Annotated in this window: 38 protein-coding genes and 3 pseudogenes (1 of these 41 cut by a window edge); 13 read left to right on the plus strand and 28 right to left on the minus strand. The window is 57.4% G+C overall.

Annotated elements, in window-relative coordinates; all coding sequences use genetic code 11:
* From EGH21_RS19475 to EGH21_RS19510, 8 genes are all read right to left on the minus strand, one after another.
* Positions 1 to 352: the 5' portion of a relaxase/mobilization nuclease domain-containing protein gene (locus tag EGH21_RS19475; protein WP_220620075.1), read on the minus strand. It extends 248 nt beyond the left edge of the window; only the first 352 of its 600 coding nucleotides appear in the window; it begins with the start codon at positions 350 to 352; its stop codon lies beyond the left edge, outside the window.
* Positions 349 to 765, minus strand: a complete 417-nt coding sequence (locus tag EGH21_RS19480; protein WP_220620076.1) for a hypothetical protein — start codon at positions 763 to 765, stop codon at positions 349 to 351. Before EGH21_RS19480 ends, EGH21_RS19475 begins: the two co-directional genes overlap by 4 nt.
* A 47-nt stretch (positions 766 to 812) precedes the next feature.
* Positions 813 to 1,193, minus strand: coding sequence for a hypothetical protein (locus EGH21_RS19485; RefSeq protein WP_220620077.1), 381 nt, complete (start codon positions 1,191 to 1,193; stop codon positions 813 to 815).
* A complete protein-coding gene (locus tag EGH21_RS19490; protein ID WP_220620078.1) occupies positions 1,186 to 4,563 on the minus strand; it encodes a VirB4 family type IV secretion system protein in 3,378 nt (1,125 codons plus the stop codon). The genes EGH21_RS19485 and EGH21_RS19490 overlap by 8 nt, the downstream gene beginning before the upstream one ends.
* Complete coding sequence (locus tag EGH21_RS19495) at positions 4,556 to 6,172, minus strand: TrbL/VirB6 family protein (RefSeq protein WP_220620079.1); 1,617 nt, start codon at positions 6,170 to 6,172, stop codon at positions 4,556 to 4,558. The genes EGH21_RS19490 and EGH21_RS19495 overlap by 8 nt, the downstream gene beginning before the upstream one ends.
* A gap of 3 nt (positions 6,173 to 6,175) precedes the next feature.
* Positions 6,176 to 7,054 carry a hypothetical protein gene (locus EGH21_RS19500; protein WP_220620080.1) on the minus strand — a complete coding sequence of 293 codons (879 nt, stop codon included), beginning with the start codon at positions 7,052 to 7,054 and terminating at the stop codon, positions 6,176 to 6,178.
* Complete coding sequence (locus tag EGH21_RS19505) at positions 7,051 to 8,835, minus strand: DUF8186 domain-containing protein (protein WP_220620081.1); 1,785 nt, start codon at positions 8,833 to 8,835, stop codon at positions 7,051 to 7,053. Before EGH21_RS19505 ends, EGH21_RS19500 begins: the two co-directional genes overlap by 4 nt.
* A 96-nt stretch (positions 8,836 to 8,931) precedes the next feature.
* Positions 8,932 to 9,276, minus strand: coding sequence for a hypothetical protein (locus EGH21_RS19510; RefSeq protein WP_220620082.1), 345 nt, complete (start codon positions 9,274 to 9,276; stop codon positions 8,932 to 8,934).
* A gap of 566 nt (positions 9,277 to 9,842) precedes the next feature.
* Here EGH21_RS19510 and EGH21_RS19515 point away from each other — a divergent pair.
* Positions 9,843 to 10,295 (plus strand): MaoC family dehydratase, encoded by a 453-nt coding sequence (locus tag EGH21_RS19515; RefSeq protein ID WP_220620083.1) that lies wholly within the window; start codon positions 9,843 to 9,845, stop codon positions 10,293 to 10,295.
* Between the two features lie 127 nt (positions 10,296 to 10,422).
* On the opposite strand, the pseudogene EGH21_RS19520 reads toward EGH21_RS19515, so the two are convergent.
* Together EGH21_RS19520 and EGH21_RS24770 are read right to left on the minus strand one after the other, a co-directional pair.
* Positions 10,423 to 10,737, minus strand: a pseudogene (locus EGH21_RS19520) (hypothetical protein); the annotation flags it as partial.
* Positions 10,734 to 10,844 (minus strand): annotated as a pseudogene (locus EGH21_RS24770) (transcriptional regulator TrmB); the annotation flags it as partial. The pseudogenes EGH21_RS19520 and EGH21_RS24770, both read right to left, overlap by 4 nt.
* A gap of 63 nt (positions 10,845 to 10,907) precedes the next feature.
* Here EGH21_RS24770 and EGH21_RS19525 point away from each other — a divergent pair.
* Together EGH21_RS19525 and EGH21_RS19530 are read left to right on the plus strand one after the other, a co-directional pair.
* Positions 10,908 to 11,588, plus strand: a complete 681-nt coding sequence (locus EGH21_RS19525) for a nucleotidyltransferase domain-containing protein (protein WP_220620085.1) — start codon at positions 10,908 to 10,910, stop codon at positions 11,586 to 11,588.
* The gene (locus EGH21_RS19530) at positions 11,581 to 12,078 is read left to right on the plus strand and encodes a DUF8154 family protein (RefSeq protein WP_220620086.1); all 498 of its coding nucleotides are present in this window, start codon (positions 11,581 to 11,583) and stop codon (positions 12,076 to 12,078) included. Before EGH21_RS19525 ends, EGH21_RS19530 begins: the two co-directional genes overlap by 8 nt.
* 571 nt (positions 12,079 to 12,649) lie before the next feature.
* Here the strand turns inward: EGH21_RS19530 and EGH21_RS19535 are convergent.
* On the minus strand, positions 12,650 to 14,389 hold the full coding sequence (locus EGH21_RS19535; protein ID WP_220620116.1) for an ISNCY family transposase: 1,740 nt from the start codon (positions 14,387 to 14,389) through the stop codon (positions 12,650 to 12,652).
* A gap of 340 nt (positions 14,390 to 14,729) precedes the next feature.
* On the opposite strand from EGH21_RS19535, the gene EGH21_RS19540 reads away from it, so the two are divergent.
* Entirely contained in the window at positions 14,730 to 15,866 is a 1,137-nt protein-coding gene (locus tag EGH21_RS19540; protein ID WP_220620087.1) for a tyrosine-type recombinase/integrase, read from the plus strand.
* Positions 15,867 to 15,937: 71 nt separating this feature from the next.
* Here EGH21_RS19540 and EGH21_RS19545 read toward each other — a convergent pair.
* From EGH21_RS19545 to EGH21_RS19560, 4 genes and pseudogenes are all read right to left on the minus strand, one after another.
* Positions 15,938 to 16,654, minus strand: a pseudogene (locus tag EGH21_RS19545) (ATP-binding protein); the annotation flags it as partial.
* Positions 16,655 to 16,849: 195 nt separating this feature from the next.
* The gene (locus EGH21_RS19550; RefSeq protein ID WP_220620089.1) at positions 16,850 to 17,326 is read right to left on the minus strand and encodes a DUF7970 domain-containing protein; all 477 of its coding nucleotides are present in this window, start codon (positions 17,324 to 17,326) and stop codon (positions 16,850 to 16,852) included.
* Positions 17,323 to 18,318, minus strand: coding sequence for a ParA family protein (locus EGH21_RS19555; RefSeq protein ID WP_220620090.1), 996 nt, complete (start codon positions 18,316 to 18,318; stop codon positions 17,323 to 17,325). Before EGH21_RS19555 ends, EGH21_RS19550 begins: the two co-directional genes overlap by 4 nt.
* A gap of 793 nt (positions 18,319 to 19,111) precedes the next feature.
* Entirely contained in the window at positions 19,112 to 19,846 is a 735-nt protein-coding gene (locus EGH21_RS19560) for a DUF429 domain-containing protein (RefSeq protein WP_220620091.1), read from the minus strand.
* Between the two features lie 558 nt (positions 19,847 to 20,404).
* Here EGH21_RS19560 and EGH21_RS19565 point away from each other — a divergent pair.
* The 5 genes from EGH21_RS19565 to EGH21_RS19585 are packed head-to-tail and all read left to right on the plus strand — an operon-like array spanning position 20,405 to position 27,678.
* The gene (locus EGH21_RS19565; protein WP_220620092.1) at positions 20,405 to 21,385 is read left to right on the plus strand and encodes a hypothetical protein; all 981 of its coding nucleotides are present in this window, start codon (positions 20,405 to 20,407) and stop codon (positions 21,383 to 21,385) included.
* 2 nt (positions 21,386 to 21,387) lie between these two features.
* On the plus strand, positions 21,388 to 22,452 hold the full coding sequence (locus EGH21_RS19570) for a hypothetical protein (RefSeq protein ID WP_220620093.1): 1,065 nt from the start codon (positions 21,388 to 21,390) through the stop codon (positions 22,450 to 22,452).
* Positions 22,453 to 22,456: 4 nt separating this feature from the next.
* A complete protein-coding gene (locus EGH21_RS19575; protein WP_220620094.1) occupies positions 22,457 to 23,095 on the plus strand; it encodes a hypothetical protein in 639 nt (212 codons plus the stop codon).
* Positions 23,092 to 24,729 (plus strand): ATP-binding protein, encoded by a 1,638-nt coding sequence (locus EGH21_RS19580; RefSeq protein WP_220620095.1) that lies wholly within the window; start codon positions 23,092 to 23,094, stop codon positions 24,727 to 24,729. Before EGH21_RS19575 ends, EGH21_RS19580 begins: the two co-directional genes overlap by 4 nt.
* 3 nt (positions 24,730 to 24,732) lie before the next feature.
* Positions 24,733 to 27,678, plus strand: a complete 2,946-nt coding sequence (locus tag EGH21_RS19585; protein ID WP_220620096.1) for an outer membrane protein assembly factor BamB family protein — start codon at positions 24,733 to 24,735, stop codon at positions 27,676 to 27,678.
* Here the strand turns inward: EGH21_RS19585 and EGH21_RS19590 are convergent.
* From EGH21_RS19590 to EGH21_RS19635, 10 genes are all read right to left on the minus strand, one after another.
* Entirely contained in the window at positions 27,641 to 30,049 is a 2,409-nt protein-coding gene (locus EGH21_RS19590; protein WP_220620097.1) for a hypothetical protein, read from the minus strand. The genes EGH21_RS19585 and EGH21_RS19590 overlap by 38 nt on opposite strands.
* A 268-nt stretch (positions 30,050 to 30,317) precedes the next feature.
* A complete protein-coding gene (locus EGH21_RS19595) occupies positions 30,318 to 31,361 on the minus strand; it encodes a hypothetical protein (RefSeq protein ID WP_220620098.1) in 1,044 nt (347 codons plus the stop codon).
* A gap of 2 nt (positions 31,362 to 31,363) precedes the next feature.
* Entirely contained in the window at positions 31,364 to 34,462 is a 3,099-nt protein-coding gene (locus EGH21_RS19600; protein ID WP_220620099.1) for a carboxypeptidase-like regulatory domain-containing protein, read from the minus strand.
* A gap of 44 nt (positions 34,463 to 34,506) precedes the next feature.
* Positions 34,507 to 35,736: an FtsZ/tubulin family protein gene (locus tag EGH21_RS19605; protein WP_268899091.1), complete on the minus strand. Its 1,230-nt coding sequence runs from the start codon at positions 35,734 to 35,736 to the stop codon at positions 34,507 to 34,509.
* Between the two features lie 2 nt (positions 35,737 to 35,738).
* On the minus strand, positions 35,739 to 37,814 hold the full coding sequence (locus EGH21_RS19610; RefSeq protein ID WP_220620101.1) for a hypothetical protein: 2,076 nt from the start codon (positions 37,812 to 37,814) through the stop codon (positions 35,739 to 35,741).
* A complete protein-coding gene (locus EGH21_RS19615; protein ID WP_220620102.1) occupies positions 37,811 to 38,881 on the minus strand; it encodes a hypothetical protein in 1,071 nt (356 codons plus the stop codon). The genes EGH21_RS19610 and EGH21_RS19615 overlap by 4 nt, the downstream gene beginning before the upstream one ends.
* A 241-nt stretch (positions 38,882 to 39,122) precedes the next feature.
* Positions 39,123 to 40,364, minus strand: a complete 1,242-nt coding sequence (locus EGH21_RS19620) for an FtsZ/tubulin family protein (RefSeq protein WP_236035693.1) — start codon at positions 40,362 to 40,364, stop codon at positions 39,123 to 39,125.
* 182 nt (positions 40,365 to 40,546) lie between these two features.
* Positions 40,547 to 42,127: a hypothetical protein gene (locus EGH21_RS19625; RefSeq protein ID WP_220620103.1), complete on the minus strand. Its 1,581-nt coding sequence runs from the start codon at positions 42,125 to 42,127 to the stop codon at positions 40,547 to 40,549.
* 4 nt (positions 42,128 to 42,131) lie between these two features.
* Complete coding sequence (locus tag EGH21_RS19630) at positions 42,132 to 43,919, minus strand: cell division protein FtsZ (protein ID WP_328765722.1); 1,788 nt, start codon at positions 43,917 to 43,919, stop codon at positions 42,132 to 42,134.
* Between the two features lie 37 nt (positions 43,920 to 43,956).
* Positions 43,957 to 45,531 carry a hypothetical protein gene (locus EGH21_RS19635; RefSeq protein ID WP_220620105.1) on the minus strand — a complete coding sequence of 525 codons (1,575 nt, stop codon included), beginning with the start codon at positions 45,529 to 45,531 and terminating at the stop codon, positions 43,957 to 43,959.
* Between the two features lie 504 nt (positions 45,532 to 46,035).
* On the opposite strand from EGH21_RS19635, the gene EGH21_RS19640 reads away from it, so the two are divergent.
* The 3 genes from EGH21_RS19640 (at position 46,036) to EGH21_RS19650 (ending at position 48,422) form a co-directional block, all read left to right on the plus strand.
* Positions 46,036 to 46,374, plus strand: a complete 339-nt coding sequence (locus EGH21_RS19640) for a hypothetical protein (RefSeq protein WP_220620106.1) — start codon at positions 46,036 to 46,038, stop codon at positions 46,372 to 46,374.
* Between the two features lie 239 nt (positions 46,375 to 46,613).
* A complete protein-coding gene (locus tag EGH21_RS19645) occupies positions 46,614 to 47,822 on the plus strand; it encodes a PPC domain-containing protein (RefSeq protein WP_220620107.1) in 1,209 nt (402 codons plus the stop codon).
* Positions 47,823 to 47,945: 123 nt separating this feature from the next.
* On the plus strand, positions 47,946 to 48,422 hold the full coding sequence (locus EGH21_RS19650) for a hypothetical protein (RefSeq protein WP_220620108.1): 477 nt from the start codon (positions 47,946 to 47,948) through the stop codon (positions 48,420 to 48,422).
* A 52-nt stretch (positions 48,423 to 48,474) separates the two neighbouring features.
* On the opposite strand, the gene EGH21_RS19655 is transcribed toward EGH21_RS19650, so the two are convergent.
* From EGH21_RS19655 to EGH21_RS19665, 3 genes are all read right to left on the minus strand, one after another.
* On the minus strand, positions 48,475 to 49,692 hold the full coding sequence (locus EGH21_RS19655; RefSeq protein ID WP_220620109.1) for a metal-dependent hydrolase: 1,218 nt from the start codon (positions 49,690 to 49,692) through the stop codon (positions 48,475 to 48,477).
* 413 nt (positions 49,693 to 50,105) lie between these two features.
* Complete coding sequence (locus EGH21_RS19660) at positions 50,106 to 53,027, minus strand: phospholipase D family protein (protein ID WP_220620110.1); 2,922 nt, start codon at positions 53,025 to 53,027, stop codon at positions 50,106 to 50,108.
* Complete coding sequence (locus tag EGH21_RS19665) at positions 53,020 to 54,453, minus strand: hypothetical protein (protein ID WP_220620111.1); 1,434 nt, start codon at positions 54,451 to 54,453, stop codon at positions 53,020 to 53,022. Before EGH21_RS19665 ends, EGH21_RS19660 begins: the two co-directional genes overlap by 8 nt.
* A gap of 192 nt (positions 54,454 to 54,645) precedes the next feature.
* On the opposite strand from EGH21_RS19665, the gene EGH21_RS19670 reads away from it, so the two are divergent.
* Positions 54,646 to 55,872, plus strand: a complete 1,227-nt coding sequence (locus EGH21_RS19670; protein ID WP_220620112.1) for a hypothetical protein — start codon at positions 54,646 to 54,648, stop codon at positions 55,870 to 55,872.
* Positions 55,873 to 55,980 lie beyond the last annotated feature (108 nt).

Genomic DNA, 55,980 nt, shown 5'->3' on the forward strand with positions numbered 1-55,980 from the left:
GTTCGGTCCCAGTCGCAGCAACGTGCGAGTGGACAATCTCGCTGTCCTCGTGGACGGCGTACACATAGTCAGTCGTCGGTTGCTGTCCGAACGCATCCTCCATGAACTCGCGTGTGTTCTCGCCGACCGCCTGGGGCGAGAACTGAGCGTCCGGATGGGGCGAGACGATGAAGTGGCGCTGGAACCCGAACCGTTCGCTCTTCTTGACGAACTGTTCGATTTGTTCTTCGGGGAGTGCCCGGCCAGTCCGGTTCCGAAGCGGCACCTTCTGCCGGTCTGTCTCTCTGTCCCGACGGATGTATTTCAGCAGGTCCCCTGCACCGGACCGCTGGAAGTCAGTTTTCAGAATCATGAGTCAGGAGCGAGCAAGGATGCGAGTGACGACACTTGGTCAGCCGCTTCGGCATCATCCTCCGACAGAGCACTCGCTCCCGTTTGACTGTCAGCCAACCGGAGAGCAGCTCGTTTGATCGCGTCTTCGCGTTCTTCCGGGCTGTATTCGTGTTTGAGCAGTTCCCAGAGCGCCATCACGTACATCGTCCGCAGCGACTGGAGGTGTTCGAAATCTGGGGTCGTGTCGTTCTGTAGTTCGTCTATCGAGTTGACGAGGTCATCGACAGCGTCGTTGATTGTCGATATGAGGTCCTTATCAGCCGAGTAGCGAGAGTGGCGCTCCTCCGGTTCCATATCGTGATGAGTCTTCAGAACCATCTCGCAATACGCAGATGCTGACAGGCCTTCCTGCTCAGCCTGCTCTTCAACCATCTCTACCACTTCCTCACTCGTGTAGACCTGCAACCGAGCATCCGACATTATGCATCATCCTCTTCCTTCTGCCGGAGTTTCTCAAGTCCTCTGTCCAGCTGCTCCGAGGCGTTTGCCATCGCATCGGCCTGTGCTTCGCTAGGATGCTCCGAGCTGAGGAGATTCCATAGGGCAACCCCGTAGAACTGTTCCTCCTCAGTCGACGGCGCAAACGTCGATTCTATCTCGTCAATAACTTCGTCCTGCATCTGCTCTAGCTGCTGGTCCAGGTCAGTCTCCGAGATGCGTTCAAAACGGACATCGCGAGCGAGCTGTCTATCGAGCGCGAGCACACAGTATTGAGAAAGGCTCATATCTCGTTTGTCTGCCATCTGCTCGATCATCTCCTTCTGCTCATCCGATGTGTAGAAGGTCACGTGTTTACTCATCGGCATCACCACCAGTGTCGTGCGCTGCTGGGGCTGTGCCGTTCGTCGTAGTTGACTGCCGTTGCGCCTCCATGGAATCGAGTACCTGTGTCATAGAATCGGTAAACGAGTCGACGCCGGCATCAGTTGTCGTACTGTTCGCTGTTGCTGGCTCCTGCCCGTCGTCAGCCGATGATGAACTGGAACGCTCCTCGTCGGCGTCGGTCGCCCGATCAAGCGCGACCGATAGCGCGTCGAGGAGTTCCGCATCCGACACCCCGGACAGGAGAGTCTCGGCCTGGTCTCTGGTCAGTCCGTGTTGCTTGGTCAGGTCGCTCACCATCGCTTCGTGGGTGAGGAACTCGTCGAACGCTTCAACCTGCTCAGGTCGATTCTCGATCAGGACGTCCAGTGGGTCATCCACTGTCGTGTCGAGGTCGATGACGCGCTTTTCCTCCCACGAGGTGCGAATCTGGACCGGGTAGTCGCCCTGCTCGTCGACACGGACCAACGCCTCGCTGTAGCCCTGGCCGTCGCCAACTGACTCTTTCCCGGCCTGCGCGTTGTTCACGTAGTGTTGTTGTTCACTGGTCAGGCCAGCACGCTGGGCGGTCTTAGCGTCCAGACTCGGCTCTCGGTGATGCACCATAATCGGGCACATCCCAGCTATTTCTTCAGCAGCGTCGCCGTCGTAGAACTCGTTGAGTGTCTGGGAGAGCATCACCAGTCGGATCCCCGCGTGTCGCTGATGGCGGGCAATCTGGTTCAGGAATGCCAGGTTGGCATCGTCGGCGAAGAGATAGTGGGCTTCGTCGATGATGACCTCCACCTTTGTCTCCATATTCTTCGCCTGCTGGTACAGCGTCGAGAGCAGCAGTTGCATGATGAACGACTGTTTGCCCAGCCCCTCACCAGAGCCTTCGACCTGCTGGAGATCCAGATACACGCCCTTGCTGTCGTTGTCGATGAGGTTCAGATTCGACTCTTCTGCGAGATTGCCGTACGTACTCCCTTTGCGGAACGGCTGCAACGCTACTGACAGCTCGTCGGCGTACTCCCGAATCGTCTGTTTCGCGCTCTCTGTTTCGGCGCCAGGGAACCGTTCTGGATTTGTCTGAATCTCGTCGATGAGGTCGAGGATGTCCTGCATCGTCGGGGAGTTTTCGGGCGTGTGCGTCGACGGGTCATCCCGATCGATATCGGATTCCTCGAACACCGTTTGAATGAGGAACGTGATCAGGCCGCTGTGCATGTCGAGGTCGATATCCCGCGATGCGAGGAAGTTCATGATGACCCCGTACACCTCGTCGATCTTCGCCCGGACGGGCTCCATATCCGGTGATTGTTCGAGGACGTGCTGGGGCGTGGGATGCATCTCGCAGGGATTCAGCGGTGTGTCCCCGCTGATAGTGATGGTCTTCGCGTCCAGCACCTGCGCGTTCCCGCGCATGTCCCCGACCGGGTCGATATAGACTTGCTTGACGTCCGAGCGCTTTTTCAGCATCCGCAGGGCTCGGGCTTGCGTCCCGTGGGTCTTTCCGCCGCCGGGCATCCCGGTGACCAGTTCCGAGTGGCCGGTCTCCAGTTCCCACGGGTCGATGAGCACCGTCGAGTCGTTGTGGTCGTGGGTGCCGTACTGGATGCCGTCGGCCATCCGCAGGTAGTTCGACGAGAACGGGAATAGCGATCCCAGTGCTTCGCCGGTCATCGATGACAAACGGTTTCGTCCCAGTTCGTTCCCGCCGATGGGCGAGACTGTGACTAGCCCCTGTTCCTGTCTCCGGGTCGCCCGCTTGATCGAGCAGTTCGCCGGCGAGTCCCGCAGTAGCGTTTCCAGTTGGGTGGTCTGCTGGCGCAGTTCTTCTTTGGAGTCTGCGGTAACGCGGATGAACACGCCAGCCTGATACAGTGACGTGTGGTTCCGGCGGACGGCCTGCCGGATGTACTTCGCACGCTGGATATCGTGCTGGAGGTCTTCACTATCGAGTTCGCCGACGTCCTCTTGCAGGACTCGCAGCGAGGAGACCCATTCTGAAATAACCTCCACGGCGTCCTGCGAGTCGTACGGGTCGATATGGATGGAGACGTCGGCTTTCAGATCCGTATCCAACAGGAGGCGTTCGAGCATCCCGTTGGTCGGATGCTCTGGGAATGTCTCGATCCAGAACGTCCGCGCGAACGTCTCGTTATCGAGGATCGTGTAGTCCTCGTACCAGTCAACCGCCGATGGCGCGAGCAAGGACTGTTGTTCTTGGCCGGGCTGACGGAACGCCGCCGGAACTGCATCGGTATCCACATCCTCGAACCCGGGAGGTTCCTCTTGCAGGTCTTCTCGATCGAGGTCTTGCGTCGCTGCATCCTGTCCACGAGTGTAATGCAGCGGGGAGAGGCCAGACGTCTCCGCAAGCGCTCCGAACGACTGAGACTCACACGCCCAGTATTCTTTGGTGAGCTTCGCCAGCTGTACCGGTGAAACCGGGGTGCCACTACACCGATACAGGCTATTGACAGCACGAGTCGTCGACGTGACGCGGTCTTTCAGTTTCTTCGCCTTGTAAGTCTCGCGCTCACTCTGAGTGAGGCCATCAGAGGCGACGACCTCAGCGAGACGGCCCACGACGGGTACATCTGCCAGCGTGTGGAGTAGCGACGCCGACTCACGGTCGATCGCATCGATATCGTCGTCCGTAACCGAGACGATAATGTAGTACTCTCGTTCCATCTCCGTCCCGGCTACCGGCTCGTCGTCGGTCGTGTAGCGGTTGACCCACTCCATTAGCAGCCCCCGAAGTATGGGGAGCCGGTTCGTGTCGGGATCGCTCAGGCGTTCCTGATGTGAGCGGATGTGATTCGACTGGTCGATTTCTCGAGTCGTGACGTACAGGTCCGTCTTTCCTTCCAGTGAGTTCGCCAAGTCAGTGAGCGAGCGAACTGCCTGCTGCCACTGCTCACCGTCCTGGAGGGCCATGTTGGCGGGTGTGACCTGGACTGCGCCGAGATGCGCGCCGTCGACGCGCTTGATGCCGTGCGGGAGGACCCGATCGACACGGGTGACCGCCCGCGTGTCCTGTGCCCCGTCGTCGAAGAGATACTCGGGTTTCTTGATGGCCCACCGGAGGCGAACTGACAGCCACTCAGTCAGCCGATAGTACCGGGGCCGGGCTTTGTGGAGCCCGAGCAGGAACAGTTCCGTCGCGATGAGCAGTCCCGTCGCTGGCACGAGGAAGCCCGATGGCACGAACGGCATCCCGAGGAAGACGAGCCACCCGAAGAGGGGCAGGATGAACAGCAGTAACTCTCCAAACGTGTACTGTCCCCAGAACTCGGTCGTCCCGCCGAGATCGTCGTGGACGATATTCGTGTTGAATTCGTCAGTCGATGCGTTACTCATCGGTGTCCTCCATCTGTTGAATACGGGCGCTGCTGTCGTCTGGGAACCGGTACGCGTCCGGCCCCAGGATATCAGCATCCGTCTGCAATGCTTCGTGGAGCTGTTCTACTCTGGACCCGGATTCCGTAGCGCCGCCGCCCTCTGGTGCGTCGGCGTCGTGGTGATACACTGTGGTATCGTCCCGATTGTACGACGATTCTTCGTCGTCGACGACTGCCGTTGGCCGATTTCGAACTTGCTCACCATCGGCCGGTTCCGTTTGCCGTGAGGTAACTTCGCTACTGTCGGCAGTCGTCCCATCATCAGACTCCCTGCCGAAAGCTTGTTCAAATGGATCTGCCGCAGTGGAGTTTGATGAACTCCCGGTGGCTGATGCAGTCCCCGCGGCTGTGGATGGACTCCCAGTACTGGCGGACCCACCTGCCGAGCTACTCGGCGGCGCCGAGGGGCCGGGTGGACCACCACCGTCGGTTCCAGCTGGTGCACTCCCTGCGCCAGTCCCGCTGGATCCTGACCCGTTTGGTCCCTGTGACGGACCGCTTCCAGACGAGCCACTGCCGGACAGCTCGCGATGGACCATGCGAGCACCCAGTGCGGTCCCGGTCGAGTTGCCTTGCATCGCACTCTGTGCGGCAGTCACTGCGCCACCAGCCGCGGGACCACCGACGGCGTAGGCACCGAGCGTGGCGGCGGCACCACCGACCTCGACGGGCTTTTTGCCCGCCGCCCAGGCCTGGTCGCTCATTCGGACCAGCGTCGGACTGCTCTTCTGAATCATCATCTTCTGGGCTTTCGCCGACAGGTACAGCAGGAGGGGTGCAGCGAAGAGTCCCATCCCCGGCACTCCCCAGTCGTTCACTTCGATGCCGATGCGGATGAGCAGTGCCGAAGGTAGGCTTGCCGCGATGAGTCCAGGATACGTCGCAGCAATCTGCTTCGAGAGGCTGCTGAACTTCCCGAACGGCCACACCTCGATGGCCCAGAATGTCGCCAATAGCGGCATACCCAGTGTGAGCAGTATGACGCCAATCCAGCGAGTAATCGAGATCGCGAGGACCTTCGCGTAAATATAGAGCAGGATAGCTAGCATGACGAGCGCGATCGGAGGCGCAAAGGATATGAGCGAATTGAAGACGAAGATTTCGGCGGCCACTGCGCCTTCGTCTGCACCTTGGAACGTAGAGATCGTCGTCCCAAGCACGTCGAAGAATTGCAGGCCTAGGGAGGCCATTGGTAGCCAGACAAAGACAGAGAGGAACGCAATAAAGAGTCGACGGCCTACCTTTTTTCGGATAACTGGATTCATCGATTGGTACCGTAGTCCGACCGCTGCGATTACGATGAGTTGGAGGCCGAGCGCAAGTCCTACGACGTAATCAAAATAGATCGTCTCAATAAGACTGCTCCAGGGGCTGTTGACAGCGGTTCTAAATGCGATTTGGAAGGTATCTGTGGGCCCACCCCTCGGTGCTGGGGTTCCGACGAGCGGCTCCACAAGTGTATTCATCACATGCCTACGGAGCCACTCTTTGAACGCAACCGGAAAGAGATTCATCAGGTCTACCAACGCCTGATAGAAGACGTCTCTGAGGGTTTCGAGACTCTGCATATGTTATTCAGTTGTCGTCTGGTCTCGTTCTACGATGGTTTGTTTCCCGTCAAGAGAGATCTCGCAGAAATTCTCACGCTTCGGACTATATCTGAACGTCTGGATGAACGTTACTGGATCGCTGAATGCCGATTTCAAGGTCAATTTAGCATCTCGTGTATGAGTTTTTGAACAGTGGAAATCTTGTGCCAAATAGCTACGTACCGGCAGTACCGTTGTCGCACCCGATTCAACCAGAATGCCGAGATCTTCTTCCGAAGTCTCCTTGTCGAAGTTTTCTAAATGCGGGCCGTCCTCCGAAATGACGTCTTGCGCTATATCCGGGTGGTCTCCAGTATTTTCTACAATGAGTCCGATTGGTTCCCGTCCTTCGCGCTGTGGTTCTGGTAACTCAGAATGTTCATTTGGACCGACAACGTCATGCAGAGTGAGTGAAGCAGAGTACGTCAACGGGACATCAACCTCTGTATTTTCGCCGATTAGTATGAGCGTATTTTCACCTTGAGTGATTCTCTCAGACGGCGAGTCCCCCAACCGAGCAACGACGAATTCAGCTACTGTTTCACGCTCAGAGATGTAGGCTCTGTCCACCTCATTCCCAAGCCCGTTGATCAAGCCGACTTGGGTGATTTTTGAGTTCTCCGCGAGCTGGAACTTCGCAATGACTCGGGAAGAGTAGCCAGCTTTCCCCTCAAACGTAACCGATTCAAGAACATCCGTTTCCAAGCTCGGGCTCGAAGCCGGCGTCCCGTCTGTGTTATTCGAAGAGCCGGTACTGTCACTACAGCCAGCAAGGGCGACCAATCCGGCACCCAGTCCGCTCAGAAGCGTTCGTCTGTCGATACAACGTGCAGTACTCGTACTGGTTGTGTTATCACTCATGCTGAGTAGAGTCCTAACAGTCGTCCATTCGTCCAGATGTCTATTCCGTACAGGAGCAACCCCAGCGGGAGGAACCACAGGACGGTCGCGACGATCAGCGACACGATCGTCTCGAACAGCGGGTACGTTGATTCGACGGACTCGACCCTCGTCGTTCGCTCCGTCGCGACGATATCGCCGACCACCGGGTTCGACTGCTCCCACCAGTGGTACTTCGGCCGGTAGGTCAGCAGCATCCGGTCGATGCCGCGCGCCGGCAGCGTGATGGTGAATGTCCCTCGCTCGGTGGGCTGTAACGTGTGCGACCGCGTATGGTTACGTGCGGTCACAGTCACCGTCCCGAAGCCGACGGGATAGCCGCGCGTCGACTGGACTGTCACTGACAGCGTCGTCGCGTTTCGCGTCCGGTTCACGACGCTCGCGGTCATATTGGCTGGGTACGCGCTGACCGTCTTCGACGCCGACAACCCGCCCTTCGTGTAACTCCCGCGCACGATTCCAGTCACCGTTGGCGAGCTATACGCTCGGAACGAGTGGGAGTTGTTCGCTCGGATGATGACCCGCTCCGTCCGGGTAGTGGTCGCTGACTGATTCAGCAAAATCTCGGGGCCGAGCAACGGAGTTCGCGCTTCCGGTCCTGGGCGGTGCGTCACGACAAAATCCCGCTGGATGCGGTCGTAGTCGTCGCCCAGTTCGTAGAACCGACCCTGTGCCGCCAGCGAATACTGGTCGCTGTTGGCGAGTGGCCCTCGCTTTGCTGGGATGGCATGGACCTGCAAGGGTCGGACCGTCTGCGAGACGGGCGCTTCCCCGCCAGATGTCGAGTTCCATGCCGCCCAGCCCTCGGGACTCCGGGTGTAGAACCGCCACCGACTATGTATCGTATCGCCAGTCTCAAACGAGGCACTCCGCCAGAGCTCCGGCACCGTCATGCTGACACCAGAGCTGTTGCGGTGATCCGCTAGTGAGACGGTGATCTCTGATTCGTTGAGTTCGTAGGCCGTGACCTGCCGTGAGTCGGACACCGTTGTCGTGAACGTCGGGTGGGCAACGTCCGTGTCATTCTCCTCCGGATCGTCCCAGCGCTTTTCGACAGTCACTGTGACCTGCATCTGCACAGTCAGCGTCGACCGCCCGCTGAGGTTGTGGTACTGGAGTTCTGCAGTCGGCGACGATGACGTGTCCTGTCGCTCGCCGTCGACGTACAACGTGACGTGGTCAACGCTCGTCGACTGGACGTGACAGGAAATCTCTACGTCGTCTTCATCCGGACAGCGGGGTGTTGACCCAGAGTAGGAACCAATCGTCCGCACCGTTCCATTGGGACTGGCGTATTGCGTCGTCCCTTCTGGCTGGTGAACCACGGTCAGCGGATTCACCGCGAAAATCTCGATGTACGTATCGTCGACAACCCCGGACGTCGGCGAGGTCCGTGTCGGGTACGCCGATCCACTGCCATCACGATACCGTTCGAGTTCGCGGTCGTTCCACGCTTCGACGTTTGGCGGCTGCCTGAACGTAATGTCGCTGGCACAGGGGATACGCCCGATCTGACTCAGCGACTCCGCAGGTTCTGAGTCGTTTGACGTATATCGGTAGTCCGGATCGCCGGACCAGTACGCTCGGAAGAACGCCGCATCGAACGTATGTGTATACGCTGGTGGGTCCGTTCCCGGTCGCTCCGGCCGCGGTGAGTCGTCGGCAAAGCACTGGTGGCCTTGCTGAACGAGCGGCCTGTCGACCGACGCTTGTCCAGTCGTCATCTCCGTCGACGCAGCCACAGCTGGTGTCACCAGACTGCTGGTGATGACTGTGGCCACGAGGAGGCGATGCAGGGCGGACATCAGGTCGGGTGGGCGGCAGATGTCGGTGGTGGTTTAGCTAGAGCTACTGGCGAAAGGCGTCACACATTCAGAGAACGAGAATCCGATTTCGTTCCCGAATTTCGCCACGATCTCTGGTGCGACCAACGCCATGATGACGACGCCGAGGCCGATCCCCGAAAGGATGAGGTCCCGACGAGCCTGGTTCTGTGCGTTCGGGTTACCCGTCGACCGCATATAGGCGAGTCCACTGCGGCCGGTGAAGAACATCCCCGCTGGCAGACCGAGAGCGGCAAGCGCGCTGAAGACGACGCTGATACCTGTTTCGACCGGCGTTCCACAGTATACCGAGCCGACGTCAGATTGTGCCAACGCTGGCCCACTGAACAGAACGACCACGAGCGCTAACTGCATCGTAGTCTGGAGAAGTGGTCGGAGGGTAATGGATCGCAGTCCGTGGTAGGCACGCTTGCGAACAGCGTGGAGGCGACTCTGCAAATGATTCATGGAGGGTGATTCGGTGTGTGACCGTGGTGTCGTACTCATAGTCTGAATACTGATGGCTCTGGTTGCCTAACGATGCGACAGCTGACCCGCGAAATTAGATCGGATGCATGACCTCACTCGAGTGGGCAGCGAATGACCCATTGGCCCACCGTATTGGAGTGCTGCCATGTTCGCGACCATGGACCTGGTGAAATCAACTCCTATCGTATCCAGATCCGTCACTCGGGAGATTAAAAAGTGTATTGGCCAGTGTTAATTTTAGATTTTTGTATCTTATCTGCTAACGTAAATATAGATATTTAACCCACATATAGGATATTTATAATTCAGCTCATATATAATATGTAATAGGTCTACTTGATGGGTCGAAGATGATTGTGTACGATATACTACTCAAATGATTTGTCTGCGATCGTACTACATTCGTTTTATCCTCCCCAAGCTCGAGCATCCGCTTGATGCCGCAGATCTACTTCGAAGACATCACAGAGGGTACGATAAGAGACATCGGCAGTTACACTGTTCCGCAAGATGAGATGATTGCATTCTCCAAACAGTACGATCCTCAACCGATACATATCGACGAGGAGGCGGCGTCGAAGTCTGTATTCGGAGATATTATCGCCAGTGGATGGTACACCGCATGTATCTGTATGCGGCTGCTCGTCGATGAATTCCTCGGTGAAACAGTGAGCATCGGCTCACCGGGGCTGGACGAACTGTCCTGGACAACGCCTGTGTACGCTGGCGACACCCTAACTGTCGAAAACGAGATTCTCGATACCCGACTGTCGGAAAGCCGTGACGACCGGGGGTACGTGCGCAATCAAACCCGTGCGTACAACCAAGACAACGACATGGTAATCTCTTGGATCGCGACGACCATCGTTCTCTGTCGTGACGCTCGCTGAGTCATTTGTAGATAATCACGAAGTGCACTATCTCTGGCTGGAAGGCCATCCAATCGAAGAACTGCTCCACGAGCGATTCACTGGCCCAGCGGAAGTCGTCGCTCCTAACGGTGGTCGAACAGGCGACGTTCGCGACCTGTTGGTTGAAGATGTCGAGGCGACACCCATCGTCGTTCTCGACGCAGCTCGTCGCCCCCAGCGCCCGGTAATCTGGATCCAGCGATTGGACCTCCGCGTACCCGAGGTCCATCAGGACGGCCCACAGCTGACCGTACGCGTCGCCATCCGGGATGACCAGGTCGATGTCTTTCGTCGCTCCCTTGAGGTCGCGCAGCGACATCGCGCCACCACCGATCAGGTATACCGTGAGCGGGGCCGAGAGCCCATCCGCGATTCGCTGGAACTCGTTCTCGATGTACTCACGTCCGAATGTTGGTCTCATTGTGGGAGTTGCACCTCATAGTCAGCCGCCAACTCCTGGAACTCGTCCCACTCCGGGAGTCGGTCGTCGTCGACCTCGCCGTGGGTCTCGAGGTAGCGGAGCAGAGCGCCCGCCTGCGTGACGCCGCCACCTATTTATATGTCGTTGCACAAAATCAGATAGTATCTGAAATGGCGAAACAGGATATAACAGTCTGCATCGATGCGTATCCCGACCCGGATACCGATGTCTTCCGTATCGGGGCCGCGGACGACATCCTCCGCCTGCTCGCTGACGCCCACGACACGGAATTTACGATCCCCGAACTCGTCGACGCCACAGGCGTCACCCGCTCGACGGTGTGGCGGGCTGTCGACCTCCTCGACAGTATCGGTGCCATCCGAATTCGAGAGACGCCACAACGAAACTACATCGCGATCGACCCCCAGCGACTCCAGAAAGACGATCCGATACTTGCTATTCCGCAGTCGGAGTTCCACGCACCGATCCGGGCATTCGTTGACCGCATGCAAGCCACGCTCACTGAGGCCGACGACGTTGACGACCTCCTCGGTATCGTTATTTTCGGGAGCGTCGCTCGGGGCGAAGCTGACCGCCAGAGCGACATCGATTGTTTCGTCGTCATCGATGGCGACCGAACGACAGCCCGCCGGCAGGTTACCGATATCGTTGCTGATCTCCAGTCCGACCGCTTCGACGGTGACCGATTCGCGTTCGAACCGTATGTTGAATCCGCCGAGAGCGCACGCAGAGCTGGATCAAAGCTTCGAGAAATCTTCGCTGAAGGAATTACGGTCTACGGCAGCGACCACCTTGACTCGCTCCGGAAGGAGATCGTCGCCGATGAGTAGTACGCGGATCGAGCAGCTCATCGATACTGTGCAAGCCGCGTTCGACCGCCGCCCAACAGATATCGAAGCCGGGCTTGATGTCGAGGATGCCGCCCTCCTTCAGCTGCGGAAGGCCTGTCGCTTGCTCGCCGGCGCCGAGGCACTGCAACAGGCCAGCTACTACACACTCGTCATCGAAGCGTCGTTCGTCGCCATCGAACGGACCGTGGAATTTCGCCTCCTCGAACGCGGCACGATGCAGCCGGATGATCTTCCTGGCACGCATCCTGGTGTTTATCGAGAGGCGGCGGCGGCCGGTGTTTTCGGAGAATCGATGGCGGCTGATCTCGCAGATCTCTGGCGTGACCACCGGGCAAAAACGTACTATCAGGATGGGCTCGCCTCAGCAGCGCGTGCTGAAGCGATGTACGAACTCGCCACCGAGATTCATACATACGTTACCGGGCGGTCTCGACAGGGACACGAGTGTATCTGCGGAAAGACCGTATAGTTACACTGAGCCGACGCATCTGTATCAAACGTAGCGCCCAATGTAGTTAATTTGACTCAAGAAAATACATAATATACAATCTCGTATACAATACGAAGTATATAAATACATAAATTACAGACAGGAACAATATGACCTGATAAGAGGGGAAAATTGTGTATCTCTTGGCTATATCTTGAGTAAGCGAATGTATTTGCAGAGAAGTTTGGCGCTGAACCTCGAATTTATCTGAACTCGGCGCCATTAAGGATGCGACTGGCTCATTGCTTCGGTGCTGGGAGACTGGACGAGTGGGGCTACGAACCCTTCCGATAGCGGACTACAGATTTCCTACTATCTGCCGGTGTCTAAAACTACCTCGGTCTAGAGGACACGTTTTCGGGATATAGAGCGTCTACAAACGAATATCGGTCGAATCAGGCGAAGTTTGAGATGTTCTCACGGAAATGCTATGTATCGGTCGCCGACTAGCGAGGAGGGACGGGCCGATTGGAGGGAGTAGTCGATATCGTGCTCAGACCGCGAGTCCTGCGGCTTGCCGCAGGCGAGCGGAAGGTGCAGCAGCACCTTCTCATCCGACTTTTCGGAGAGAGTGGCCGACCGCCCGGACGAACGTCCTGGCGGTCACGACTGGCGGCGATCTGATTTCTCGCTCCATGCCGACTTTCACCAGAAAGTCGGTGAGCCGCCACAGATTGTACAGTAATGCTGCAAACGTGAAGTTGAACAACCGTACTCTGTAGTCTGTCGAGGAGGTTTTCGGAAGGTACGCTTTCACCGACTTGTACTGGTTTTCGATGTCCCAGCGACGGCCGTAACTGTTCGTAACGTGAGCGATCTCGTCGGGAACGACGTGATCGCGGTTGGTCACGAACACGGCGTACTCTCCATCAGCGTCGTCACTGGTGGCTGGAACGTACAGATACTCTGCAGTATGATCGACGCCCCCGTCGATTCCGACGGGGACGTCGTGGTTGACAGCTGCGTCTACCCCGTCTTTGCTCTTGATGTGCTTGATCGCCTCGTAATCGGACTCGTATTTCGGCACTGGCATCGTGTACAGCAGGCCACGACCGTCGATCTCTGCACGGACGTTTCTCGTGTAGAAGCCACGATCCAACAGAATTTCGTCCAGATCGACGTACTGCTGGGCTCTCGAAAGCAGACGCGCAACGGCGTCTGCTTTCGAGTCAGCTGGCACCTCGGCTGGTTCCCAGTCTGAGTGTTCCTTGACGCCCTCAATCCCCAAGATGATCGGAACGTCGTTCCCGACGATCGTGATCGTCGCGAACGTGTAGCCGTGTTTCAACTCACCGTCGTCGACGTACCCGCTCACCATGGGCGGGTACGTCGACTTTGGGATCTGTTCGTCCTTGTCGATCCACGGCCAGACGTGGTAGGGGACGTGCGTGAAATCGACGGCCGCCACGACGTGGCGGTCGTCGAATGGATCTTCGTACCGAATCGTCTGGAGGATGTTCTCCGTCGCGGTATCGAATGCGTCCATGAGATGCTCGCGAAAAACCTCGGTGAACGCCACGATATCCTCGATCTGTTGTTCTTGGAGTGGGACAGATACCTCTTGATCAGCCGGCATTGCGAACTGCTTGATCACTCGGAGGAACGTCGAGTCGTCACAGACGTCGTTCTCGTCGAGAAACCATCCGGCTTCACCCTCTGAATGGGCACTTCCCTGGGTGAGGCATGCCGAGGCGAACAGATCGAGGATCTGTTCGTCCTCGTAGACTCTATTCTGGGCCCTACCAGAGTCGAACTCGCCGAAGGCGTGCCTTCGGGCGAGCTCGACGATCTTGTTCCCCTGCTTTCGAATGTGTTCGCGTGTTACGGTTGGTTCATCACGGTCTTCTTCGATATCGTCTTCATCTGGGATGAGTGGAACTCGTGCTTCCAAGATGACGCCGCGGTCAACGGCTTCTTGTGCGATACCTGTAGCTGCCGCGTTGAGCGTCAGTTTGGTCTGTTCACTGAACTGCTTCCATGCGTACGAGATTGATTGCTGGCTCGGTGCCTTGTCCAAATCAAGCGTCTTCAGGAGTGATGGGCGATCTTCGAGGCGATCTGCGACCTCGCTCTGGGCGAGGTCGTAGATCTCCTGATAGAGATACACCCGAGCCATCGGTTCGGTGCCGTTTGCGGCCTTGTGTTGCTGGCGGTCGTCGGTAAGTCCGTCAACTGGAATCGATACCTCTCCAAGAACACGCCAGAGATGATCCACTGATTCACAGACTTCCCCAGCGTGATAGACGATCGCCCCCGCGAGCGCGGGGGCGTCGTCATCAACCGCCGACATCCGTTTTGAAGTCATCGTAGTTCTGAGCGCGGCGGCGAGCGGTTTCAAGTCGTCACATTAGTCGCCAGATCAACTGTTTCACATCTCTATTGAACTCATAGCTGTCTTGTCAATCGATACCGCCACGCAAAGAAATTATCAGCAATCTAGTGGTTGGTAGAATTTGAGATCCCGAAAACGTGTGGAGGAATCTGTGCCAATTTTATATAGCGCTTAATGGTTTATGACAATCAAATGCCGCCGCAGTCTTGCGATTCCCATCAAAAACACTTCACTATACATTAAACGAATAATGTACGGTGGATTTTTACACCCCTGCGCCGTCAGGTCAGTCTAACGGATGTCTCAGGACCAGACCACCCCTTCTGATGGCCGTAAACCCCTTGAAGCGGCCATCGAACACTTCGTCGCCGATAAGGAGAAACTCGATGGCTCCGGGAACTACGCCGACATGGCTGGCCGCGTCGTCCGCCGGTGGGCCAACCAACACTGTGAGCGCCTTGAGTACGTCGACGAAGTCGAACCCCGACACATGGAGAGCTACGCCGATTACCTCGCTCGGCGCGCACAGGCCCGCGCTGCCGACCCGACAGATGAAGCAGGCATCACCGGCCGCACAGCTCATCAGTACTACAGCCTTGTCCGCGCGTTCCTCACGCACTGCCAGAAGTGGGAGTGGCTATCCGAGAACCCTGCCATCGTCGAGCGTGTCACCGGGAAACTCCCTGACCAGAGCCTCGGACAGACTGACACTCAGCAGTTCTGGTCCCCCGACGAGCGACAGGCACTCTGCAACTACGCCGATAAGCAGGCCCACGCCGCCATCGATGCCGATGGTATGGCCGCCCGGACTGAGGTCCGTGACAGGGCCCTCGTGTACGTCCTCGCCTACACAGGGGCACGTGTGAGCGAACTGGTTCGGGATAGTCGCGACGAGCGCCGGACCGGCATCACGTGGGCCGACGTCGACCTCGCAGACAACCGAATTCAGGTTCTCGGAAAGAATCAGGAACGCCAGCATCTCCAGCTTCCCGAGCAGGCTCAGCCCGCCATCGAACGCTGGGAAACCGTCCTCGACCCGCCCGTCGACTCGTGGCCGGTGTTCCCGACGCTCCATGCCCCCTCGCTACACAGTGTGCTCCCCGAGGACGCCGAACCCGACGGCGACCTGCTCGCCACACTGCGCGAGCACGATGCTCGGCCGCCGTCTATCTCTGTCAACGGCGTTCGGTCGATCCTCAAGCGATTGTGCGAAGAGGGCGATATCGACGTCGACGGGCCGAAAGACTACCTGACGCCCCACGGCGCGCGGCGCGGCGTCGGGGAGTTCCTGTACCGCAACGTCGGGTTCGAGGCCGCCCAACGGGCTCTTCGTCACGAAGACCCGTCGACGACGAGCCAGATGTACAGCCACATCGAGGCTAGCGAACTAGCGGATGTGACGAGTGAGGCGTTTGAGGAGACGGATGACAAGTGAACTACCCTACTTGCTCACGGCTGACGCCGTTCGCGCCTCAACTCAGCTAAACTCAAGCTACGTTTGGCGATTTACTGGTCACTACTCTCGAGAACGGCAACGATATCGGACAGGTCGAAGAGACGGATGTCGTCACGTTCGTCTGCAGCTTCTTCGACGGAGCGTTTGAACCCAGAGCGGCTGAACAAGGCGAATTCATACGTCGGCTCACTACCTCCGGTGGGTGTCCAGTCGATATGGGAGACATCGTCTTCGAGGTCCGCGAGCACGTCATAGCCAAGGGGGGTGTTGGTAAATTTCGCTTCGCCGGCGATCAGCGTTGACTCGTCAGTTGGTGCGACAACATCTACCTCCCGACCCTTGTACCACCACTGGCTTGGCACCTGTGTGAGCTGGTAGTCTGCATAGAGCGCCGGCACCGCCTGGTGACAAAGCGATTCGAACGTTTCGCTGACAAAATCGGGCAATTCCGGTTCGATGAGATCCGCGTAGGCGTTCTCCCCGTAGAGTTCGTACTGTCCCTCGCGGCCATAGAGATACCGGAAGTAAAACCGGAACACGGGATCTCGAATCTGGTACCGAGTCCGCTTGCTGCTCGCCGCGTCGGCGAGTGCTGGATGGTGTTTCTCGATGATCTGGAACGTTTCCATCCGGTCGAAGTAGTATGACGTGTTGGTGCTCTCGATGCCGGCTCCTTGGGCGATCTCGTTTCGACTGCGGTTCCCGCTGGCCATCGACTCCAGCACGGAGAAATACGTGTTCACCTGGTTAAATTCCATCTGGAGGACATGTGCTCCGAAGTTAGAAACTTAACTATAATAGTCTGAACTATAATAGTCTGGAACCTAATACGGTGGATCAATCTTCGATCCTTCACCCACTAACCAACATAAGGTGAGTATCGGCCACCGTGTTGGTTAGCAAGAAGAGCCCGACGAGTCACTCAACCAGCAACACAAACGAAAACAGACCGCTACAGCAGTTCAATCCAACGCGCCAAAGCCTTCGTCTTCCATCAACTCGGCGACCTTCTCGGGGTTCTGGAACGCAGCGAGCAGTGCGAACTCACGAGCGTCGGTTTTCGCGACTTCGCCAGTGTCGAGTTCGTCGGCGAGTGCGTTCCGAAACGCGGCTTCCTGCTCGGCGACTTCCTCTCGGAGGTGGATCTCTATGCGTTTGTCACGCTCGTCGCCGACGTTGCTCCGACGAACGAAGTACGGATACTCCGGCGTCGCGGATTCCTCTGTCGACGTCGCCTCGGTATCTGATGACGTCACGGTGGCCGCGTCTGCCGAGTTTGTCCCCGTCGCCGTCGAATCGTCCTCATCGGCTGTACTGGACTGACTACCCGCCGACGGTTGGTGGCTCTCGTCTCCTTCATTCGTCACCTCGTCACTGTCGGCGTCGTCGTCACCACTCCCGAAGTCGAGGTTCCCGGAACCGGACTTGAAGTTGCTCATGCAGTCGTCGCCTCCGTCGGCTCGTCTTCTTCGAGGTTGATCTGGCGGTTATCATGGCCGTCGATATCCAGTTCGAGGACCGGGTCAATCTCGGCGTCGAATGTTTCCGTCGCAATGAAGCGAGCCAGTTCGTAGAGTTTCTCTAGTGTATCGATCTCCCGGTCACGGACACGCCGCTGGCCGGGCTCACTGATCATCTCGCCGTCTCTCTCGAAGGTTTTCCAGCGCTCTTCTACCACTTTGAACGCAGACCCTCGCGCCTCCCACATCGCGTCCATAAGGCTCTCGCGGTTGCCGATGGTCACTGGTGTCGCGAACTCGGCCGTGTTCTCGAACTGTTGCTGGTACTGCTGGTGAGCATTGGTCTGGCCGACACCCGACGGCACGACACACGACAGTCCAATCTCGATGTCGAGCTGTGTCTCCATGTTGCCGACCAGTTCGTCCAGCCCGTCGAGACTTAGGTTCCCCTTCCCCGCGGGCTTGACCGGCGCCACGAGTGTTCGAAGGGCGAAGATCGCGTTATACAGCAGGTCTTCCGCACGGGCGTTGGGGTCGATGAGGATAGCGTCGTACTTTTCGTGGAGTGCCTGTTTCTCCCAGAGGAGTTCGTACAGCAGCTCGAACCGAGGATATTCCTCCCGGGTCATGTTCTGCATCCCCGTCTCGTAGGATATCTTCTGCTCCAGGTTGGACGTGAAGTCACCGAGCATGTCGTGACTCGGGATGATGTCGACGCCCTCTTCGGTCGTCTCGATGAGATCATCGAAATCCCCGTCGGGCATATCCAGAATATGCTTGACCAGATTGTCCGCGTCTGGGTCGCTTCGGTGCTCTCCGACGTCGAAGAGGCTAGTCAGGTTCCCCTCCTGTGGGTCGAAATCCAGCACGAGTGTGTTCTGGCCCATCCGTTCGAGCGCGACGGCGAGGTTGGCCGTCATCGTGGTCTTGTACGTTCCGCCCGACTCCGAGTACACCACGGCCGTAATCATACACAACGTGCTATAGCATCCTGTATCATAAATCTGTGTCAGACGTTCAAGACAGACAGCTGTTACAGATACCTATTACAGATATTTGTACAAGAAATCCCTAACGCTGCTCTACTGCGATTTCGAGTTATAAAGTCGAAATTGAGGCTTCTCAGTATATCACAGATATCTGTTACAGCTATCTGTAACTGCATTCATACTGGTACTCGGAGCCCGACCATGTAGTCTGTTACAGACGTCTGTAATAGAAATCAGTCTGTGATGTCCGTGACAAATTGGACTTTTCTGTAACCGATCTATGTACAGGTTAACTGTATCCCGGAACCAATAGCTGATTGACAAGGTGATTGGCTGTCGACCACAGCCAGCTGGGGTAAGCAATTCGTTTGGCTACCTCTATTTTAACCTGTAACAGAAGTCTGTAACAGATAACTTTCCTATCCAGTCACCTCACAGATCCGCAGCAACTGATTCGTAGGAGGTTCTCTGACGGAAATCGGACACCCAGACGACTGTAACAGATAACTGTTACAGATACGGGTCTGTTTTTGTCTATAGATACACACCTAGCTGTTCGTTGACTCAAAAACTGTTCGTCGTGGGTTCGAGACCCTTATGTGAACCACTGAGTGCTATACAATTCCCCTTCCTGATTTTGCAGACCTTCGCAGTATGTGTGACGAAAATCGTCGGTTTGCTGACTGTATCCTCTGTATCTCGCACAACAGTATTGTCATTCTGTGAGGGTTTCAACAGAGTCATACAACCATAGACTTAGTCGCAGATGGGGGCTTCAGAAACACCCGGATGCTTGCTCAAAGTGTGCCGTCGGGACTTCGAACTCCGGGTAGTATATTCGCGGATCGATGGAGGATACATCGGACGGTATTTTTGTAAGTTCCCTGTCTCGGGCGGCGACAACGAGAACCATCGAATCAAGAATATCATCACGGCGAACCTCTTTGAGGAGATACGTATCACGGGCCTGTTGATAGCACTTCTTGGCACTATCGAGTTCGTCGCTGAGCAGTTTCATTCGAATGCCACGGCCACACTCTGACGATTTCGAATAGGCGACTGGCTGGCCATTTAGCGCCGCGAAGCAGAGTTCTGGATGACTTTCGTACACCTGGTCATCATCTGGGTCTACCATCTCTGCGACCTCCCGAATCTTCTGACTGATACTGTGTGCCTGTTGAGAGTGTCCGTGACCGACCTTCTCGCGATGCTTATCGCTCGCTTCCTGATACTCATCACAATCGACGGCACTTCGGCACGGTGGATAAAACACCGAAACCCCACGGCTGCCTAACAGGTCCCGAGCGGTGATATCACATTGCCGGCGTTCATCTTTCGGGAGTCCAATAGGGATGTCAACAAGTATCCGGTCCGCCTCGGAGTGGTTCTCGATATTCTCTGAAAACGCACCGACCCTGTCCATGCGTGGTTCTCCGTTCTCGACAACCGTCAGAAACCATCCGGTTTGGCAGGCATCCACGCCAACGACGGTTGAATCATTTGTCGCCATTTGTCAGTAATTGTGGGGAGAACAAACAAGACGTTACTGCCACCGGGAGTGAAACCGTTCGCATTCAGCGTATTGTAGGCTGTCAGAATGGTTAGACAGGAACCACATGTCACGCCGTACGGTTACTGGCCGCGGTCACCAGAGTCAAAAATCGACATAGATTGGCATGCCTGAACGATTGACCGACTCGTGAAGGGCAAGAATAGCTGGTTTTGACATTCAGTTCCTCTCTTTCTAAATACAAGGAACCACGAGCATAGACGATCAGACGGAGGTCCACTGATATTGGAGGATAACCTCCCTCGTTGATGGGCCCCTGCGTTGCGGTGTTTTGCTGGATGAATACCTGTCTCTATTAGCTCCTGACCGTCATTTTGGATTGTCTAACAGGACAACATTTACTACACGAGACGTATATTTTCGGATATGATTCGTCCCGTTGATGACGAGGCATTACAAGATATCTCTCGGAATATTGCACTCAATAATTATGGGTTCCTGTATGTAAATGATCACAAAGATCAAATACAGACAGAATATGAGAGTGCCGACACGAGTTTGACGAAAGCTGGTAGCCTATCGCTGTCGGACATTGAGGGGACGCTTCAGGACATCGCTGACGACGATCTTTCTGCTTTCGAGCGGCGACGTAGTGGCGTCTACTACTACGATCCGTTCGAAACCCGTGAAGGAAGCCGCGTCAGCGACGAACTCAAGAGCATCTTCACGTACGACCTCGTGGTTAACACGCAGACCATCGAGTCACGATTCGATATCGCGCCGACGGACGTGGACTTCTTTACGGACGAACTGGAGGGCGAGGACTATGTCCGTCGAATCGCTGCGGGCGAGCGGGACTACTATGTCAGCGGACCACGACTAAAAGACGAGACCTCTGGAGATGCGAGTGTTGACTCTCGGCTCCAGGAAGAGGCCAAGCACGGGACTATCTCGCACACCGATCTCGAGAACGTCGTCGACGTGGCTGCTACCAGCGACGTCATCCGCTTTCTCGAGAAGAACGACTTCATCGCCGATCTCGACGGGGAGTATGTCGTAAAAAGTGCAATGGACGAGTACGCGGCCCACCTAGCAAATGAGGTGGGCGAGAGTGCCGTCGACGAACTCGGCGACGTAGGCGTTCTCCCGCTCTCCGAGTTCGAACAGATCCTCCGCAACGAGATCGACGAGCTGTTCGACGTACTGCCCCATCTCGACCGGCAGGACTCCGAGGATCTAGTGGCGGCAGTCCGCGACGAGGTAGCGACTCGACATGATCTCGAGGTCTCCCGCGAACTGGTGGTCGACCCGGCACGGTTCGACGACTACGTGGCCCGCCGGGCTGAACAGATTCGAGACGACATCGAGAGCGAAAACGAACTTGCAACGCCGAGCGACTACCGCGATCACGGCCACCCCGAAATCGAAACCATCGAGATCAGCGACGCGACGCGAGTCAACCAGCACGTACGCGGAGCCATCACGGACCAGTTCGACACGCTCGTCGACCAACGATTCTCTGCGGAGAGTGACGCCTAACAATGCCACAGACATACACAAACTTCGACGCCATCGAACAGGACGGACAGCATTACATCGTCGCTACTCCCAAAAGCGAACACGAAGAACCAGTTCGGTTTTCGGGCGATCTTGAGGAGACAGAGGGACTCGACGCTACTTTCCGTGATGTCATCAAGAGTCTCATCCAGCAGGACCTCTCCGACGCATTGAACCTTGAGGCAGACACCGGTGGAACGATCTCCCGCGAAGAGGCAATCAGAACCCTCGCCAATGCGGAGGAGTCGCCTGTCACCGTCCAGTCCGAGCAGCAGGCTGAGGCCATCATCGACTACTTTATCGACAACGGTATCCTGAAAGAGGAGGGATCAGAGGTCGTCGTCCTCTCAGACCCGGAGTCTTTGGCGGACATCGCCGCCGAGGGTGGCGACTCGGAAGAGGACTCCGCGATGCTTCTCAACTGGATGTCGGCTATCGAGGGGTGTACGACGAAGATCCAGGAGACCATCGACACCGTCGAGGAAGTCGAAGATGAGCTTCGCGAGCAGATGGGGCAGATCGACGTCTCCCAGAAGATGGAGGAATACGAGCACAAACAGAAAGAAGTCGCTCAGCGAATCATGAATCTCACGAATGGGGGACAGCTCGATAAGTCTGATCTGAGCAATAGCGAACAGGCCGAGTACGAACGACTCGAACACAGACTGTTCCATCTCGAATCAATGATAGATTCGGTCAGCAGCGGGAGCGATCTTGACCAGGAGATCCAGAAGATGACGAACGAACTCTCGATGCACGTCCAGAATCTGAGTGACACACAGGGGTCGCTTGAGGTCCAACTCGAACGGCTACGGAAGGTCTACCAGGTCAACGAGCACATCAACTACGAAGATGCGAAAGAGATGGCAGAGCACCTCTCCAGTGTCGCCTCGGCAGTTGCAGGCGTCGCAGACGCTGCAGAACGGAAAGAAGACGGAGATGCAATCAGTCTCGCCTCTTCCGTGGTTGAAGAGATGGGCAAATCGGAGTCCATTACGCAGGACACCGGTCCGGACGTAGAATCAGCCGGGCAAGAGCAGGGACTCTGAGTCGATGCAGGCTCAGTCGCTCGTGGTCGGGGCGCGAGCGCTCGATCGCCGAGCCGACGCCTTACTCGCCAAGCAGCGGCTCGAGCCGACATCTACTCGACGACAGGGGCTCGCACAACTATCGACTCTCAGCACACTCAACGCACTCATCGCAGCTGGCACTCCACTCCCGGTCCCAGGTACCACCGACTCAGAAAACGGCCTCGTCAGGCGTCTTCTGGAGCGACTATACGCCGACGGCGACCTCTCCTTGGCAGCACTCGACGAGTCCCTGTGTAACCGCGCAGCACAGATTGACCGTGTGACTACCGCAGGACCGATACTCATCATCCCGCTCGGCCTCGAGGGTACCGCGAGGCACAACTGGCGGCCTGTATTCCGTCTGCTGATTGACCGGCTGGACGACACCGAAGCAAAGTGTGATCGGGTCGTCGCCCGCACTGAGACTCTCTCGTCGGCATCTGTCGCCCACCGGACCTGGCAGAGTACCGTCGAGACAGTTCGAGAGACGAGAGATCTTCTCAGAACGCAATTAGCACGGCAGGAGCGGCTGCGGCGGCTTTATACTAAGCCTGCCGACGAGCCCGCTGAGTTCGCCGCTTGGACTATCGATCAGCTAACTGATGCAACGACTGAACCATGAGCACGCTCAACCTCAACCCGATAACGAAGTCGGACCGACCGACGTCCCAGATAACTATTCAGAAGCGAAAGGTCGGGTCGTCGAAACTCATCGCGGCCGAACACAAGAACACGAAGGGGTACTTCTACGTTGATCCCCAGCAGGAGGTGATGAGCAGCGACCTCCAGAACACTGTCTACCTACACGAGAACGTCGCTGAACTCTTCGGCGGGATTGACCACGGTGTTCCGTTCCGCATCCACACCGACGTAGGATTGAGCGAGGTAGCAACTTGCGAGGCGGCAACACTCCATCTACAAGACGGGAATGAGGACCAACTGCGCAACCACCTCAAGAACGAGCGGTTCCTTCTTCATCGTGGGCTCGAAGAGGTCACTGACGTAGCTGGGACACTCACTGCCTTCGATGTCGTTTCCTTGGAACCGTACAATTACACGACGCTCGTGGTCACTGACGACACCGATATCGAATTTGTAGATGCGAGCGAAGCCGAGCGACAGCGGAGTACGACCGGCGGTGGTGGTCGACCAGGTCCTGATGCAGGCCGTAGCCCGGGGCCAGGTGACGACGGAGAGATGGACGTGGATATCGACGTCTCGCCAGAGAAACCGACGGTGAGCTTCGAGGACGACGTAGCGGGCCTTGAAGACGTCAAAGAGACTGCCAGGATGCTACTGGCGCTGTTCGATCCGGACACGAAGCAAGCGGTGACACAACGCTACGGCGAGAACTTCGCAGCCCGAGGTGGAAGCATGCTATTGTACGGACCGCCCGGCTGTGGCAAGACGTTAGTTTCGGAGGCTATCGCGTACGAGGCGGCCAACAATACGAATATCGAGGAGGAGTACGGCGATGTAAAGTTCCTCCCGGTGAAAGGTGGCGACATCCTCTCCCGATACCCAGGTGAGGCTGAACGCCGCGTCGAAGCGGTATTCGAAGAAGCCCATCGAGTCGCACAAGACGGGTTCGCCGTTCTCTTCTTCGACGAGATAGAGACGCTCATTCCTGACCGGAGTGACGACAATCTCCAGCGCCACGAACGCTCCTTGACCAATGCCTTCCTCCAGGAGATGGGGACCGACAAGATCGAGGACAATCTGTTGGTTATCGGTGCGACGAACATGCCGTTCACCATTGACCCGGCTGCCAGTCGCCGATTTCCCCTCCAACAGTTCATTCCCCAGCCCGGTCAGGCCGTGATGCGTCAAGTTTGGGAAAAAGAACTCTCGGAATTGGAGGCGGCAAATGAAGCGGCGGACATTGATTACGACCGACTCGGTGAAGCATCCACTGGATACACGCCCGCTGAAATCGCTGACCGCGTGCTTGGGACGGACCTTCAGCGCGACCTCATCCGGAGTGTCATTGACGATGACCGTCAGCCAGTGACCCCTGACACCGAGTACCTGCTTGACCGACTGGACGAGCACCAACCGAAGACGATTCGCCAATTCGTCACGAGTGTCCGCGACGAAGCTGACGCACTGGAGGGATACCCGGAGATGCGAGACTACGTCAGCGAACAGGCCGACCGGCTTGACCTCTCGATGGGTGGTGGGTCGCTGGCTGAGCAATTGGCCGCCGTTACCGACGGAACAGATGACGGTACTGAGGACAACGGCGTGGGGGACTGACGGATGGGGGCGCCCGAGCCCGACCGATCGTACAGCGAGGTCACGCAGTTTTCACTTGGTACCGATACGATGCTCGCCGCCGATACATCGGCGGTGGTAGTCGCGACGCCTTCCGGGCGACTCACCGTCATCAACGACGACGGAAGATCCACAGTCTCAGTTGACGGACCAGTCGACGCTGTAGCTGCGGAGCGGTACCTATTCACACTCAGTGACGAGACGGTGCGAGCAACGACGACGAGTGGTATCGAACTCTGGACGACGCCCGTTGAAGCAGCGACGGCCATCGCACCAGTCGGTGCTGGAGGCGTGTTAGCCTGCGTTACTGACGATGGTCGAGTCGTCGGTCTTGACACCGAGACCGGCACGAAACTCTACTCAGCCGAACGTCCGCATACCGATGTCTCCGAACTTGCGGCCATTGTCGGCGGGCACGGCCGCGTCGTCGTCGCCGCGTGGTCGTTCCTCACTGCCTTCGATGATACCGGAGAGGTACTGTTCGACCGAAATTTAGACGGCGCTATCGCACAGGTAGCGGTGCTTGAGACGGCTGTCGTAGTCAGGCTGAAAGACGGGCGACTCGTCAGGCTGGCGATGCCTGATGCCAACCAAGTATGGCGGCAGGATACCGATGCACGGGACATCACTGCGCTCAGAAATGACGTCATCGTCATTGACGACGACGGCCTCAGGTACGTCGACGAGCACGGGACCGTCGACCAGTTGTCGCTTCCCGGCGGAGACGCCGTGACTGCCACGAACGAGGGGTCGTTCATAGTGACCGGAGATGGTGGGACACAGACCGTCTTTCAACAAGGGGTGCCAGCGGCGGCAGCACTCAATGCTACGGTGCTGACCGATCGGGCTCGTGCTGACGAGTCGATACGTGTACAGATCACGAACACGGGGCCCGGCCGTGTCGAGGCATCACCGTCGGTTGAGACTGACGCCAGCACCTCACTGCAACTGGACGACGATCATCGGTCCATCACGCTCGATTCGGATGAATCGACTGAGATCACGGTTCCAGTGAAAAGCGTAGATGAGAGTGGTGAAGCAACAGTAACAGTAGCGGTTGATGGAACTACTATTGGAGACGGTATAGTCGAAACAGTCAGATATAGCGACCCTGCGACAGTTGTAGATGTCGAGGCGGCACTTAAACGAGTTACGGAGGACGGCGCGGCCGTGGTCGTCACTGTGTCTAATAGCGCTGACGTGCCCGTCAACGTGGCTTTTGAGGGAGCGACCGACACCGTTCAGCCAGGTGATGAAGGCGAGGTATCGACGACGGTTCCGCTTGAGAACGATGCGGACTACTCACTCTCGGTCACGCTTGACGACCAGAGTGCGGACATTCCCGTCCCGGTCTCGCTCCCATCAGACCGTCCGTCGCTGACTATCACCGCCGGTGGGGATCAGTCCAATCCATTCCTCGATGTGCTCCTCGAGGCTCCGTTTGAGGCCACACTCACGGGGACACTCGTGATAGAGGCCGACGAGCGCCTGCATATCGAACGGGACCTGGAACTCCCGGGTGGTTCGCGCTTCCAACTTGTCGTACCGTTGACCGAGTCGGTTATCGCTAGCGGGATGGACGTAACGACGAGGCTGTCCGGGCATGATCTTTCTGAGCGCACCTCACTTTCAGTCGAAGCTTGGGATCGCGGCTCTGAAACCGAGACAGTACCTTCGCACGGCGGGACTGAGGCCACAGACGCACCAGGTAGATCAGGACAGATAGGTGCACAGGGACATACCGCTGACAGCAAAGATGATTCGCCGAGTACGTTGACAGACAGTCCTAACGCCACGTTGACTCCATCACTGCACGTAGAAAGGGAGGCACCTGAGTCGATCCAGCGGGGCCAGCGGTTTACTGAGACGGTGATCGTGACCAACGTCGGGACGCGTACGGCGAGTGATATCACGATTGCACTTGGCGACCAGCAGTACCGCATTGACCGTCTTGAACCGGACCAGCGCTTCGAACTTGAACGCGACCATGCCTTGTTCGACGTAGGGGAGGCGGAAGTGGCAGACGGGACAGTAGCGCACGATGGCACGAGCAAGGAGGTACCACCGCATACACTCACCGTCGAACCAGGGCCAATTCTCGCCCGGGTGACGACGAATCTCCACGGGCAAATGACTGCGTTGAGCTTCGAGTGTACAAACACGGGCGACCAGCCTTGCCGCATCGGGGTCCTCGGCGTGAACCCGCATGAAGGCGCTGACGCTACCTGGACGCTCGACGACAGCCCCGAACTGGAACCTGGTGGGACCCTGACGATCGAACGACAGACCGACCGGACCGACCTCGCTTCAGCCGCCCCCTTCGTAGCTGGCGTCCGTTATGTAACGCCTGATACAGACCCGACGAGCTACTGGACACTTGCAGCACAGGGGAAAACCGACAACGAAGTTAGCGGGACAGGTAATGGGACAGCGCAAACTTCGAACACTGCACTCAGGCTCGGGGCTCAACCTCGTTCGCCACCAATGGTCGGGCGAAACAGCGCTATCGAATGTACGCTCACCGCCGGCACGACTGTGACTGACCTCACGGTTGAGGCAGTGGGTGACGCTGTCACGCCACTGTCGACCGGTGAACGCGACATCGGACGGATTGCCGCTGGTGATGCCGAGAACTACGTTGTCGACATTGAACCGACAGAGCAGGGGACAGCCTCGTTCACGCTAACCACGTCTGGGTCAACGCAAGAGGGCGATGTCGACCACACCTACCGCGTCTCGGGACCGATCGCAGAGGATGCCGGAGAAGACGTGGCTGATGAGTGGTCGGTGACACGTACCGATAGTCAGTCATCGGACGACGAGCGGGCCGACGAAGAAGTGATAGATGATGGTCAGGACACGCTGAGGGAGCAGGTGCCCCCAACGCATCTCGTCACGTCGTGTCGTGCGCCAGAAGGAAGTCCCCGCTGACAGCCTCGGTGGAGTCCTGTACGTAGCGGTAGATGGCCCGCGCTTCTAGACCGAGGAGGACCAGGAAGGCTATCGCGACCGCGCCAGCCAGACTGAACGAGAGCAGACGACCCTGTTCCATCTGCTGGCTAAACGCGGCCCGTTCTGTCCGGGCCGTCTGTGCACGACTACTCGCGCCAGCCGATTCGAACTGCTGTTCGGCCTGCGTGTACGACCCGACGACTGCGGCTTGCTGCCGTTCGACGGAGTCTAGATTGCCTATCCAGAACACTGGCCTGCCGCCGATAGAGAGCATTGTCGTGGCCGTCAGATTTGCTTGAGACTGTCTGGCCGCCTGGAGGTCCGCGTTCCCATCACTGACGAGCGTCGAGTACTCTCGGAACGCCGATCGCGATTGATTCGTCAGCCGAGCGGCTTGCTCGTCGTCGTCGGCCAGTGCCGCTAACTGTGCGAGCTGGCGGTAGGTCTGTGCCCGCTCGAGCATCGTCGTCTCATTCGAGTCGAGACGCTGCTGGTAGTACTTGCGCTGTTCGTCGAGCATGTCGGTCAGTATCAACCCAGCGGCGTCCGAAGAGGTCACCATCCGTTCGCGTATGTCTGGCGTCCGGACACGCTCTGACCCGGTCTGCAGGGTATTGTACGTCGCTGCAGCTCGAGTCAGCGAGCGTTGAGCAGCAGTGTGATTGCCATTGTCCAGTTGGCGGCGGGCGTCAGCCGTGTACTGCAGGAACAGCACCGTGCTTCGGCCTGCAGCGCTAACTGTTGTCACATCGCGTCGCGCCTGCTGTGACCCGCCCTCACGTAGTTCCGTCGCCAGCGTTTCCATTGCCCCGGCGGTCTGTGTGGCGACCTTCTGTCGGCGGCTATCACCGGCTGTCTCGGCGTTTTGCAGATCCTCGACAGTCGCTGTGAAGTCGACCGGACGCGGTGTTGCCGTGATGGTGATGGTCTGTGCCTCGATGTTGTCACCGGTGATGCGATACTCCCAAGAGTATTCTGTGAAGAACTTTGCTCGTGTGTCGAAGGTCAGTGACGTGACGAACGGCGTGGACTCGCCGGCTGTTAGTGATTCGGGTCGTTCAGTCACGGTTAGCCAACCCTGGTCAGGGCCTGAAACCTTCGATATCTGGAAGTTCTGCACGTCGTTGTAACCCAGCCGCTCGCTGATGAGCACATTCCGAGTAACGCTCCGCGTGGCGACGATACGCCCGTACTGGACGTCACTGGTCTCGACAGCGAGATCCGTGTCGTGGTCAATGGTCACTGTCGACGACGCGGTCTCTTCGCCGGCCTGCTCCGCGTCGACGATGACGCTCATGCTCCTGTCACCCTCGTCAGCCGACGAGTCGGCAGTGACCCGAACGTCCACGGTTCGAGATGACTGTGCTGGAATCGAATCCGGCGCATCGACCACTCTCGCGGTCAAGTCACTGCCGGAGACCGAGGGTTGCACGTCTGTCAGTTGCATCGGCTGGTCGCCGCCGTTCTCAATGGTGACCGGGACTGTCGTTGAGAACTGATCAGTCTGAGCGCGTGGCTCATCGAACACAATGGTTCGGTCGGCGGCGCTGACAGACTCGTAGTACGGTGGGTAGATCACCCGTGCGCTGAAGCTTATTGTCGTCCCGGTTCCATCGGGATCGTCTGGCCGAAACGTCGCGCCCAAGTTGATGTCGGCATGTTGTCGAGCATCCGCATCGACGTCTATCGTCGCAGTCCCGTCCTCAGAGCCGCCAGCAGAGATGTAGCCGCCGATGCCGGATATGGAAAGCGTCCCTCGCGGGTCATTGTCGTAGGAAATCTGGACGCCATCGACGTTATCGTAGCCGCCACCCTCCTCCAGAGTGAACTGTGTCGAGGCGGACTCCCCGACGAGGATGTCACCGAGTGATATCTGCCGATCTGGTGCGGTCACCGCTGGTGCCTTGATAACATCAATACTGACGGTGAACGACTCTGTGTGTCCGAGCGAGTCGGTCATCTCGACGGTGAACGAGTGGCTTCCTTCCGTGAGCGAGCCATCGGCGTCGATGTCCACCTCAACCGAGCCGGTATCTCCAGCACCGATTTCATCCGGTGTCGAGACGGAGACGCTCATTCCCGACGGGACGCCACTAGTTGAGGCATCCACACCCGTCATAACACCATCGCCGGTATTTTCGACGTCGGCAGTCACCGTCGTTGAGGCTGTGTCGTCCTCGGTGAACGTGACCTCACCGGTCTGAGTACCGACTGAGCCGAAGCGGGGTTCGAGCACCTGTACGTCGACTGATAACGTCTCAGAGTAGCTGCTGCCTGGTCCGTTAACGGTCGAATAGAGGTCGTACGTTCCCTCACGCGCACCGCTCTGGGCACTCACGTCGTACTCCACAGTGTACGTTTCGCCCGCCTGAACGGTGAACGATTCGCGGCTCTGGAGTGTGAACGTCACATCACCACCGCTCTGGCTATCGCTCATGGGACTAATCGTCGCCGTCCCGTTTCCTTGTGCGGTGAACGTGTAGCTCAGCGTCGTACTGTCGCTATCACTGCTCTGAGCAGCTTCGAGTTCGAGTGATCCAGTATGAGACGCCGCTCCGAGTCCGGCGCTAGTGAGCAGACAGAGAGCCACGACGACCACCGAGACGACGCGGGTGCGTTCAACCACGGAGCATCGCCCCCACGAGGACGGAATCACCGTGTGCAGCGGCCTCCAAATCACGCTGCCAGACGACCAGCCGCCAGGCGATGAGCGAACAGAACAGGCCGAGGATGACTGTGTAGCCTACAATGAGAGTCGCGCTCGCGAGGGCTAGTGTCGATCGAGTGTCCTCCACAGAGGATCGGAGGTCAGCCAGTGCCTGCGCCCGCGCGGACAATCCATGTTGTTCGGCCAATGCAAGCGCCCCATCGGTCTCACGTGTCGCCTCTTGTGCCGCGCGATATTTCGGGAACACTCCAAACCCGTACCCCGTCAGCGCCGTTACAAGACCACCACAGTTCGAACAGCCGTTGACGAACGACGAGGCGGCAGCCGCGGATTCGTTCATCGACGACACATCGGCTCGGTAGCTCTGTTCGCTACTCTCTACCCGGATGAGAACCTGTGAATAGCGGTCCGTTGCACCCGCGCGTTGATAAGCGAGCGCCGCCCGTCGGAGAGTCTCGATGCGCTCTCTGGTGACAGACTCTGACTCCGCGGCTGATTGAAGTGCCTGTCCGGTCCGGGCGTAGAATCGTTCCAGAGCCACCTCAGCGAGGACGGCGTAGCGCTCGCCCCCCTCGACAGCTCGTAGCTGTTGGCTGATTTTACTGGTATCGTTCGCAGCCTCGATAGCCGCACCGTACTCTCCAGCCTGCTGGCGTCCGTACGCAGTCTGGAAGGTCTGGAGCAAGTTGAGGACGAGTCGCATGCGCTCGGCCTCGGTTTCGGTGAAATTGCCTATCTGGACTGCCAGCACGGCCTGTGAGCGGATAACCTCGAATTCACTGTAGGTCGTGTATGCAGCCGTTCCGTTCAGCCCGCGAAACGTGGCGAGATATGCCGACGCTGAGTCGGGCTGACTCTCGTTCGTTTGAGCGAACGTCGTCGTCTGACTGACAGTCGCCGTCTCCCCCGATGCCGGCATGGCACTACCGACAACCGGCACCGTGACGATTGAGAGTGCGACGATTAGTACCACAAAATATCTGTTCATACTCATGATTAGTACACCGTCCGTTCCATCCGCGCTCTGAGTCGGTCGTCGTCGAACAACCCGTCGATGGCGTCCAAGAGCGCCTCAGCGACGGTTATGAGGGCGGCCGACTCGACCTGTGTCGCCCCCGTGTTGTCCCGGACCATTGTTCGGACCGCCTCCCACATCTCTCTCGCTGGACTGACCTCGGCAACGTCACTGACAGCCGCCGAAATACGCTCATCGACCGCCTCAAGCGAATCGAGAACCTCGCCGCGTTGCTGCCCGATATCCTGCTCGGAAAGCGCCGCGACGCGGTCCACGTCGATCTGTCCGCGCCACGATACCGTCACGGACGGTAGGTCAGAACATGCTGAGAAGAGGTCGACGTTCCGCTTCGAGGTCATCACGTCGTCGACGGTTTCTGTCGCCGCCTCAGTTGCGTCGAGCAACGCTGAGACGACCTCGTCGGGATCTATATCGGCGGTCAGCAGCGTGTATCCGCTTTCCGGTATCCGCTCGACCGTGTCGAGTGATGCCTCAAGGACGCTCGCATAGTATGCCTGAATCGCCCCATCGCGACGGCTCGCCGTCCCGATGTCATCGGCCCGACCTCGGAGTGAGCGTATTCGCTCACGGGCTGTCGACGACAGGTCGTAGTCGAACTGGACGGCAACTTGTTTCCGGCTCGTCTCCCCGTCACAGACTCGAACGGTTGTTCGGCCGGCACTGAATTGTGACGGCCGGCTGTTGAGATCCGGTTTGATAGTGTACTCACCGATACCGACGTTTGAGAGTGTCACTGAACCGTCGTTATCGGTGGTGTCCGTGAATTGCTGACCGTCGCGTTGTCGAGTCACTGTTAGAGGGACACCTGGAACTCCCTCGCCGTCTATCGTCACCGCTGTCTTGATGGATCCTACGAGCGGCCGGAGCTCTATCGTCTCTGCGGTGGTCCCTTTAACCGATGAAGCACTCCAAGTCGCCGCTTTGTACAGATTATGATCAACTTCAACTTCGATCGACGAAGCTGATAGCGGTAAAGTCGTGGCCCATCTTCCGTTCTGGTTCGTCTTGCCTTTCCGACGATCGCCATCGACCGTCATAATTATGTCTGCATCATCCACCGGTTCGCCCGAGTCCCGGTCGAGGGCTTCAATGGCTACTTGATGTCCCTCGAAGGTCAATGGCAACTCCGTCTGAGCGCGAGTTACTTTCCGCTCTTTTTTCACCTCCTGGCCGGCTTGGACTGCACGGGCGGTCCATGTGCCTTCTTCAAGTGGGATCGTCTCAACACCGTCGCTGATATCAATGGTACGCTGGACCGTATCGCGGATGTTGACGTCCATGCCCGGCTGCAACTGAACTTGCACCGTCCCGCTGACCGGCGCTCCGTCAGCATCGTTAACACGGACTGTCGTCTGGTACGTTGTCGGGCCCGAAGCAGTGCTTTCAGATGTACTCGATTGATACAGGATCAGACCAAGTAGAACAGAGATAGTGATGTGCCCATAGCTACTACCGAAGGCAAGTAGGTTGACACGATTCTGCAGGATGTCTATATCTGTAAGTATGTATAGTCCGGCAGCGAGTAGGAATCCTATAGCGGGGCCGACTACGCTGACCAACACCGCTTTCGCTCCATCCATGTCGAGGATACTCGCGCATACTATCCATACTAGTATGACTAACGCTATGGCACTGAAGGCTGCGAGCAAGAATATTGCGAACTCAGTCATTCCGTCAGTAACCGACCAACCTAATCCGGCGCCAAATACCAAGGCCCCAATCACCAGTCCGATTTTCATCTGGTGGTCGTTCGCTAACTGTTGTTCCATGGCGACCGACGCCCCAAACACAATAACTCCCAGCAACCCGGACAACAGGAGCAGCGTGTTTTCCTGTATAAAGGAACCTACGTCATTAATGAAGCCGCTTCCTCCCTTGTCGCTGCCTCCGTTACTTTTTTGTTGAGATGACTCGCCTCCGACAGCTTCGACTGTAACCGCCCAGTAGTCCTGCTGACCGACCAGCACGGCTGTAAACCGCTCTCCCACAGATAGCTTGGTCTCTGTCGCATCAAGCTTCCCGTTCGCGATTACACTATCGTCATATCTCAGTAGACCCTCGCTGGTCTGTATCCAGATCGCCGCAAGATCCTCCGGTACTGCGCTGCCGAACGAGACTGTCTTAGCTGACTGGTTCCATTCGGCTGTTTGGGAACCGTCGGTGGCTTGCAACATCTCACTCGGTGCTCGGCTCCTGTTATACACCTCCCGCCCATCGACTTCGCTGATTCGCAGTGTCAAGTGATCGGCGTAGAGTAGTTGCTCCGGTAGTGCGAACCGACCGCCATAGTCCGTTGCTCCGCTCGTCATCGGACCGTTGGCAGTCATTGTACGGCTAAAGTTACCGGGCGGCCCGGCCGTCGTCGCCACGACGATGTATTCCTGACCTGCGAACACAAGCGGATGGCTTACTTTGGCGCCGTCGGCTGTCGGTGTGAGGTACGCCGTCGCCTCCTGACTAGGATTTACGCTGTATTCTGCAACGGTGATTGAGGGAAGTACGCGAAGTTTGAGCGACTCGAACAGTGAGACACTCTCCCTCAGTGTGAGCATTGGAATACGGAGCGATCCGTCGCGGTACCGAGCGTCAACCGTGACAGCCTCGCTACCTGCGCTGACCGCTACGGGTACCGATCCCCCCTCGGGGATTCCGATGACGCTGCTTGAATTGACCGGGAGCGTAACGTTTCGGGCAATAACAGTGGCATCACCGCTTTTTTCAACGTATCGGAGATCGACTCTTTGCCGATCCGTCGTGTTCATTATCCCCGTCACTCTGACCGTGATATTCTTATCAGCGAGGTCACCACTGACGCTCCTGAATTCTCGTATCTGAATATGTGTTATGTTTTCTGAACGATTAGTGAAATTGATGGTATAGTTCGTTATATTTTGATTCCCAGCGGAGACCGTGACCGATTGCGTACCGTTCCCGCCGGCAGCGGACTGTTGGACAGTTACCTCGACGGCGTCGCTAGTGCGGTTTATCGTAATGCCATCGTCCGCTGAGGCGTTCCCGACACCAGCCGCAAGAACCGCTATCACGACAAGCAGGTACATTAGTATACGCCCCGCAGTCGCGCGATTTGTCGCTCCCACGTTGATCACCTCCGGTTGCCTGTCAGGTAGTCATTGAGGTTCTGCTGTATCGTGCGGAACTGGTCCGCAGTGAACTCCTCTGTCGGTGTGTCGATGTTCGTCGAAAGGCCGTGCTCAGTTGCTTCCTCCATGATTTGTTCGAACTTCGGCCGAGACTGCTCCAGCAATGGTTCGAGGTCGAATCCACCGAACAGCAACAACACGTCGATAGAGTCATCTTGCCGCTGTGTTGGCGTCAGCGTCGGCATCTGGTGGACCACCTCGTCCATGCCGTTGTCGTCAAGCCATTGTTGGAGAGACATCTCAAGATCGGCCTCAGTGTATTCTCCGGACTCTATGAGATGTTCAGGCGCTCTGACGACAGCGTAGACAACTTTCGATGTCGTCGGGTCCATCGGAACAAAGACGTTGTCTGCGGCCTTCTCGAACAGCAGGTCGAGTTCGAAGACGGACGGCTGGCCCATGGCAATGCCGGGCGTGAAGTGGTAGGAATCGAGCCGAGACGGCCACGTCACGAGGTCCGAGACGTCGACGACGCTGTGGGTTTGTCGACCGGCCCCAATCATCATATCCATCGCGGCGATCGCGTTGCGGTTTACAGATTCGTATTTGTCCTCGTTGGGGGCGTTGAGTTCGTCGTCGTTCGAGATGTGGGAGTTCGAGACGAGCATGACCATATCGGCATTCTGCGTCCCATCGTACCACCGGAGAAGACGAGAGAGCCCACAAACGGCGTTGAAGTGGCGCTGTCCCCCCTCGAAGTCGTACGGCCATGCTGCAAGCGCGACGTGGACGACGTCGCCCATCGCTTCCGTTGGCGGGTTCTCTTTCAACGAACGGATGATATACGGAACTGAGCCGTTACCCGTTCCACCGCCGAGCGTCGTCATATAGAGGAAAGCGTCAGATTGGTCGATGCCACCGGCCTCTATCTTCTCACTGATACGGTCCTCGTCGATTTCGGCACACTGCTCGCCGCCTGGGAAGTAGTTCCCAACGCCGTCAAGCGGACCGAATTCGAGGGTGTGGTCGGCACGGATATCCTGAATATCGATCGTGTTGCGTTCGATACGATCGATCGTGTTAGCGATGTCCGTACGATTGGTGTTCATCACCAGCACCCGGTCGTCGATACCGGGGTTCTCGGTGCGACTGAACAGCGTCGAAGCGATACGGCCGCCGCCCTCACCGGAGGCGAGGACGGCCCAGCGGGTGTAGGTGTCTGATTTTGACATGGTTAGTGTTTCGTGAGATGATCGTCCTCGGCGGTCGCGTCAGCGAGGTCGTCGGTCGCCAGTTGCGCGAGCGTCGCGTTCGGCACCGGTGCTGAGAGGAACCGTTCTTTGAGCTCGTCGAAGGCGATTGTTTCCCCCTCGTCGAGGTTGTACGCGACAACGTTCTCAAGTTCGCCGCGTAGCGTCTCGTCGTCGTAGACGATGACGGTACCGTCGTTTAGCTGCGTCGCGTCGTGTCCCGCACGCTCGGCCCAGAGAGTCAGTAGACACGGGATGTATTCGGAATCGACGCGGTAGGACATGGCAGTACTGAGATACCCTTCGTCGTCGAACCGGTCATCAAACGTGTCCGACAGTTCGTCGAGGTACTGCTCTGACTCGGTCTGGATGCCGTCACAGACGCGGTCACGGAGCGTGACCTCGGGAAGATCGAGTGACAGTTCATTCTCGGCGTCGACTGTTACAGTTGCCTCTGCCGACCCGAAGTCGTCGTCGCTCGGTACAGCCTCTACCGCATATTCTCCGTACGGAACGTCTTCGAATGTGACTGAACCGACGAGTGGGGTGGTGACTGATTCCGTGGCTGTGTGTCGATCCCCGTCGAGTGTGACGGTTACCTCACGGTCCGGACCGCCACGGTCGAACTTCACAGTCACCTTGACCGGGTACATCTCTCCGCCGCCAGAGACCGACAGGCTCGGTTCGTCGATATCGAACGAGACGGCTTCAGGATTCTCACGGTAGTAGAGGCCAAGGAACTGCTCCTCGTGTTGTCGCACCGGGAGATCGTCGGCGTCAACCCGCCCGGTTGCCTGCAGTTCTGTCTCGATAACCTCGCGCACCTGGTCATAACCTTTGACCACGTCGTCTTTCGGTCGCAGTTCGTCCAATGCAGCAGTCAGCGAATTGGTGGCCTCGATCCACGTGGCCTCGAACGACTGGAGATCGTCTGTATCACGTAGCTCGCTGGCGAAATCCTGCTCGTACGCGTCGGGGACGGTGTAGTATCCATCGGGGATGTCGGCTCGTTCAAGCCGATCGACAATGTCGGTCAGGTCAGATTCGAGCGCGGTCACCGCTGCAACCGCTCTTTGTCGAGCGGTTTCACGATGCTCTGTCAGCGCCGACAGTTCCATCGCATCGTCTAGACTGTCGATTGCCTGCCGGAGATCGCTCACGTCCACGTCAGTGTCAGTGAGGTAGTCGTCGACATCGCTGTCGGCCACAGTGTCGAGTAGTGAGCGAAGATCGGTTCGGACAGCGCCGAACGCACTCTCTCCCTCGCGGCGTACAGTGTCACGCGCGTCGAGTAGGGCGGCGACCGCGTCAGCGAAGCGGTCGTCGGCCGCGGCGGCACGGGCCTCGGACAGGCGATCCTCGACGGCCGCACGGTCCACGTCGTCGGCGGACCCGACGGTGCTTTGGATGGTCTCGGCCGCTCGGTCAATTCGGTCTGTCGCATACTTGCGGGCTTCGTCAAGCGTTGCGCCCGCAGCCTCCCAGTCGTCGGCCGGAACATCATCTGGAGTCGGTCGGTCGTCGACCGCTGCCAAGTCGTCGATGCGCTCCAATTCAGACCCGATGTTTGCAACGCGACGCTCAACGGCCTCGCCGAAGGCAGCGTCAAGATCACTCGTCAGTGTGTCGACGCGGCTCGCCAACGAATTCACGTCTTCGAGCGTGCCGACGCTGCCGAGCGTGAATGCTCCACTCTCACGATCGAAGTCGATCCCTTCCCCACGCAAGTCCGACACGAGTGCGTCAACTCCGAGTCCGAGACCCCCGTCGAACACGTCGGGGTACTCCCGACGCATTCGTTCGCGCTTCTCCCACGCCTCGCTGAACGACTCGCCGACTTCACGCGCTCTCCGCCGAGTATATTGTGTCTGGTCGGTCCCAGTTGAAGTAATTCGCCGGCGGACCCAGAGCCCCCCGACAACGACGAGCATCGGCGCGATGGCGATGGTTGCGTACACTGCCAGCTGAGAGCCGAAGAAGACGAACACACCCGCACTGAGGAGACCGCCGAGAACGACGAGACCGAAGATGCCGGCGACGGTTCGAGTTGAAGACTTCACAGCAACGCACCCCCGATTCCCGTCACGATCAAAAGCGCAAGGCCGCCGACGACAAGCGCTAGACCGAGCGCCACCGGCGCAGTCAGCAACGACCTATCGAAGTCGCTTCCGCGGAAGTCACTGAAGTCCTGCGTCTTCTGCCCATACTGTCTGAGTCTGTACCCGCCGCCGATGGCCCCTATGACGAGGCCGGTAAGTAGTCCCGCTGCCATGTTCGTGATAATTGTCTGTCGTGCTGCGCGCTCGACCGAGCGCAGTGCGCCACGGTAGGTGTCAAGCGCAGCTGCGGTCCGTTCGGTCGTTGTACGCTCGCTGTCGTGGAGGGCTTCGAGGGCTTGTCCGTGATCACCGTGTGGAAGCGTACTCTCCGTCGCCCGCACGTAGAGCAGGGACTGTAGGGCTGCTGCGCGATCGTCTGCGGTCGCTTGGGAGGTATTTAGCTTTGCGAGTGAGGCGTTCGCTGTCGAAGCGTGTTCGTTGGCGAAGGCCGACGGACCGGCTTTCCGGATGTTCTGTGCGGTCTGGTTCAGGGCATCGGCGGCCATCCGTGTTTCATTCCGAGCCGAGAGGTACTTGCTCTCGTTCGCTGCGTAGGATGTCGCCCGCTCGGAACGGAACGACAACTGCGTGCCTGTCAGTGTTGACTGCACCGTTGGTCCCTGCTGGACGGTGACCGTGATCTCGTTCTGCGGCGACTGGTTGCGAATCGTGTCCACGTTCAGGACGACCGACTCCTTGTTTTCAGGAATGACGGCACGATAGGTGTCGCCCTCTCTGGTCACGTTATCAAGGCCAGCATCGGCTCCAATACCCCACACTGTTTGCCCGCCAGCAGTCGGGCTCTCGGCTTCTCCATCACCGCAGTAGGCCACGTACACCACAGTCCCAGGGTACAGCGTCGCCCCGTCAGTGTGGGCTCGATCGTGATGCTCGACGAACAGAACGACGGTGTTCGGTCGATCCTGACAGGTGCTGTCGAGCCCTGATGGCGCGTCGGCCACGGCGGTTCCTGTACAGAGGGCCACAAGGACTATGCCGACGACGAAGGCGGTACGTCCGCACGTCATAGCTTGCGGTTCCAGTGGGCGTACATCGACACGCTCCCGATCAATACCCCGATGCCGAGGCCGAGCAGCACTCCGCTACTAATGTGTAACAAGGGTTGCTGGCTCAGTCGAACCATGGACACCGCGTCTGCAGTTCGGGTCTGTAGACTAGCAACGCCACCGCTCGACTGACCGACCGCGGCGCCGGCAAACAGCGCCACGACAATCGCGACACCCCATAAGTAGACGGTTCGAACCTGCATCATGACACGACAGCCTCTGACTCCCGCTCGTATTCGGTCGCCAGCGATTCCAGTTCGTCGAGGCGATCGAGGTCTTCCCGTCGGTAGGTGAATAATGTCGTGAAAGAGACGAGATTACGTTTTGTCAGCGTCGCGCCGAGATTTACCTCGTCGCACCGGGCCGTGAGGAACGACCGAAGCTTCGACGTGTCAATCTGGTAGTCGGTGTCTGCGACGTAGTTTGAAGGAGCCCGCAGGAGGCCGATAGCCTTCCGAGCGTCCTGTGTGTCCGCTCCTTCAACAGTCTGTTTCAGTTCTGCCAGATGCGATAACGCGGAGGCATCGACAGACTTCCCACCGATGAACGGGAGGAGGTAGCCCGACAGTGATTTCGTCATCTGGACTGAACGTCCCATCGACGCATATCCCGTCTCACTCTGCTCGCCGCCGAGTCCGAACGAGAGGCTTGTCACAATGTCCTGGATGTCGATGATGGGCGGATCGACGTCGTACTCGCTGCGGTCAATACGTTCGAGTACCGTCCCGGAGACGAGATCTACTATCGACGAAGCCACATATTCATTGAGGTCGGTGAATTGTCCTTCAGCCGCCTCGTGATACGAGAGGCGCTCGTTGTCGACAAGAATGATGCCGTCGGCGACGTCCTCGATGCGGTCTATCCCGTACCTCGCATTCCATGCCTGCCGGCTCGGTGAGGCAGATTCTTCCTCGTCACTCTGTCCGACGGGCCCTTGCGTGTTCGGGAGTACGCAAACAGCGATGGTCTTGCAGGTCCCATTCGTGTAGTCGTCAACTGCTTCAATGAGGTGCGGCGTGATGCCGCATCCGGTTCCTCCACCGAGCCCACAGAAGACGAACGCGAACGGGACGTTCGTTTCTGCGGTCTGGGTCGGACTATCGTCTTCGTCGTCTTCCGACTTAATGGACTCTGTCAGTTCGTCACGGATGGTATTCTGCAGAACGCTCCTATTGTCTTCCATCACCTCGTTTGCTCGAACAGGATTTCGGCCGAATCCGCCCGTAACCTGCTCTTCGAAGCCATCGGTGGTTCCAGGGACGAGACCGGCACCCTCCGCTACGCCATACCAATTATCACGATCTACATTTTTCAATTTCTGCAAGTCTCTTATAGTCGAATTAAATATGAGCGGGGTCGCTATCTGTCCCATGTTCTTATGGGCGAAAACTTCGTCGACAATGGAACTTCCTGCCTGTCCCGCCCCCACAAAGAGATATGGCATTGGTTTACGTATCAAGTATCCAGTATTATAAACGTGTCTCTAATTATACGAAATAATAACGTGTTCTGTCATTTTTATTAGAGTCAGAAATCGTACAATTGGCGGCAATAACGTCCGTTAGAAATTAGCTAACGTATCTGATCTACTGGATACCTATGAAGTCGATCATCATCTCAGCGGTTTCAGCCTCTAAGCTGTTCGAGCAGGACGCTGTAGGCGTGGCGATCGTACAGCTCAGCCACCCAGTCAAGCGTTTTGTCAGCGGCTTTTAAATAACCGACTGCCCGATCTTTGTTGCCACTTGCTCGGGCGTCGGTGGCTGCTTCTTGGAGCGAACTCACGAGTTCGAGGAAATGAATCGGGATACTGTGGTCGTGTTGTGGGTAGTCCGAGGGGTACTGAGTTCGCATCGTCGAACGTCGCTGTTCGACCTCGTCGGTCAGCGATTGGAGTTCTGATTCGTTTTCGTCCCCGCCAGCGCCGCCACCCGTTTGCACCTGTTTCAGTAGCCGGTGGTCGTAGAACCGGAGTTCTTGCCGAGCAGCGTAGATGGTCACGAGGTCCGATTTACCAGCCTGTCGCACGGTCGACTGGAGTTCTGACGCCCGCTCTCGAAGCACCGATCCGACAGGAGAGTCGACTGACTCAAACTCGTCGGCCAGCCGCTCGGCCAGCCGCGCCACCTCATTACTTTCGAGACCGTCAAGACGGTGACCGGTTGTTTCTGCACGGTCGATGGTCGCGACGACTGAACGGAGAGTCTCTGCACTATCCTGCTGAGAGATGGCCTCGCTCGTCAGCACGTCGACGAACTCCCGCCCAAGCGTACTCTCCGGCGCGAGGTCCAAACGGCTGGCGACGCTGTGGAGGCTGTTCTCTTGATCGGCGAACGAAATACTGCCGTCGTCTAATCGATCCGCGAGCGATGCAAGCCAGGCTGCTGTCCCGACCGAACTATCGAACGCTATCGTCGTTTGCTCGTTCGCGGCTGTACATACCCGCTCAGCGTTCTCTACTAACTCCTCCCGTTCACTCTCACACTCTTCGCGCTCTTCCGCCACAGTCGAGAGTGTCACGGCGATCGTTTCGAGTGCATCACCGAGTTCGCCTTCGACATCGGCGGTCCGTCGGTCCAGAGTCCGACCGAGTTCGCGTGGCTCCACGTGGGGTTTGATAGCCTGTAGGGCTGACTCGACAGCTGCGTGGTGGTTCAGCGTCGTGACGACATTATCAAGCGTCTCTGTCAATTTCCGCTCAGGAGCTTTATCGGCTGATGACAAATATTCCAACAGACGCTGGCCAGATGCGGTCTCTGCGGTGGTGCTGCCCCGGACCGACGAGACAGCACCGGTGATCGCAGCTGGAGTGACTTCTTTTGGTTCCGCTCCAGTGTCTGTCTCCGACTCCGATCCACCAGGGGCTTGCCCATGTTGATCGTGTGGGTCTGTCTGTGTCAGGGTACCGCGTTCCGCAGCCCGTCGGACCTCTTCAGCCGTCTCGACCGGGCTGTCCTCTGGCTGGAGATTGTCACGCTCGTTGAGGGCAGTCGCATCTACGACAGCGTATATCGTCTCGGTGAGTGTCTCGACAGCCTCAGTCACCGCTTGGGGATTTGGAGGCTGGTTCAATCGCTCTGCTGGTGCTTGGAGAGCAGGCCCGTCGTCCTCGTTCTCTGCGGTCTTCCGTCCGGTGATGAATCCCCCCGCGCTGCCGACGACCAGCGCTGCCACCGCTGCGCCGGCTGCCACGAGTAGTTCGACCATCGTATCACCCCATGTTCTCTCGGCCGAGGCAATCGAACAGCGGTTCGACGGTATCCCACATTTCGCGGAGTTCCGATGCCTCCTGACTGTCGCTGTGTTCGACCAGTTCCCTGGCGTGGTCGTACATTCGCTCAAGTGTCGGAAGGTGGGGGTTCCACAGCAGTCCCCATAGGTATACGTCGTCGACGTGTGGCACGACGAGTTGGTTCACGTATACGTCGATGGATCCCGGCCCTTCGAAGTTCTCGCGTGCGAGGAAGTCCTCGCCACTCAAGATACTGCTCAGTTCGTTATTACTCAACAGCGGAGCTAACTCCTCCATTTTCTCCTCTGGGCCGTACACCATGAACGTCCCTCCCCATGCTGTCTTCGGGTCGAACTCGACTAACTGGCCCTGCAGGAGCGTGGACCGTGCAAGCGTATCGAGGCGTGACCGATCGAAGGTAGACGCACTAGTCTTCCCGATGACCGGCGCCATCACGACCGCCGGTTTATACGCACGGTCCTCACTCTGACTGTACTTTCGCTGAACTGGCCTGAAACTGTCGGGAACGTCGAACACTTCCCCGTTGATACGAGCGGTCCCTGCAGTATCGGCTGATTGCGGCGTTGAGGACATCGTGAAGGATTCGAGGAACGTGACGAGGAGACGGTTAATATCGGTATACATCGGGGGATTGTACCGTCCGAGCATGTCCTGATCGATATCGACCGCTAGATCAGAGGGCGGGTCATCAAGCTTGCTGTTGTCGAACGGGATAATCCCGTCAACTGCTTTCGAGAGATAGGCCATCCCGACAACGCCGCGGACCATCTCGCTCGATCCGAACTCGTGATCCGAGGGGAGGACAACTGAACTGATGAGCGGCTTCGAGAAAGCGATGGTGTCCTCGCCGCCGGTTCCCTCAGTGATGAGATCTCGGATGTTCTCGGCGAGTACCGGTGTCGCGCCACAGCCAGTCCCCTTCGTGACGCTGTTGATCAGCATCACCGCCTGTGACGCCTCGATGTCGTTAAGATTGAGGTCCAGTCGGTCTCGAATGGCGTTCTTTTCGCCCTCGAAGTCCTTTTGCATCAGCTGTCGGCCAACTTTCCAGTTGCGGCCGGCCCCGGAGTAGTTGTGGTGGCGGTAACCTATCATCCCGTTCGTGACGAGCGCTTCCCGCGAGAACCCTCGGTCCTCGCGAGCGTAGTACGTCTCGCCCAACTCCGTGATGTTCGTGTTGAGACTACCGTAGTTAGCGAGGCCGCCCTCCCACACTTCGGCCAGGCTACTGTTGTTGTTCCGCAGCGTATCACGCCGCATCAACACCGCGTCGATGATGTGATTACCCGCACCACCGACGCCGATCATCAGCCACTTGTTACCAGTCGCACCGCTCAGTGGGCTGCCAACTGTGTCACCGCCACTTCCGGCCGAACCGGGGCCTGTCGATGAACCACCTGTACCGTCGGCTCCTTGGCCCACCGTGCCTGTTGTCGTCATTGGACTGGTCGTAGTCCCGGTTTCCGTGGGACTACTGCCTCCGGCTCCACCGGATCCAGTGCGTTCGCCTTGCTCTGGTTGGCTCTGGAGTCGATCGTCACCAGCGGACACGTCCTCAGTTTCGGTGTCGGTTTCGCTCGTTTGGAACCGGGACTTCAGCGTTCCATCACCGTCGAAAATATCGTCGTAGCGGTCCGGATAGACTTCACGAACGGACTCCGGTGTCTCCGCGTGGTTCGCTGCGATGTGTTCCTCGATACTCGGTTCCTCCGTGTCCTGCAGACAGATTTTGCATTTGTCACTCATTGGTGGTCGGTCATCCGCTCGTATTGGCTGTGTTCAGTCATCGGTTCTTCGAGTACTGGTTTTGGAGGTCGTCCATCACTCGCTGGGGGCTCACGCCATCGGCAACTTTGATGGAGACAAAACCCGGCGGCGGGTCTTCTGGTACCTCCATGCCGACGACGTCTCCCTGTCGTTCGGCGAACGATTGTGCCTCCCGGAGAACTTCGTCGGAGACGAATTTCTCGGGGAGTTGTTCCGTCTGGAGTTCGACAGTGTCGTCGGACGCACTCGCCGTGGCCGTTGACTGCAACTCCCGGAGGACGTACAGGACGTCATCAGGGTCGGCCCCGTTTGTCGTCGTCTCCGTTCGCCCTCTTGCCGTGTCATGGTCGTCGGCTGTCGCCTCGCCGTCACCAGCTATCTCCAGCGTGGTTCCCTTGACAGCGTACTCAACACCATAGCTCTGTTCAAACGGAACCCGGAGTTGCGCGGTTAGGTCTTTGCCGACGACGCCTGGGACGGGAATCGACCCCGACCCATAGTCGATAGTCGCCACGACGCTTTCACCGAAAAACTCCGCTATGGCCTGGACCGCCGCCGCTTCCTCACGCGCCTCCTTGGCGTAGCGTTCGGCGGCGTCGAACCGCCCCTCGTGGAGTGCGACCTGCGCGTCGGTCTTGGCGTCCGAAACCGACAGCCGATTCGGGACCGATAGCGTCTCGTCAGGCGTTCGTCCTTCGAGTAGATACTCTCGTAATCGTTCCTGTGCCACGCCATCGAGATTGTCGAGGTGGTCTTCGGCGAGTACGAGCGACTCGTCGGCCGCATCAAGGCCCGTCGCGACTCGCGTTTCGTGTTCGTCCAGCGCCGTTTCGAGATCCGAGAGGTGAGTCTCGACGCGTTCTATCGCGTTGGCGACCGGCCCAAGACCCTGCGTATCGATAGCGTTGACGAGCCTGTCGTCGAGTTCGTGTTGATCACCGCCGATCTGTACCGGCGGGCCATCGAGCGTCGGCAGTGATATCTCGTTGTACGACCGGAGATTCCGTACCTCGTAAGCTTGGTCGTATCGGGAGACATAGTGAAGGTCTCCGAACTCGTCGCGGATACGGTCGACGACAGCCCGCTCCAGTTCTCGTTGGAGTCGGTTCGCGCGTTCCTCGGGATTCAGTCCCTCGGCATCCGTGCGCACCTGTGCAGCCGCATCGTTCCGCTCTCGACTTGATTCCGGCCCCTCAGTCAGGTCGTCTGCTCGGTCCACAACGGACTGACACTCCTCACGAAACGCCGCCATCTCGGTCTCGAACGACTCCACAGCAGCCGGTGCAAACGACCGCAGTGACGACAGCGTACTCTCGCTAGCCGCTGCATCGACCTGATCGTCGAACTGTTCCAGCGCCTTGCGGGCGTCTTTCCTGGCCGCCGAGAGCTGTTCACTCGTCTCCTCATCGAGGGTGATGTCCCACTCGAAGACGAGCGACGCGCCCCAACTCGCCGCTGCTGCGACAACCGGTACCAGTAGGAAGCCAGCAACTTGGGCCGTCGGCACGTCTGCCGACAGTACCGGAAGGTAAACGAGTTCGAACAGGACCAGAAACAGCGTCACGAAGCCTGTCGCTCCGAGTGTGAACACACGGTGCCTAATCACGAATAACCCCGCCCCCTGTGCCAACCACGCTACCGTGACCAACACGAAGAGTACGAGTACAATCGCTGAACTCGCTCGGAATATGGTTCCGGCGGCGTCGAATACGGCGATGGATTGGAACAACCGTTTAAGCCCACCAATGACGGGTATCCCACTCGCAGATGTCCCAAGCAACGCAACCGCCGCCTGGATGAATGACGCGAGGATTGGCAGGCCGGCTATGAACCAGCAAGCACCCGACAATCGTCGTCGGTTTTGTAACATCTAGAATCAGCGTTGTTAATCGGAGGATAAAATACTTAGTACCGAGTTAGCGATCTGACCTGTTACGAGCTTTCATTACCACTTTTAAAATACCAAACCTATACTCTGGTCTTAATATCAACGCTGCTGATTTCTTCTTGTTCGTCTTCCGTCGGGGTCCAGCCGACTCAGTTTCGTGAACTCGGGAAAAGACTATTACCTACTTGTCAAAAAATCACCGCGTAGATGTCAAACGAAGATACACAGCTAGCTCGGACCTCGTCTCTCGATTCCTTCGAAGATGTCCTCGTACGACTTGGCGGAAGTTCTGAGGCGTTGATTATCGATTCGGCGGCCGACCGGGCAGCCCGTATCGTCGATATGGACATCCGGCAGTCGGCGTCGTCGGCGTTCGACCGGTGGCTCGCGAAGTACGGTGCTGAGTGGAGAGAGTTCCACGGAAGACGTCGATACAGACGTTTTCTCCTCCGAATCGGGTGCCGAGACGCCGGTCCAGAGCGTGCCCACCAGCGTTCCGGGTGCGGCTACAGCCGATACACAGCCCACTCCAGCCGCGCAGACTGATGACGAACTGCCATCGCGGTTGGAGATGCCGCCGATTCCTCGCCGCGTCCACGGTAGTGGTCGGTGGCCCGGCTGCTTCTATCGGCAGCTACGACAACCTTGCCGACGGTGACGACGGTGAGACGCGGCGCGGCCAGTCAACGGCCAAACAGTTGGCGAGCTGACGTATTCAAGCCATAGTCACCCTGTCGTATTGTTGGAACTACACATATTCCGCCGCTAAGAGTACCACCCGAAGTATGCCAAATAATGGCACACATGGACGGGCGTCACCGACCACGATTGGCAGCATCCTGCTCGTGTGTCTCGTCGTGGTCACCACCGGGATGGCCGGGCTGTCACTGGGACAGCAACAGCAGAGTGAGCAAGAGCCGAACAACCAGCAGTCGGCGGCCACACAGCTCGAGATCCCGCCGAACACGCCTACCAATGTCAACGGCGTGCTCGGACTGGGGGACGAGGACTGGTTCGAATTCGACGCGCAGGAAGGAGATACCATCACCATCGATTACAGTGGGTCGGCGGGAGAGGCCCGGCTGCGTGGACCGGACGGCACGGTGCTTGATGCTGAGAGTTCGACGATTCAACGGTTGCAGGCGACTGCCGAACAGGACGGAACGCACTACATACAGTTGACGACTACCGCCGCCGCGAACGGGGATTACTCAATGGAATTCAGGCTCCAGCGGGCGGATGACGAGAATGGCGGGGAGGAAACGACGACACCTGACGAGTCCAGTGAAACCGACAGCAGCCAGAGTAGTGATAATGCAGATGCACCGACCAGAACAGAGCAGGACGAATCGACCGGTGAGGTGACGGCTTCAGGTGACCAGTTTGCCGATTCATGTGATGCAGAAGGGGTCCAGCCGGTAACGCCAGGAACGTACAGTGATTTGCTCACCCCGGTTGACGGGGATGTACTCCTCGTCAATCTCTCTGAGGGCGAGTTTATTACTGTGAATGTGACCTATGAGGGACCAGAAAGTTCGAATCTCGCAATTGTTGGGTCGTCTACCTCATTCTCAGCAGTCAACGGCAGTCAAGTGCAGACAATCCCGAATACGAGAGCCACTAGGACACGTGCTATCGCCGTAGCGCCTGGGAATACCCAATTCCGAGTATATGCTGAGTCAGATGACGGTGTTTGTCTTAATCTCTATACTGTGGAAGAAGGGCTTTTACCGTCGAATATAGGGGTATCTGGGGGTGGTGGTGCGGGGACGTGGAGTCTTTCGTTCACTGCAAACAACCCCGACCCCCGACGTATTAATCAGACGCAGGTGCCCGGCGATACGCAGCGTAGCGAGTTAGCTTCGCGTATCGCAGAATTAGAGCAACAGATCGCGGATTTGCGTGAGCGAATCGCTCGGTTAGAGGAACAGGCCGCTGTCGGTTCCAATAACACGACGGCCGAAAACTGGTGTTCTCAGGGTCAACCTGCTTAACCACAATGGTTATAGAGCCAGTAACAAATAACTAGTCTGGACAGCGGGCTGGCCGCTCTTGCTCGTGAATTCAAAGTCGACATACCCAAAGGTATGAAATGACGGTACTGTATACTTCGGATAATGGATGCAGCAGAGTATGTCCACTCAGTGAAAGAGCAATTACGCGCTTTCGACTTTGTCGAGGAAGATGATTATCGGAATCCGGGGATGATTGACTCTTGCTTCTACAGATGTACTGACGGAGTCGTGAATACAACTGAAGAAGTTGTCGCAATTGTGCGGCTAACCGAGGCTGATGTCGAATCGGTAAAGGAAGCCATTGAGGCTTCAAAATCATTCTTTGAGTGGAAAGAAGACGGAGGGCTTGAGGCAACGAACCGACGATGGACATATGCGCTTCTCATCCTTGATTCAGCGTCTGGACCAGTGCGGACTGCGGTAAAACGGATGGTCGGTAAGTTTGAGGGTGGATTCATTCTCCCTGTCATTGCTACAATGGATGATGAAGCTCTGGTGTATGAGCGGCCAGGAAAGCTAAAGAAGGTCGGCAATCATAAAAAGGTCTCAGAGAACGCTCAGAAGTATTTCAAGCCGTAGTTGGGAAGAGCGGGCCAATTGTGGAGTGTGACTACTACAGACAGCGGACAAATTACTCGGTGTCACCTGAGGAGTGTTCGTCACCGGAGGTGATCGAGGTCCCCTCGTCTGTCTGTTCCTGGTCGGTAAGCGAAATCCCATCGTTATCGGGGGGTGACAGCCCTTCATCTTCATCTGGTCCGTCTGCGTTTAATGTACCAGTAGAAGTAAATTCACGATCCGGTGAGAGGGAGTCGACGTTCGTATCCGACTCGTCAAGCAGTGGAATCTCATCTGCCTGTAGTTCGGCCTGTGACCGCCGTAACGGGGTTCCATCACCCGAATGAGCAGCGATTTGAGGCAGGATATCCATCTCAACGAGCGTCTCGAAGTCGGCCGAGCCGACGTTAAGTATTTCTTGGAGACTGTAGCTCATACGGTACCAATGTTCCTCGGGTGCGTTTCTGATATCTGCAGGGGAACTTTCGAAGAGCGGTAAATTCCAGAAGGCTCGCTCTGTGTGGTCTAACAGGTGCGTGAATAGCCGTTCAATATCGCCTAAGACTTGATTCTTGACAGCCGAATAATCCTCACACGTGCCAAGTTTTTCGATATACTCTGTGAGCCGGTCTTCTGGTGGCTGCCAACTAAGCAGATAAAGTCCGGAGACCGACCATGCAGCGCCAGCAACTGCCAGACTGGCAATTTGCAGATATCTGTTCCACGGTGTGGCATCGTGTGCTATCCACCCGAACGAGAAGTTTCGCCGAGAGAATGGCCTAAGGAGACGCAGTGCCGCGAATCCTCGGTCACCTTTCGTCGGCAGATCGCCCGCGAAGTGCCCCAGTGATCCGAATGCAACCGAATCAAGGACCCAGTCGGCCATCGACTCCATCGCGTTAATTATCGCTTCTGACTGCTCAGAGAGATGCAGATAGCCCGCGGTGGACTCCCCAACTTTTGTTGCGGCATACTTTATGATTCGAGCTGCCCCGTATGCACTCCCCAGAATCGGAATGGAATGCAGTTCCCGGTGCGCCCCGTTCAACGGAATTGCGTCGTCGTTGAGGATGTCCAATTCGTAGGTGTCGAACCGATAGGAGACAGCCGCACTGAGCCCAGTGAACCCCAGTCCTGCGACTGCCAACGGGGCTCGGCGCTGTAGTCGTTCTTTGATAGAAGGAGGTTCTATCCCGGAGGTATACTCATCACGAACCCGACTGCGAAGCCAGCCAGCAACAAGCGCGGAACTGACTCCAGCAACAGTTGCTCCATGTGTATACCCTTTCATACCACTTTATCTCATCCGAAGCCGAATAGGTGTTTCTCCGCGAATACAATACTCTAGATTAGTCTTCTCGATATCGCGGACAGTGTATTTAACCCAGTGAGAGCCAATTCCTTCGCCATAATCCTGCAGCACATCATTAATTACTGTGCGATAGGGTTCGATGGAATGTAACTAATTCTGCCGAGCGTGATGTCTCCTCTAACTGGTTGACCATCGTTCTTATCCCGCACTCGTGGTGGGTCTGATTTGACGTACGGCCAAATTAACCAACATTGCTAAGATGTCCGCTTCTATGTTGGTTAAGGATTCAAAGATCCAATTTATCACTCCCTCGGAGTCCCTTTAGATTGGTATACCGCCACGGGGACAAGCCAAGACACACTCTGCCTGTTCAACCAGAAGCAGATGGTGACCTATCCCGCCTCAACGAAACAAAGGAGTACCTCATTCAGTTGTCGAATGGTCTCCGGACGCCGTTCCCCTGTGTTCTCGAGGTAGGGGTGATACGGTAACTCTTCGCCAAGACGCACTCTCAGAAGCCGGTCAAGGTTAATCATCGGTGCCGGGGCCTGATCGTCGTCGCGGATACCAAACGTTGCATGCCCATCGACTGTGAATTTGACCCGATCCCCCGATTGGCGCTCCAGACTGACGCGATACTCGTTTGCTGACCAGGCGTATTTTGTCCCTGTCTCGGCGGGTCGGACGACAATTCGGTATGTCGCAGTCGCCTCGAAAAGAGAACGGAAGAGAGGTACTGCGACGTACTCAGGCGGTGATTGGAGTGCGCGGATTGGCCTCGACTGTTCGAGTTTGTTCTCATCACGCCAGTACTCGAACACGAGATCCTCAACCACATCATCGCCGACATCCTCAACCACGATGTCATCGAAGTCGAACCCGAGCCACATGATGGCCTGGTCCGGGTCGAGTGATCCGAACGGGGTGGACTCAGGAATATCAGCACTCGGTTCTATCGCCGACACAAGCCGCTTCCGAACATCGATAGTCGTTGTATCGGTAGACAACCAGAGCGTTCCCGTATCGGTCTCGACCCCCAGTAGTCCCTGCACCGTTAGGCTAGCGTACGGTGCGGGTGGCGTGAGTGGCTCTGTACAGTCCCTTTGCTGCGGTGGACTGTAGAAATAGCCCGCTCTGCTGTATTCGTATGCGTGTGTCTCTGCGGTGAACGGAACGTTCCTCTCATGCAGCGAAATCTCGAGCGGTGAATCCTCGTGAATGAACGGGTCGACAGCGTTCTCGACTCCAAGGACATCCGGCACGGAAATCGCCGAGAGGGAATATTGTGGTGAGACCGCGCTGACTTGTTGTAGCCGTTGTTCGGTTGTCTCACTGTCAATGTGTCTGTCTCCCCCACGAGTCGGTAACGTACACTCGTGGTACTCGGTCGGGTAGTGTGTGTCAAACGGCTCACCCAGAGATACTGTCAGCGGCTCTGCTGCCAATTGCGGCTTGAACGCGTACTGGCGGCCATGTGGCGTGTCGATCCACCCAACAGGCTGGACTGCCTCTGTTTCAGTCTCGAATTCGAGACTGTCTGTCGGTGGGGTAACTCCCGACGCGAAGGTCACGTCGAGGCACGGGAGCTGACCGACTTCGTCGATTTGCTGTGTCGTTGGCCTCACCGCAGTCATCACGGCCGCTGGAAGGAACGGATCCTCGAACCCGGCCGATTCGAGCTGACTTGCCTCAAGTCTGATAGTTCGCGTGAGTGGTCGGTCATAGCTGCGGTACAGGTACCCGGCTTCTGCGGCTTCGAGTACATCCGTTGGAAGCCTTCCAGCAGTCGAATACGTGGTCCCACTAATCAGGAGTCGGTCCCACTCCTCGATTGGCTCATCGAGTTCGTCGTTGGCCAACTGTGTGAGCTGGCTTGCCGAGAGTTGGTACACCGGTGTTTCGAGGGGCGTGGTGACCTGCAGGTCCAACGATTCGATGTACTGATTCTCCGACTCTCTTTCAATTGGTATATTAACATTCTTGTCACTTGAAGTCAGTGAGGTCTCGTACGTCGTTAGCTCGCCAGTGACGATGTCACGGATATACCAGTGGGCTTCCTCAATTTCGAACGGGACCGCTTTATCAGGCCAGTCGATCACGATTTCGGTTGCTGAGGCGGTGAGCGTGGCCGAGACCAGATTCCCTATCGATTGGCGTGTGTATGGAAGGAACCCACCACTCCCAGCTTCGATCCGCTCGTCGATATCCGTCAGCGTCTGTGCATCGGCGCGCCCGTAACATTCGGCCAGCGACTCCAAGAAGAAGTTCCCGACAGACTCGATACGGTCTGAATCGCGGAGCCAGATTCCGTACTCGACATTTCCGCCATTTTTCTTCCAGGCATTCGCCGTCAAATTTGCCGAGGTCAACAGCACATCCTTGAGTACCGTCTCAGCACCAACTGTCTCAATCACAAGTAGCACTTTGAGGTGAGCCAAGCCGCCCCGAATCTGACTCCCTGAGGGCAGTGTCTCGCCATCATCTCCGGGAAAGCGAGTCTGGAGGCCGAACTCACCGAATTGGGCAGCAAGTTCGTCCACATCGGCAGTTCCGAGGAACGATCCAATGCTCGGCTGTGTCGTATCAATAAACGCCGATGGGTCGGCGCCGTACACTTCGATACTGAGCTGGTCGTCATCCAAACCCGGTGGGGCAAGTGCAGTGAGTTCCTTGATGCCGGTTTTGTTAACGTTCGGCGTAAAATACGAGAGTGTAACATCGCCACTCGTCTCGCGCAGACACTGTGTGACAGAGCGCCGCAGCGATTCACCGAGTCCCGAATGCACGACAATCGGTTCAGTTGGCCAGCGCCGGAGTGCATCATCCACACTTTCTGATGGTGTCCGCCGGAGGAGCGATTGAACGGTGTCTAGAAGCTGTGTGACACGATCGTTGTTTGTGGCTTTCGACGGAATTCGACCTGCAAGGAGGTCATCGAGCGTGAACGCCGTTTTGACTGTGCCCTCGAACCGGCTGGCCCATTCGACGTTGCTGAAGAGTCCGGCGTGACTCAGATTGAACGACCCAGTCCAGACGACGATTCGGTCTGGTCCCCAGACGACCACACACTTGCCGTGCACATCGCGTTCGAGAAGAGTGAATTCTTCGTGCTCCACGTCCTCCGACAGGCGAATCTTGTCCGCTGTGTCGCTGGGCGTACAGACCAGCGTCTCGAAGTCGTCGAACCAGTCCAGATAGCCCGGTGTCACCGTGTAGGTTGTAATGAGAGCGTGCTCGAATGCGGTGTCCGATCCGTTGACTGTCTCTTTGATCTGTGCCCCGACATCGTCGACGGTGAACGGTTGTTTACCCATCGACAACCGCCTCGGTTAGCGTTTCTGTCCAGTTGATGACCTCGTCGACACCATAGAACGTCGCTGAGTCGTTCTCCTGAATCGGCGCTGTGACACGGTAGTGGTCGCTTTCGTCGACGAGCACATCGTTCCACTCTAGCAACGCGATGAAGAGCTCACGCGGGCTGTCACCCGCACCGAGCTGTGCGCGGAACTGATCCAGGAGGGCCACAACGGTATCCTCATGCATCGATGTGAGTACCCCGAGGAGATCCGCAAGTTCTGCTCCGTAGCGGTCCTGTGTCGAGAGTTCGATAAACCGTTCAAACGACTCCGCAGTCCCGTGATCTTCGAAGAGCTCATCGATATCGTCGTCGGTGATGATTCCCGACGTGTTGGCGATGAGATGGCGAGCCAAATCTTCGCCGTCCGCGAGGAAATAATTGACACTCCAAAAATAACAGAGCGGTTCGAGCACATCAAATACCTCTCTCGAGATGTTGGCCTCAGGGAACTGTCCGCTCGCTTCATCGATAATGTCTGCTCGAGAGCGGTAAAGTTCGGGCAGATGTCGGAGGTCGTCCAGAATCGCGTCTCTGTCTTGCGAGGGGCCGACAACGGCGATGAGGAGAATCGATCCGACGAGATATTCACCGTGTTCACGTGCTTGTACGGCTTCGAGGAAGGCATTTGCTTCGTCAGCAGCGATGGCGAACTGTGTGTTCGCCAGTCGTGCTAGGGTTGCCGCCGGTGCCTGTTCCAACAGTGGGCGAACGAAGTTGAGATTTGACCCAATGACGACCTCACTCAAGCGGGTGCGATGGAGGGCCGATACCGCACTAAAGCATCGTTCGATTGCCCAGACGAAGGCCGTCACGATACTACCGTATTTCTCACGCTCATTTGCCCCTGTGTTGTGGGTAACATTGCGGAGTTGTGTTTCGAACTGCTCGGCAAACGATATATCGTTCTCGGCACACCGCGCCCGGAACCGTTGTGACATGAATCCCAGTGTCTCTGTGGTGAACTTACTCAGCGATGGGGCTTCCCCAGCGGCGACTTGCAAGAAGTGATCGACTAGCCCGTCGTAGAGGCCACGACCAGTGCCCGTTGCTGGCTTGAACAGCCACTCGCTGGCGGCGTTTTCGCCGACCGTGATATCAGGTATTCGTCCCTGTCGCGTCTCATAGAGGGACCGAAGGGCGTAGTAGAGTACCCCGTCGGTGGCGACTCGTTTGTCGTCGCGTTCCGCCCACAGGTAGAGGTGGTCCTGCTCGGTCAGTTCATAGCCGTTCTCGTGGAGGTAGATTGCGTACTTGTTCCAGAACATCGGGTACATAATCATCCCGACATCTGGGAAGACGATCTCAGTGACTGCCTTTGGCCGAAAGTAGTTCGCCTGTGTCCCACCCTCGGGGCGAGCCGAGAGGAAGAACTCGTCTCCCATGGTGGTTTGTGGCATAGTTTGTCGAGTTGTCCCGGCTATAAGAGCATTGGTACGTAGATGATGTATAATTGACAGGCATCTTGATGAGGGTCATGATATGCAGAATGATTTCACTTCTACAACGAGGCTTAGCGTCGATTAACATCCTGTACGCCCCAGTTTAATGACGACCGGTCGAGAAAGACTGTAGCAATGGCAGCTACTCTCACCGAGCCCACGGTTCTCGCTGTCGCGAAGGACACTCTCTACCCTGATCTCGATAAGGGCCCAGACCATTACGCTGTCACCGAAACCCAGTTCACCAAGCCGACGTGGGGCGGGTGGGAAATCCCGGACGATCTGCGTCGTCGTCTCGCACCATACAACACGATTCGTCTTGCCGACGGTGAGCCTGACCTCCTCGGCGTGGGGATGCCTGCTCTCGAAGTGCTGAACGCTGATGCCGCGACAACCCCTGTCGCCGTCATCGAAGCGAAAGGCCACAACACCGACCCGAGCGCCGCCGACGTCCGAACCGGCATCAACCAGGCGCACGGCCACTTGTCCGAAGTCAACATTGGGTATGTCGCCGCCCCCATTCAGAGCATCTCTGACCAGGCACGTGCCCTCGCACGCGATGTTAACGTCGGCGTCATCGGCGTCGAAAGCCCGTACGACGCAACGCTCATCGAGCCCGCTCGCGTCACCGGCGTCGGCGACTTCTCCACCACTATCGACGCAATCCGGTTCCAAGCCACAACGCACCGACTCACCGAAGGAAGCTTTCCAGTAAACCACCCGAAGAACTACCTCGGCTACGCACTCGCCCTCGCTGCAGATGGCGACACCGCTGACATCTACTCCGAACACGTGATCAACAGCGTGTCCGGCGGTCGCCGCGGGGCAATCCTCCTCGGTCTCGTCGACAATCAGCCCGGTGGAGAGACACTCACGCACCTCGGTGCAGAAGTCGTCCGCTTTGCCCGCACCCAACACGGGACCGTTGCTGCCGCCCTCGACAAATTCGCCTCGTGGAAAGGCCGGTCAACCCGATTCACGACGCTCGCTCCCCGCTGGGCGCAACTCGCCCGCTCAGTCGCCATTCAGTACGAGCCAACGCAACTCATCATCGAAGCACTCGAACGCCTCCACCAGCGCGGCATTAACCCCGCAACCATCGACGCCGTCGTCCGAGAAGCCTCCCGCATCAACCAACCCCTCACCGTTGAAGTGTTCTTTACTCAATCCAAGCGTGAGGATGTGCTCACCGCTGACGGAGAAATCAACGAATCAGTGCTTACGGATCCGACCGTGTACAAGTCGGGCATTCACTTCCAATTCAAATACCACCTCCGTCACATCGGACTGCTCACGCACGGCGGAACAGACGACAAAGACGCCGTCCTCACCAACAAGTGGGCATCATTCGTCTTTAGCTAAGACTCACACCTCGGTTGCGTAGCGGTAGCGAGCGTCTCCTGTAAGATCGGTCGCTGTTGATGGATCTTCTGTGCATCTTCGATCAACCGCTCCAACAGCGGCGGTGGT

Origin of the sequence: Haloarcula rubra, assembly GCF_019599465.1 — an archaeon.
Taxonomy (GTDB): Archaea; Halobacteriota; Halobacteria; order Halobacteriales; family Haloarculaceae; genus Haloarcula; species Haloarcula rubra.

Bases quoted from the DNA above. Each gene is read 5' to 3' on its own strand.
- EGH21_RS19480 (WP_220620076.1), bottom strand. From the start codon at position 765: ATGGTTGAAGAGCAGGCTGAGCAGGAAGGCCTGTCAGCATCTGCGTAT.
- EGH21_RS19485 (WP_220620077.1), bottom strand. From the start codon at position 1,193: ATGAGTAAACACGTGACCTTCTACACATCGGATGAGCAGAAGGAGATG.
- EGH21_RS19490 (WP_220620078.1), bottom strand. From the start codon at position 4,563: ATGAGTAACGCATCGACTGACGAATTCAACACGAATATCGTCCACGAC.
- EGH21_RS19495 (WP_220620079.1), bottom strand. From the start codon at position 6,172: ATGCAGAGTCTCGAAACCCTCAGAGACGTCTTCTATCAGGCGTTGGTA.
- EGH21_RS19500 (WP_220620080.1), bottom strand. From the start codon at position 7,054: ATGAGTGATAACACAACCAGTACGAGTACTGCACGTTGTATCGACAGA.
- EGH21_RS19515 (WP_220620083.1), top strand. From the start codon at position 9,843: ATGCCGCAGATCTACTTCGAAGACATCACAGAGGGTACGATAAGAGAC.
- EGH21_RS19525 (WP_220620085.1), top strand. From the start codon at position 10,908: ATGGCGAAACAGGATATAACAGTCTGCATCGATGCGTATCCCGACCCG.
- EGH21_RS19530 (WP_220620086.1), top strand. From the start codon at position 11,581: ATGAGTAGTACGCGGATCGAGCAGCTCATCGATACTGTGCAAGCCGCG.
- EGH21_RS19535 (WP_220620116.1), bottom strand. From the start codon at position 14,389: ATGTCGGCGGTTGATGACGACGCCCCCGCGCTCGCGGGGGCGATCGTC.
- EGH21_RS19540 (WP_220620087.1), top strand. From the start codon at position 14,730: ATGTCTCAGGACCAGACCACCCCTTCTGATGGCCGTAAACCCCTTGAA.
- EGH21_RS19550 (WP_220620089.1), bottom strand. From the start codon at position 17,326: ATGAGCAACTTCAAGTCCGGTTCCGGGAACCTCGACTTCGGGAGTGGT.
- EGH21_RS19555 (WP_220620090.1), bottom strand. From the start codon at position 18,318: ATGATTACGGCCGTGGTGTACTCGGAGTCGGGCGGAACGTACAAGACC.
- EGH21_RS19560 (WP_220620091.1), bottom strand. From the start codon at position 19,846: ATGGCGACAAATGATTCAACCGTCGTTGGCGTGGATGCCTGCCAAACC.
- EGH21_RS19570 (WP_220620093.1), top strand. From the start codon at position 21,388: ATGCCACAGACATACACAAACTTCGACGCCATCGAACAGGACGGACAG.
- EGH21_RS19575 (WP_220620094.1), top strand. From the start codon at position 22,457: ATGCAGGCTCAGTCGCTCGTGGTCGGGGCGCGAGCGCTCGATCGCCGA.
- EGH21_RS19580 (WP_220620095.1), top strand. From the start codon at position 23,092: ATGAGCACGCTCAACCTCAACCCGATAACGAAGTCGGACCGACCGACG.
- EGH21_RS19585 (WP_220620096.1), top strand. From the start codon at position 24,733: ATGGGGGCGCCCGAGCCCGACCGATCGTACAGCGAGGTCACGCAGTTT.
- EGH21_RS19595 (WP_220620098.1), bottom strand. From the start codon at position 31,361: ATGAGTATGAACAGATATTTTGTGGTACTAATCGTCGCACTCTCAATC.
- EGH21_RS19600 (WP_220620099.1), bottom strand. From the start codon at position 34,462: ATGTACCTGCTTGTCGTGATAGCGGTTCTTGCGGCTGGTGTCGGGAAC.
- EGH21_RS19605 (WP_268899091.1), bottom strand. From the start codon at position 35,736: ATGTCAAAATCAGACACCTACACCCGCTGGGCCGTCCTCGCCTCCGGT.
- EGH21_RS19615 (WP_220620102.1), bottom strand. From the start codon at position 38,881: ATGACGTGCGGACGTACCGCCTTCGTCGTCGGCATAGTCCTTGTGGCC.
- EGH21_RS19620 (WP_236035693.1), bottom strand. From the start codon at position 40,364: ATGCCATATCTCTTTGTGGGGGCGGGACAGGCAGGAAGTTCCATTGTC.
- EGH21_RS19625 (WP_220620103.1), bottom strand. From the start codon at position 42,127: ATGGTCGAACTACTCGTGGCAGCCGGCGCAGCGGTGGCAGCGCTGGTC.
- EGH21_RS19630 (WP_328765722.1), bottom strand. From the start codon at position 43,919: ATGAGTGACAAATGCAAAATCTGTCTGCAGGACACGGAGGAACCGAGT.
- EGH21_RS19640 (WP_220620106.1), top strand. From the start codon at position 46,036: ATGTCAAACGAAGATACACAGCTAGCTCGGACCTCGTCTCTCGATTCC.
- EGH21_RS19645 (WP_220620107.1), top strand. From the start codon at position 46,614: ATGCCAAATAATGGCACACATGGACGGGCGTCACCGACCACGATTGGC.
- EGH21_RS19650 (WP_220620108.1), top strand. From the start codon at position 47,946: ATGGATGCAGCAGAGTATGTCCACTCAGTGAAAGAGCAATTACGCGCT.
- EGH21_RS19655 (WP_220620109.1), bottom strand. From the start codon at position 49,692: ATGAAAGGGTATACACATGGAGCAACTGTTGCTGGAGTCAGTTCCGCG.
- EGH21_RS19660 (WP_220620110.1), bottom strand. From the start codon at position 53,027: ATGGGTAAACAACCGTTCACCGTCGACGATGTCGGGGCACAGATCAAA.
- EGH21_RS19665 (WP_220620111.1), bottom strand. From the start codon at position 54,453: ATGGGAGACGAGTTCTTCCTCTCGGCTCGCCCCGAGGGTGGGACACAG.
- EGH21_RS19670 (WP_220620112.1), top strand. From the start codon at position 54,646: ATGGCAGCTACTCTCACCGAGCCCACGGTTCTCGCTGTCGCGAAGGAC.